This is a genomic window from bacterium Unc6 (genome assembly GCA_013626165.1).
Taxonomy (GTDB): domain Bacteria; phylum Omnitrophota; class Gorgyraeia; order Velesiimonadales; family Velesiimonadaceae; genus Velesiimonas; species Velesiimonas alkalicola.
On the sequence record NDHX01000011.1, the window covers coordinates 1 to 49,941 of the forward strand.

The 49,941-nt window shown below is 36.3% G+C and carries 49 protein-coding genes, 4 tRNA genes and 2 pseudogenes; 26 read left to right on the forward strand and 29 right to left on the reverse strand.

The window, feature by feature from the left end:
• Positions 1-161: 161 nt before the first annotated feature.
• Positions 162-719: a hypothetical protein gene (locus tag B9J78_05465; GenBank protein ID MBA2124365.1), complete on the reverse strand. Its 558-nt coding sequence runs from the start codon at positions 717-719 to the stop codon at positions 162-164.
• A gap of 160 nt (positions 720-879) precedes the next feature.
• Here B9J78_05465 and B9J78_05470 point away from each other — a divergent pair, with 160 nt between their 5' ends.
• Both B9J78_05470 and B9J78_05475 read left to right on the forward strand, forming a co-directional pair.
• Positions 880-3,357 carry a leucine--tRNA ligase gene (locus B9J78_05470; protein MBA2124366.1) on the forward strand — a complete coding sequence of 826 codons (2,478 nt, stop codon included), beginning with the start codon at positions 880-882 and terminating at the stop codon, positions 3,355-3,357.
• A gap of 249 nt (positions 3,358-3,606) precedes the next feature.
• Entirely contained in the window at positions 3,607-3,765 is a 159-nt protein-coding gene (locus tag B9J78_05475) for a rubredoxin (GenBank protein MBA2124367.1), read from the forward strand.
• Between the two features lie 157 nt (positions 3,766-3,922).
• Here B9J78_05475 and B9J78_05480 read toward each other — a convergent pair whose 3' ends face one another.
• The 5 genes from B9J78_05480 to B9J78_05500 all read right to left on the reverse strand — a co-directional run bounded on the left by B9J78_05480 (position 3,923) and on the right by B9J78_05500 (position 6,926).
• The gene (locus tag B9J78_05480) at positions 3,923-4,243 is read right to left on the reverse strand and encodes a hypothetical protein (protein ID MBA2124368.1); all 321 of its coding nucleotides are present in this window, start codon (positions 4,241-4,243) and stop codon (positions 3,923-3,925) included.
• Positions 4,244-4,562: 319 nt separating this feature from the next.
• Positions 4,563-4,640, reverse strand: a tRNA-Pro gene (locus B9J78_05485).
• A gap of 41 nt (positions 4,641-4,681) precedes the next feature.
• A complete protein-coding gene (gene gpsA / locus B9J78_05490) occupies positions 4,682-5,668 on the reverse strand; it encodes a glycerol-3-phosphate dehydrogenase (GenBank protein MBA2124369.1) in 987 nt (328 codons plus the stop codon).
• Positions 5,665-6,273 carry an acyl-phosphate glycerol 3-phosphate acyltransferase gene (locus B9J78_05495; protein MBA2124370.1) on the reverse strand — a complete coding sequence of 203 codons (609 nt, stop codon included), beginning with the start codon at positions 6,271-6,273 and terminating at the stop codon, positions 5,665-5,667. The genes gpsA and B9J78_05495 overlap by 4 nt, the downstream gene beginning before the upstream one ends.
• Positions 6,270-6,926, reverse strand: a complete 657-nt coding sequence (locus B9J78_05500) for a protein-L-isoaspartate O-methyltransferase (GenBank protein MBA2124371.1) — start codon at positions 6,924-6,926, stop codon at positions 6,270-6,272. The genes B9J78_05495 and B9J78_05500 overlap by 4 nt, the downstream gene beginning before the upstream one ends.
• Positions 6,927-7,173: 247 nt before the next feature.
• Between B9J78_05500 and B9J78_05505 the strand changes: the two genes are divergently transcribed.
• The 12 genes from B9J78_05505 to B9J78_05560 all read left to right on the forward strand — a co-directional run bounded on the left by B9J78_05505 (position 7,174) and on the right by B9J78_05560 (position 18,294).
• Positions 7,174-8,241 (forward strand): hypothetical protein, encoded by a 1,068-nt coding sequence (locus B9J78_05505; GenBank protein ID MBA2124372.1) that lies wholly within the window; start codon positions 7,174-7,176, stop codon positions 8,239-8,241.
• A 29-nt stretch (positions 8,242-8,270) separates the two neighbouring features.
• Entirely contained in the window at positions 8,271-9,005 is a 735-nt protein-coding gene (locus B9J78_05510; GenBank protein MBA2124373.1) for a hypothetical protein, read from the forward strand.
• An 8-nt stretch (positions 9,006-9,013) separates the two neighbouring features.
• Positions 9,014-9,090 (forward strand) — tRNA-Arg (locus B9J78_05515).
• A 118-nt stretch (positions 9,091-9,208) separates the two neighbouring features.
• Entirely contained in the window at positions 9,209-9,892 is a 684-nt protein-coding gene (locus tag B9J78_05520) for a hypothetical protein (GenBank protein MBA2124374.1), read from the forward strand.
• 4 nt (positions 9,893-9,896) lie between these two features.
• Complete coding sequence (locus tag B9J78_05525) at positions 9,897-11,078, forward strand: hypothetical protein (protein ID MBA2124375.1); 1,182 nt, start codon at positions 9,897-9,899, stop codon at positions 11,076-11,078.
• Between the two features lie 10 nt (positions 11,079-11,088).
• Positions 11,089-12,102: a hypothetical protein gene (locus B9J78_05530; GenBank protein ID MBA2124376.1), complete on the forward strand. Its 1,014-nt coding sequence runs from the start codon at positions 11,089-11,091 to the stop codon at positions 12,100-12,102.
• A gap of 4 nt (positions 12,103-12,106) precedes the next feature.
• Positions 12,107-13,504 (forward strand): hypothetical protein, encoded by a 1,398-nt coding sequence (locus tag B9J78_05535; protein ID MBA2124377.1) that lies wholly within the window; start codon positions 12,107-12,109, stop codon positions 13,502-13,504.
• Positions 13,494-14,096: a hypothetical protein gene (locus B9J78_05540; protein ID MBA2124378.1), complete on the forward strand. Its 603-nt coding sequence runs from the start codon at positions 13,494-13,496 to the stop codon at positions 14,094-14,096. The genes B9J78_05535 and B9J78_05540 overlap by 11 nt, the downstream gene beginning before the upstream one ends.
• 4 nt (positions 14,097-14,100) lie before the next feature.
• Positions 14,101-15,177 (forward strand): modification methylase FokI, encoded by a 1,077-nt coding sequence (locus tag B9J78_05545; protein MBA2124379.1) that lies wholly within the window; start codon positions 14,101-14,103, stop codon positions 15,175-15,177.
• A 30-nt stretch (positions 15,178-15,207) separates the two neighbouring features.
• A complete protein-coding gene (locus B9J78_05550; protein MBA2124380.1) occupies positions 15,208-16,065 on the forward strand; it encodes a radical SAM protein in 858 nt (285 codons plus the stop codon).
• A 194-nt stretch (positions 16,066-16,259) separates the two neighbouring features.
• Positions 16,260-17,504: a tRNA (N(6)-L-threonylcarbamoyladenosine(37)-C(2))-methylthiotransferase MtaB gene (locus tag B9J78_05555; GenBank protein MBA2124381.1), complete on the forward strand. Its 1,245-nt coding sequence runs from the start codon at positions 16,260-16,262 to the stop codon at positions 17,502-17,504.
• Complete coding sequence (locus B9J78_05560; GenBank protein MBA2124382.1) at positions 17,491-18,294, forward strand: hypothetical protein; 804 nt, start codon at positions 17,491-17,493, stop codon at positions 18,292-18,294. The genes B9J78_05555 and B9J78_05560 overlap by 14 nt, the downstream gene beginning before the upstream one ends.
• A gap of 1,152 nt (positions 18,295-19,446) precedes the next feature.
• Here B9J78_05560 and B9J78_05565 read toward each other — a convergent pair.
• The 5 genes and pseudogenes from B9J78_05565 to B9J78_05585 all read right to left on the reverse strand — a co-directional run bounded on the left by B9J78_05565 (position 19,447) and on the right by B9J78_05585 (position 22,911).
• A complete protein-coding gene (locus B9J78_05565; GenBank protein ID MBA2124383.1) occupies positions 19,447-19,641 on the reverse strand; it encodes a hypothetical protein in 195 nt (64 codons plus the stop codon).
• Positions 19,642-19,688: 47 nt separating this feature from the next.
• Positions 19,689-20,318, reverse strand: coding sequence for a hypothetical protein (locus B9J78_05570; GenBank protein ID MBA2124384.1), 630 nt, complete (start codon positions 20,316-20,318; stop codon positions 19,689-19,691).
• A 293-nt stretch (positions 20,319-20,611) separates the two neighbouring features.
• The gene (locus tag B9J78_05575; protein MBA2124385.1) at positions 20,612-21,082 is read right to left on the reverse strand and encodes a flavodoxin; all 471 of its coding nucleotides are present in this window, start codon (positions 21,080-21,082) and stop codon (positions 20,612-20,614) included.
• A 285-nt stretch (positions 21,083-21,367) separates the two neighbouring features.
• On the reverse strand, positions 21,368-22,360 hold the full coding sequence (locus B9J78_05580; GenBank protein ID MBA2124386.1) for a ketol-acid reductoisomerase: 993 nt from the start codon (positions 22,358-22,360) through the stop codon (positions 21,368-21,370).
• Positions 22,361-22,452: 92 nt separating this feature from the next.
• Positions 22,453-22,911, reverse strand: a pseudogene (locus B9J78_05585) (hypothetical protein).
• Between the two features lie 519 nt (positions 22,912-23,430).
• Here B9J78_05585 and B9J78_05590 point away from each other — a divergent pair.
• The 11 genes from B9J78_05590 (at position 23,431) to B9J78_05640 (ending at position 30,750) form a co-directional block, all read left to right on the forward strand.
• Positions 23,431-23,793, forward strand: a complete 363-nt coding sequence (locus B9J78_05590) for a hypothetical protein (GenBank protein MBA2124387.1) — start codon at positions 23,431-23,433, stop codon at positions 23,791-23,793.
• A gap of 36 nt (positions 23,794-23,829) precedes the next feature.
• Complete coding sequence (locus tag B9J78_05595) at positions 23,830-24,348, forward strand: hypothetical protein (protein MBA2124388.1); 519 nt, start codon at positions 23,830-23,832, stop codon at positions 24,346-24,348.
• The gene (locus tag B9J78_05600) at positions 24,345-24,752 is read left to right on the forward strand and encodes a hypothetical protein (GenBank protein MBA2124389.1); all 408 of its coding nucleotides are present in this window, start codon (positions 24,345-24,347) and stop codon (positions 24,750-24,752) included. Before B9J78_05595 ends, B9J78_05600 begins: the two co-directional genes overlap by 4 nt.
• A 9-nt stretch (positions 24,753-24,761) precedes the next feature.
• Positions 24,762-24,849, forward strand: a tRNA-Ser gene (locus tag B9J78_05605).
• Between the two features lie 225 nt (positions 24,850-25,074).
• A complete protein-coding gene (locus B9J78_05610; GenBank protein MBA2124390.1) occupies positions 25,075-25,284 on the forward strand; it encodes a hypothetical protein in 210 nt (69 codons plus the stop codon).
• A gap of 2 nt (positions 25,285-25,286) precedes the next feature.
• A complete protein-coding gene (locus B9J78_05615; protein ID MBA2124391.1) occupies positions 25,287-26,441 on the forward strand; it encodes a hypothetical protein in 1,155 nt (384 codons plus the stop codon).
• A 1-nt stretch (position 26,442) separates the two neighbouring features.
• Positions 26,443-27,105, forward strand: coding sequence for a hypothetical protein (locus B9J78_05620; protein ID MBA2124392.1), 663 nt, complete (start codon positions 26,443-26,445; stop codon positions 27,103-27,105).
• A 279-nt stretch (positions 27,106-27,384) separates the two neighbouring features.
• Complete coding sequence (locus B9J78_05625; protein MBA2124393.1) at positions 27,385-28,002, forward strand: hypothetical protein; 618 nt, start codon at positions 27,385-27,387, stop codon at positions 28,000-28,002.
• Positions 27,999-28,304, forward strand: coding sequence for a hypothetical protein (locus B9J78_05630; protein ID MBA2124394.1), 306 nt, complete (start codon positions 27,999-28,001; stop codon positions 28,302-28,304). Before B9J78_05625 ends, B9J78_05630 begins: the two co-directional genes overlap by 4 nt.
• On the forward strand, positions 28,292-29,575 hold the full coding sequence (locus B9J78_05635) for a histidine--tRNA ligase (protein ID MBA2124395.1): 1,284 nt from the start codon (positions 28,292-28,294) through the stop codon (positions 29,573-29,575). The genes B9J78_05630 and B9J78_05635 overlap by 13 nt, the downstream gene beginning before the upstream one ends.
• 14 nt (positions 29,576-29,589) lie before the next feature.
• Positions 29,590-30,750, forward strand: a complete 1,161-nt coding sequence (locus tag B9J78_05640) for a deoxyguanosinetriphosphate triphosphohydrolase (protein ID MBA2124396.1) — start codon at positions 29,590-29,592, stop codon at positions 30,748-30,750.
• Positions 30,751-30,769: 19 nt separating this feature from the next.
• Here B9J78_05640 and B9J78_05645 read toward each other — a convergent pair whose 3' ends face one another.
• The 18 genes and pseudogenes from B9J78_05645 to B9J78_05730 form a co-directional block, all read right to left on the reverse strand.
• The gene (locus B9J78_05645; protein MBA2124397.1) at positions 30,770-32,071 is read right to left on the reverse strand and encodes a hypothetical protein; all 1,302 of its coding nucleotides are present in this window, start codon (positions 32,069-32,071) and stop codon (positions 30,770-30,772) included.
• Positions 32,072-32,176: 105 nt separating this feature from the next.
• A complete protein-coding gene (locus B9J78_05650; GenBank protein MBA2124398.1) occupies positions 32,177-33,463 on the reverse strand; it encodes a hypothetical protein in 1,287 nt (428 codons plus the stop codon).
• A 355-nt stretch (positions 33,464-33,818) separates the two neighbouring features.
• A tRNA-Ser gene (locus tag B9J78_05655) sits at positions 33,819-33,912 on the reverse strand.
• A gap of 129 nt (positions 33,913-34,041) precedes the next feature.
• Positions 34,042-34,497: a tRNA adenosine(34) deaminase TadA gene (locus tag B9J78_05660; GenBank protein ID MBA2124399.1), complete on the reverse strand. Its 456-nt coding sequence runs from the start codon at positions 34,495-34,497 to the stop codon at positions 34,042-34,044.
• The gene (locus tag B9J78_05665) at positions 34,439-35,044 is read right to left on the reverse strand and encodes a hypothetical protein (protein ID MBA2124400.1); all 606 of its coding nucleotides are present in this window, start codon (positions 35,042-35,044) and stop codon (positions 34,439-34,441) included. The genes B9J78_05660 and B9J78_05665 overlap by 59 nt, the downstream gene beginning before the upstream one ends.
• Complete coding sequence (locus B9J78_05670) at positions 35,041-35,958, reverse strand: UDP-glucose 4-epimerase (protein ID MBA2124401.1); 918 nt, start codon at positions 35,956-35,958, stop codon at positions 35,041-35,043. The genes B9J78_05665 and B9J78_05670 overlap by 4 nt, the downstream gene beginning before the upstream one ends.
• A 57-nt stretch (positions 35,959-36,015) precedes the next feature.
• A complete protein-coding gene (locus B9J78_05675) occupies positions 36,016-36,690 on the reverse strand; it encodes a glycosyl transferase (protein MBA2124402.1) in 675 nt (224 codons plus the stop codon).
• 144 nt (positions 36,691-36,834) lie between these two features.
• Positions 36,835-37,233 (reverse strand): hypothetical protein, encoded by a 399-nt coding sequence (locus tag B9J78_05680; GenBank protein MBA2124403.1) that lies wholly within the window; start codon positions 37,231-37,233, stop codon positions 36,835-36,837.
• A 15-nt stretch (positions 37,234-37,248) separates the two neighbouring features.
• Entirely contained in the window at positions 37,249-37,650 is a 402-nt protein-coding gene (locus B9J78_05685) for a hypothetical protein (GenBank protein MBA2124404.1), read from the reverse strand.
• Between the two features lie 443 nt (positions 37,651-38,093).
• Positions 38,094-39,572 (reverse strand): rhamnulokinase, encoded by a 1,479-nt coding sequence (locus B9J78_05690; protein ID MBA2124405.1) that lies wholly within the window; start codon positions 39,570-39,572, stop codon positions 38,094-38,096.
• A gap of 187 nt (positions 39,573-39,759) precedes the next feature.
• Positions 39,760-42,327, reverse strand: coding sequence for an alpha-glucan phosphorylase (locus B9J78_05695; protein MBA2124406.1), 2,568 nt, complete (start codon positions 42,325-42,327; stop codon positions 39,760-39,762).
• Positions 42,328-42,495: 168 nt separating this feature from the next.
• Positions 42,496-43,173: a hypothetical protein gene (locus tag B9J78_05700; protein MBA2124407.1), complete on the reverse strand. Its 678-nt coding sequence runs from the start codon at positions 43,171-43,173 to the stop codon at positions 42,496-42,498.
• Positions 43,174-43,228: 55 nt separating this feature from the next.
• On the reverse strand, positions 43,229-44,407 hold the full coding sequence (locus B9J78_05705; protein ID MBA2124408.1) for a hypothetical protein: 1,179 nt from the start codon (positions 44,405-44,407) through the stop codon (positions 43,229-43,231).
• Positions 44,408-44,410: 3 nt separating this feature from the next.
• On the reverse strand, positions 44,411-45,205 hold the full coding sequence (locus B9J78_05710) for a hypothetical protein (protein ID MBA2124409.1): 795 nt from the start codon (positions 45,203-45,205) through the stop codon (positions 44,411-44,413).
• A gap of 103 nt (positions 45,206-45,308) precedes the next feature.
• The gene (locus B9J78_05715; protein ID MBA2124410.1) at positions 45,309-45,791 is read right to left on the reverse strand and encodes a GNAT family N-acetyltransferase; all 483 of its coding nucleotides are present in this window, start codon (positions 45,789-45,791) and stop codon (positions 45,309-45,311) included.
• Positions 45,792-45,873: 82 nt separating this feature from the next.
• A pseudogene (locus B9J78_05720) lies at positions 45,874-46,269 on the reverse strand ((Fe-S)-binding protein).
• A gap of 49 nt (positions 46,270-46,318) precedes the next feature.
• A complete protein-coding gene (locus tag B9J78_05725; protein MBA2124411.1) occupies positions 46,319-47,554 on the reverse strand; it encodes a glucose-1-phosphate adenylyltransferase in 1,236 nt (411 codons plus the stop codon).
• Between the two features lie 17 nt (positions 47,555-47,571).
• Positions 47,572-48,690 carry a hypothetical protein gene (locus B9J78_05730; GenBank protein MBA2124412.1) on the reverse strand — a complete coding sequence of 373 codons (1,119 nt, stop codon included), beginning with the start codon at positions 48,688-48,690 and terminating at the stop codon, positions 47,572-47,574.
• 1,048 nt (positions 48,691-49,738) lie between these two features.
• Here B9J78_05730 and B9J78_05735 point away from each other — a divergent pair.
• Positions 49,739-49,941: hypothetical protein (locus B9J78_05735; GenBank protein MBA2124413.1), on the forward strand; the 203-nt coding region annotated here is incomplete at its 3' end.

The following is a 49,941-nucleotide window of genomic DNA, read 5'->3' on the forward strand; positions in this document are numbered from 1 at the left end:
AAAATTAAATTACAAAACACCAGCACAATATTTAAAAGAGAAAAAGGGAATTACACTACAACGTATCGTTATCTAACAATTATGGAGATAAAATTTTTGAGATGGACAACTCAATCATCGGTTGTGTAGGTCTGACTGGGATCAGAGATGACTTTCTCGTGCTAGGGTTTATCGTGAAAAAACCTGAACAATGCTGCCTGAGATTTGCCGTCTATTATTTTATTTTCTTTAAGCAAACTTAGAATCTCTTTTTTTGTGAACTCCTTATACCACATGTGTTCATCTTCATCAAGCTTCTTCTTAACTCTGCTATCACAATGAACAATGAAAAGATGTATTTTTTCATTACTGTAACCGGGACAGGGATATATAAACCCAAACCTTAAAATCTTTTTTACACAAAAACCGGTTTCTTCTGCAACCTCTCTTTTCAAACAGGATATAATGGATTCACCTTTTTCAAGTGTTCCAGCAGGTATTTCCCATAAATATCTGCCTACTGCAAACCTCCACTGTCTTATCAGAACAATTTTACCGTTGGACAAAACAGGCACAGCAGCAATTGCACCGGGGTGTTTCACATACTCTGTCTTTTTTCCACTTTTAAATTCAGCCCGCCAGAAGTCAAAAACCCTTCCCCTTAAAATACACCTTCTCTTTGTTGCATCGTTTATTTTCAACTTCATTTTTTTCTCACCCCTTTTGTTTTTTATTATCATCTTTTGCTTATAAAAAGTCAACCCTGTTAGATTAGAAGATATGAAGTTATCTAACAGGGTCAACCGCTACACTACCCTGTTCATTTATGATATACTATGCTTCAAAGTTTGAGACCGCATCCCCCGGCCCCACAATGACAAGTAAAAACAGGAGAAGGATATGTCAGAACAATACAGATTTGATATTATAGAAAAAAAGTGGCAGGAAAGATGGGAAAAAGATGGGATTTATGGGGCAGATATAGACTCTTATAAAAAGAGGCACTATGCTCTTACAATGCTTCCATATCCAAGCGGAGACCTGCACATAGGACACTGGTATGCAATGATCCCTTCAGATGTCCGGGCAAGATACATGAGGATGAAAGGATATAATGTTCTTTTCCCGATAGGTTTTGATGCATTTGGACTTCCTGCTGAAAATGCAGCCATACAAAGAAAGGTTCATCCCTATAAATGGACAATCTCAAACATAGAAAGGATGAGAAACCGGTTAAAAAGTATGGGCGCTATGTTTGACTGGAGAAGAGAAATTGTAACCTGCATTCCTGAATATTATAGATGGACGCAATGGTTTTTTAGAAAATTCTATGATGCTGGACTTATATACAGGAAGTTTGCGCCTGTTGATTTTTGTCCGAAATGTAATACCACGCTTGCAAGAGAACAGGTGTGGGGAGAAGACAAACATTGTGAAAGATGCAATACCCCTGTTATAAAAAAAGAATTAGAGCAATGGTTTTTTAAGACAACAAGATATGCAGAAGAACTTCTTTGTGTGTCTGGTCTTGACTGGCCTCAAAGGGTCATAACAATGCAACATAACTGGATTGGGAAAAGCACAGGCGCAGAGGTAGATTTTAAGACTGAAAAAGGTTGTGCTATAAAAGTATTTACAACAAGACCAGATACCCTGTGGGGGGCAACATTTCTTGTCCTTGCACCTGAACATCCGCTTGTAGAACAGGTTACCTGTGCAGAGAAAAAACAATCTGTTAAATTATATATAAAAGAGGCGGTAAGAAAAACAGAGGTGGAACGACTCGGAGTTGAAAAAGAAAAAACAGGTATCTGGACAGGCGAGTATGCAATAAATCCGGTCAACAATGAAAAGATTCCCATATGGATTGCAGACTATATTGTTATGACATATGGAACAGGCGCAGTTATGGCTGTCCCGGCACATGACCAGAGGGATTTTGAGTTTGCAAAAAAATATAATCTTCCTGTAAGGGTTGTTATTCAACCTCCATCAGGAGATGGAAAAGAATTAAAATTAGCATACACAGTTACAGATGTCGGAAAGATGATAAACAGTAGCAGATTCAATGGCATAGAGGTATCAAAAGCAAAGGATATGATTATAGATTTTCTTGAAGAAGAAGGCATAGGAAAGGCTTCCGTAAATTACAGGCTCAGGGATTGGCTTTTAAGCAGGCAAAGATACTGGGGAGCGCCGATACCTATTATATACTGTAAAAAATGCGGAGCCGTTCCTGTTAATTATGAAGATTTGCCTGTTTTGCTTCCCATTGATGCGCAAGTGTCTGCATCAGGTGAAAATGCCCTTAAATATCACCGGGGTTTTCTTAATACAAAATGCCCAAAATGTTCAGGCTCTGCTGTAAGAGAAACAGATACAATGGATACATTTGTATGCTCTTCCTGGTATCAATATGCATATATAAGCCCTTACTGGAAAAAAGATGTACCATTAAAACATAACTCAATACCATTTGACCCGGAAGAGGCACAATACTGGCTCCCGGTGGATGTATATACAGGTGGAATAGAGCATGCGACAATGCATCTTATATATACAAGAGTTTTTACAAAGGCAATGAGGGACTGCGGGATTGTGCACTTTGGCGAACCAATGATTATGTTAAGAAATCAAGGAATAATTCTTGGAGAAGATTCCGAAAAGATGTCAAAATCAAGAGGAAATGTTATTGCTCCTGATAACCTTGTTGAAAGATATGGTACTGATACTGTCAGAGCATATCTGATGTTCGGATGGAGATGGGAGCAGGGCGGCCCCTGGGATAGTAAAGGGATTGACGGTGTTTCAAGGTTTCTATCAAGGGTATGGAACCTGTTTACAGAAGAAAGCCATAAAAAACAGGAAGATGTCAAAGAAGAACAAGCAACAGAACTTAAAAGAAACCTTCATCTTACAATAAAATCTGTTACAGAGGACATAGAAAGATTTAACTTTAACACAATTATAGCCTCATTGATGGAATTTTTAAATTATCTTTATAAAATAAGAGAAACCTCACTTTATAAAACAAAACAGTGGGACGAGGCTCTGGATGTATTTTTACTTCTTCTCTCTCCCTGTTGTCCACATATCACAGAGGAACTCTGGGAAAAAACAAAAAAGGCAGGTAGCATCCACAAACAAAAATGGCCACAGTATAATCTGTCCGCACTTGAACTAAAAGAAATACAGGTTGCTGTTCAGATAAACGGGAAAGTAAGGGCACACATCCTTATTCCGTCTGATGCAGGTGAAAGTGTTATAAAAGAAAAAGTTTTATCGGATGAAAAAATTAAACAATGGCTTAAAAACTCACAGATTAAGAAGTTTATTATTGTAAAAGGAAAAATTATAAATATAGTAAGTGGTGAGTAGTAAAACTGGTGCCCTGGTGCCCTGGTGTTCTGGTGCTCAAAATGACTCAACCTGCCTCTAATCAAGGCATAAAATGTAGGAAGAGAGATGGGGATTTATAACTATGGTATATCTTACACGACAAGAAAAGGTTGTAATAGTATTTCTTTTAACGGCAATGCTCATAGGTATTGGATTGAAAATTTATAGAAAAAGCATTGTTGAGGAAAAATACAAAGATGATGCAATAAAAACGGAGGAGGGAAAGATATGGAAAAATATATCTGTGATGTATGTGGATATGTCTATGACCCGTCCATAGGAGACCCTGAAAACGGTGTTCGGCCCGGAACTGCTTTTGAGAATATTTCTGATGATTGGGTATGTCCTGTATGTGACGCTTCTAAAAATGAGTTTTCACCTGCATAAACTTTGGACAAAAATATGTCTGAAATAAGAAAAGATTTAAAGGAGAAGTCAAAAAGGCCACAAACATAAAGTCATCCCTTTCGTCGTTCCACCTCACCTTCCTCTTCTTCCCACTTAGGGAAGAGGATAAAGGCCAATAAATTGCTCACGGTTTTCTTCAAAAACCATTCCGGGCTGTGCAAACAACAACATCATATACATAACCACGCACCACTCTTCTAACCTTTATTATTATTCCGTGAAATTGGATTTGATAATTTTCTTTAAGTTCTTTGCCGCTTAAATTAGATTTCACTAAATCATTTATAGTTCCAGAAGTTTCAGGTATTCCTTGAAATATTTTTTTCAAACTGCGCACAGAAACCCCTCCTCCAACTCTCCAGCGGTTCTCTGCCAGCCTAACAACCATTTCTGGCGGTCTATCAAATTCGTCCTCAATGTCCCCAGATGTGGCTCGGATGCTTATCTCTGGGGTCACAATTCAAATTGGCGTAACTTACAGCGCTATCGCCACAAAAACCACCCTTGCAAAAGACAATTCATTCCTGGCTGACCAGAACGAATTAAGAAATACCCAACAATGACTTATCCTAAATGCGGTGGCAGAATGAGTATCCTTAAATTCTTAAGCGATGGCTGTAGACTAAGATGCAATAATCATATCTATAAGAATAAAAGACATTGCCATCATAAGGTCAATGTGCCTTTGCTTATATTTTACTTTGTTTTCACTTTTCACCTTAACCTTTTTCAAATTGTTTAACACATATTCAAAACACGACTTTTAATATTTAAAATGGTCGGGGCGGGCAGACTTGAACTGCCGACCTTTTGAACCCCATTCAAACGCGCTGGCCAAACTGCGCTACGCCCCGATTTTATTTATAACCATTTGTTGTGCATCTTTTTACTTTTTCTATTCTGGTTTTGCGGCCCTTGTCATAAGATCTTCTACCGCACACCGTGGGTCTTTTTTGTTAAATATTATATCATTAACTTCTTTTGTTATAGGCATTTCTATGCTGTATCTTAAAGCAAGTCCAAGAGCAGCCTTCGTTGTTCGGACTCCTTCAATTACAAAGATACTTTTAGAAAATATCTCTAAGGGATTTTCACCACTGCATATGCTTTCCCCAAATGTTCTGTTTCTGCTGTTTGCGCTTAAACAGGTTGTAATCAAATCTCCCATTCCGCTTAAACCAAAAAAAGTTTCCCTTCTTCCCCCCAATGCAATCCCGAGCCTTGTTATCTCAACCATACCTCTGACCATAAGTGCAGCCTTTGTGTTTGCTCCAAACCCAAGCCCGTCTGATACGCCAGCAGCAATTGCAATTATATTTTTTAATGCCCCGCCCATTTCAACGCCAATAACATCATCTGTTGTGTATGCCCTGAAATTTTTGCCTATGAATATTTCTTGCAGTCTGCGTGCAATATTGTTGTCAATACAAGCAATAACTGTGCTTGCAGGCAATCCTTTTGCTATTTCTATAGCAATGTTAGGTCCTGATATTACTGCAATATTTTTTAATAAAAGAACCTCCCTTAACACCTCGCTCATTGTTTTAAGAGTATTTTCTTCTATGCCTTTTGCGGCGCTTAAAACAATCTTGTTTTCCAATCCCTTGTTGCTGAACAGCCCTGCCACAGAGCGGATATAATTTGATGGGACTGCAAAAACAATAATCTGTATATCTTTAACAGTATCTTCCACACTGTGTGTAATTTCAAGGTTTGATGGGAGCCTTATACCCGGCAGATATTTAGGATTTTCCATGTTTTCACTTATGTATCTTGCATAATTCTCAAACGCACTCCAGATATTTACATCATACCCTTTATTGCACAAAATTATTGCAAGGGTTGTCCCCCATCCGCCATCACCGATAACTGCTATTTTCACAAAAGCCTCTTTTCTTCACCTTTTATTACGCGTCTTATATTGGGTACATGCTTTAATACAATCATAAATCCTAAAATAATTGCAAATATAAGTATATAGGGCCTTTTTTCAGAGTCCGAAAAAAAAGGAAGCGCCAGCGGTAAAAAAAAGGCTGTAAGAATTGAAGAAACCGAAACTATTCTAAATATTAGAAATGTTATAATCCATATTAAAAATAACACGCCTACTGCCTGAAACAATGAGGGTTCAATAATGCTTATACCTAATACTGCGCCTAATGATGTGGCAACCCCCTTGCCTCCTTTGAACAAAAGCCAGGGTGTCCAGTTGTGTCCCACCACAGCAGCAATAGCACAGACAAGTACAAATTCAAATTGCGATATAAAAATATTTGCAATCAAGCAAGGTCCAATACCTTTCAGTATATCTATAACAAGAACAAAAACACCCATCTTTTTATTCAAGACACGAAATACATTTGTTGCTCCAATATTTCCACTTCCAATTTTCCTTATATCAAGCCCCGCAATAGTTTTTCCTATTATATAACCTGTGGGAATACTTCCAAGCAGAAAACTTAAAATAATTATAAGTGTGCTTATCATAACCCTATGTTTTCCCTCCAGCCTTGTTTGCCTATTAGCGGAACAAACACACACCCTCCAAAATCTTCTGTATACTTTTTACCATCTTTTAATGATATACGCAACAGGGACTGAAAGTCTCTTTCTCCGACAGGGATAACCAGCCTTCCGCCGTCTTTTAATTGTTGGACAACAGACGCAGGAACCTGTGGAGATGCAGCTGTAACTATTATACCATCATATGGCGAAAATTCAGGCAGCCCCAGTGTTCCGTCTGAAACAAAAACCTGGACATTTTCAATCCCAAGTTCTGCCAGCGTGTTTTCTGCTTTTCTGGCAAGTTCAGGAATTCTTTCAACGGTGTAAACTTTTTGACACAGAAGTGAAAGGATTGCAGCCTGATACCCAGAACCTGTTCCAATCTCAAGAATAACATCATTAGGTAGAGGAGAAAGAAGGCGGGTCATAAGAGCAATAATATAGGGCTGGGATATTGTCTGTCCATATCCGATACTCAGAGGATGGTCTTCATACGCTTCATTAAAAAAGGCGGGCAAAACAAACTTCTCGCGAGGAATAACAGACATAGCATTCAAAACTCTTTCATCTGTTATCCCCTTTTGTCTTATAAGAGATACCATCTGCTGTCTTTTTTTCTCAAGTTCACTTCCCATATGCATATTTTAAGAACTTGCACAATCCCATTAAATTAAGCATCAAATGTCAAAATCCAAATAAATTCCAAAATCCAAATTGCTTGTCATTTGTCATTTATTTGTCATTTGCCATTTATTATTGAAAATCCTATACCTTAAAAGTATCCTGCTTCTTGAAATCTGATACAGTAGTGTCCGTCATAATGCTTCTTTTAGTATCATAACACATATTGTTTATCAGCAAATTTTTTTATTATACATTTATTTGAAATTTGGGCTTATTGGTTATATCATATTTACGGTGAAGGATTATTATCAGATACTCGGCTTAAAAAAGGGAGCATCAGAGGACCAGATAAAGAAAACTTACAGAAGCCTTGCGAAGAAGTACCACCCCGACCTTAATCCAGGAGATAGGGCGGCCGAAGAAAAGTTTAAAGAGATTTCCTCTGCTTATGATACTCTTACTGACCCTCAAAAAAAGCAGCAGTATGATGCAATGAGCGATATAGCATCAAAAGGATACGGCCCGGGGGGGTTTGAAGGATTCAAGACATATAGAGGAGAAACAGGCGCCGGTTTTGAGCATGAGTTTTCGGAGTTTTCGTTCGGTAATTTCGCCGATATATTTAGTTCAATATTTGATGTCGGTGAAAGAAAAAGGTCTACCGGTTATGGAAGAAGACAGGGTGAAGATGTAGAATATTCAATGGATATTCCATTTAATATTGCTGCACTTGGCGGTGTGATGAGTTTTTCAATACCAAAACAAGGAGCTTGTAACAGGTGTGGTGGAACAGGGGCTGAACCAGGAAGTTCTGTTTCGGTCTGTCCTCAATGTCAAGGAAGGGGCATAATAATCATCCAGCAGGGAGGGTTTGCAATATCAAGACCCTGCCCTCGTTGTTATGGAAGAGGAGAGGTGATTTCTAAACCTTGTTCAAAATGTAAAGGAAGCGGGGTATACTCCGGGACCAGAAGATTTACAGTTAAGATTCCTTCCGGTATTGATACAGGAACAAAACTTAATCTTAAAAGAGAGGGAGAACCCGGAAGCGGAGGAGGACTTCCGGGCAACCTGATAATAAGGTTAAATGTATCGCCAGACTCCACTTTTAAAAGAAAAGGGCTTGATATATATACAGATGTAATAATAAATAAAGATACAGCATCTTGTGGCAAAGTTGTTTTGGTTCCTACGATAAGGGGAATGGCCAATGTAAATATTCCAAGCGGGATTAAGAACAGAACACTTTTAAGACTAAAAGGATTGGGTATAAAAAGCAAATTTCAAACAGGATACCACTATGTCCGTGTCCAAATAAAAGATTAGGATTGATACAGAGTATTTTTTCAATTTGTATGAGAAGATTTTTATTTAATAAGGAAAACATCCAGAACGGAAAAGTTGTTTTAGAAGGACAGCAGGCACACCATCTGATAAATGTTTTAAGGATGGAGTCAGGCGAATATGTTGTTCTTATAGACAAAAAATATGGAAGTTTTAAGGCAAAGATTTTATCAATACAAAATAAAAAAGTTTTTCTTGAAATTAAAGAGAGACTTGAGAAAGAAAGAGAATTGGTAAGAATCGCCCTTTTTCAAAGTCTTCTTCCAAAAGGCAGGATGGATAAGATTATAGGACATTTAACAGAGATAGGGATAAGTTTGTTTGTGCCGATAAGAACAGAAAGATGTGTCCCAAGACTTAATCAAGAGCAATCTTTGGTAAAAAGACAAAGATGGGAAAAAATTGCATCAGAGTCTGCAAAACAGTGTGGCTGCCAAAACATACCTGAAATATTTCCCGTTATAGACTTTAAAGATGCGCTTATTATGGCAAAAGATACCGAACTTATCCTGATGCCCACACTTACAGGCATCAGGGTTTATATAGCAGATGCCTTAAAACAAGGCAGTGTCCTCCATTCTGTTTCAATATTCATAGGTCCAGAAGGCGATTGGACAGAGGGTGAAATAAAGATGGGGCTTGATATGGGCGCTGTTCTTATTGATTTAGGCGAAAATGTATTAAGGCCTGAAACAGCAGCCGTATACATAACAAGTATATTAAAGTTTTTTTATTCCCGCTCTTAAGTTTTTTTGCGCCTGTAGCTCAACCGGAAAGAGCACCGGCCTCCGGAGCCGGTTGTTGGCGGTTCAAATCCGCCCAGGCGCTCCATAAAATTCTTTTTACCCTGTTAGAAAAATTTTTCTAACGGGGTTTACATTATCAAAATAATTTTGTATCATAATTATAGATTAAGATTACTCTATTGATGAATTATTGAAGTAAGAATATGAGCAAATCATTTACTATTCATGACTTACCAAAAGATGAACGACCCCGCGAGCGGTTGGTTAAGTTTGGCGAGCAAGCGCTTTCGGCTCAAGAATTATTACAGCTTATTTTGGGACGAGGCATTGCCGGTGAATCAGTCGCGGTTACGGCCCAAAAACTATTAGCGCAATTTGGCAGTCTTCAGAAATTAGCCGAAGCAAGTATTGAGGAGTTATCTTCAATTAAAGGAATTGGCTTGGCAAAAGCAGCGCAAATAAAAGCCACATTTGAAATTAGCCGTCGCATTTCCACTCAAGTTCCGTCTTACAAAAGCAAAGAGCTTACCGATCCGGAAAAAGTTTATCGGCTGATAAAAAGCAAACTTAAAGATTATCACAAAGAACATTTTTACATTATCGCCCTTAATAGCAGAGGCCACTCAATCGCAGAAGTTTCAGTTGGCAGTCTTAATGCGAGTGTTGTTCACCCGCGCGAAGTATTTGCGGAAGCCATTAAAAGTAAAGCTGCTTCGGTTGTATTTGTTCATAACCACCCATCGGGCGACCCCGAACCATCGGAAGACGATTTAGAAATAACAAAAAGATTAGTGGAGTCCGGTAAAATTTTAGGAATTGAAGTAGTTGACCATATTATTATTACCAAAACAGGATTTATGAGTTTTAAAGAAAAAAATTTAATTTAAAAATATGGCTACAATCAAAAACTATACTAAACAATATCTAAAATGGCGTGAGGAACAAAAAGAGAAAGAATTAGCCGAGAGAGAAGCGCGTGTTAGCTGGTATAAAGCGAAAATGGGAAGTCCTGAGAAAATTAAGAATTTTACCGAAAAGGATTTACACGAATTGATTGAAAAACTCTGGGCTTTAGAGTTTTGGCGCAATAAAGCCTATAAAGTTAATAAACTCATTACGGATAATGGTTTAGATAAACTAAAAATCGCATTTATTAACTTACTTTATTCCGAACAGCTTATAGCAAAAAAATGGGACGATTTTAGAAAATCTATCAAAGGACTGGGGCCATCTTCTTTGAGCGAAATTCTTACTTTGGTCTTTCCTGACCAGTATGGAATTATGAATATGAAGCCCCTAACTGTTTTACCCTACTTAGGTTTTTTAACCGAGAAAGAAACAAAAAATATCAGCTATGGTTATACTTCGGGCCGAGACTACGAAAAGTTTATGGAAGCACTTCAAAAGATTAGAGAGGAGTTAAAAAATAACGGACTACCGGAAGCAGATTTTATTGATGTTGATTTTTTTATTTGGTATTTGTTTGAACATGTTTTTGAATTGAAGTTTAAACGAGATAAAAAGATGGCTATCAAGTCTGCATTAGAAATAGAAGAGATTACTGCCAAACCAGAAATTGCCATTCCAACTAAAGAGATTAGAGAGATTACAAACCATTCAGAAGTTGAGTTTATCTTGTTAAAATTAGGCCAGATTTTAGGTTATGATACTTACTCGCCTGACAGAAACAAAGATGCTTATGGTCAAAAATTAGAAGATTTAATTTTCCTCGACGCTATCCCTCAATTTTCCACCCCTTCGCTTTTAGATACTATTAGAAATATTGATGTTATATGGTTTGAGGACGAATTCCCCGTTTGCTGTTTCGAAGTAGAACATACGACAGGTGTAACCACCGGCCTTTTGCGGCTTTATCAAACTAGTCAATTGAGTACAAAATTATTTGTTATTGCTCCCGCTGATGTTTTAAAAAAATTTGAAACAGAAATGAATAAAATGCCATTTAGAAAGATGAAGAATCGCTATATTTTTAGGTCTTACCAAGATTTAATCAATTTCTATTATTTAGCAGAAAATTATACAAAATCTAAAAGTGATTTCTTTAAAGAATAAATAATAAATTATGAGCAAAACAAATTACAAACCCATAAGAGAGAAAGTTAAAGTTGAACCCGAAGAAAAGAAAGGATATGTCCGTGATTTTACTACTGGACGGTTATTTAAGATAGAGCAAGTGTTTAGTGAAGATATTAATATTCCAGATAAGGAAGAAAAGAAAATAGAAAAAAATAACGCTGACCAATTAGAAAGAACTCCCAAATCATATAGAAAAGATTTAAGCAAAAGAGGTTTTTTTGACACAAGAAATAGCTTAAATGATTTAACGGGCAAGGAATGGAAGTTTATGTCAAAATCGGTTATTACACGCTCTTATCCGCTTGATTTTCAGCACAATTTGAGAAAGCAACACGGAGGTCAAAAACCACCGCTTTTATGTGCTGATTTAATAAAAACTTTTACTAAAAAAGGCGAAACAGTTCTTGACCCATTGATGGGGGTTGGCGGAACGTTGATTGGTGCGGCTGTATGTGGAAGAAAAAGCATAGGTATTGAGATTAACAAAAAATGGATTGATATTTATAAACAAGTTTGCGAATTAGAAAATTTGGAAGGACATAGAACTTTCTGCGATGATTGTAGAAATATCCTTAAAAAAGCAAGCAGTAATTCTATTGATTTTATTTTAACAGATGTTCCTTATTGGAATATGGATAAGATAGAAAAAACAAGAAGTAAGGTAGCGGTTAAATCTAACTTATCGCGGTTTAATGGCAACAAAATTCAAACAAAACAGGAGTGGCTTGATGAACTTACTGAAATTTTTGATTTATGCTACAGAGTTTTAAAAAATAAAAAATACTTGGCAATTTTTATTGGAGATATGTATCGAGGCAAAGAATATCATATATTATCAGCCGATTTGGCAAACGCAATTAAAGATAAAACAAAATTTTTATTAAAGGCAAATCTTATTTGGTACGATGTCAGTAAGAATTTACACGTCTATGGTCAACCTCACGCATATATACCCTCTATGATACACCAAAACATTTTGATTTTTAGAAAAGAAGAATAACTTTATGTTATTACAAGTAATTACAAATTCGGATATAAAAAAGTTAAAACCGTATTGTTTTTTGATTTACTCTGATAACATTTTAGAGAGTATAAACATTTTGGATTTACTCTCAAAAGACAACCCGTTTTTAGAAATTATTGGTGTAAGCTACGAACCAATAGACCAAGCAATTTATCTTTTTAAGGAAAGGCAAAACGGAAGATATGTTTGTATCAAAGTACTCGGTAAGTATGAAAATTGGGAATTGCCATCAAAAATTTTGGACCTCATAAATTTTATAGATAAACCAGATTTTATAGTAGTTGATGAAGAAAAAAACAAAGAGATATTTGTAGGAGAAACAACGGGCACGGCCAATGTAGGTAATTCACAATGGCAAAGAGAAGGACGTAAAATTTCGGCTGCCTTAAAGCAAATACCAATGGTTTATCAAACCTATTATTCGGGCACGGATCGTTCAATGTTTGCTCCAGATAAAATTGATAGAGGCGAGGCCAAAGGACAAGTTAGGCAGCCAACATCTTTACAAGTTATCAATCATTTCATTTATTCTCTGCGTTATCAAGTGCCTTCTTTTGTTATTTACTATCCTAATCCTAAATACGATGCGGTTATAGGGATTGATAGAAGTAAAACTAAAGGCAAAGCATTATTAGAACAGTATATTTCTGTTTGCTTATTAAACAGCATCAATGGGAAATATAAAAACAGCAAGAAAAAAATTGAACGTTATATTTTCGGGCAGATGCTCAATTTTATTAACGAGCCAGTGCCATATAGAAAAACAACTATTAAGAGAATTGATAAAGATTTTCCGGTTCAACCAACCAATAAAATCTTGAAAAGCAAAGGAGAAGCTTTTATTAACTATCTTGTCGAGTTTATAAATAGGGATGTAGCTTTAAGTGAAAAATTTAATTTAGTCAATTGGGATTATAAAAGTTTTTCTAACTGGAGCCATAGATATAAGCAAACCCGCTTACTTAAATTGCTTACAAAGAGTAAGTTGCCATTTTTATCTTATTTAGCAAATGGCACAAAAGCTGGTTTTACTTTGGATACTCCATTTTTAATTAAACTTTTAGATAAGTTTTATCCAAATGATAATGGTAAATTTGACCAGAAACTCAATAGCAAACTCCCAACCTTAATTATTCCTACTTTAATGCTTCAAAAAAGAGGCGATAAATATATTTATAAGGTTGACCCCGGCACAGGTGAAATTGCGGCTTTTGCTGAATTATTTAGCAAAGATTTGCAAGGAAATAAAAACATGAATGTATTAATTTATGTACATGTTCCGGGACCGGACAAATTTAGCACAAATACTAAACTTTTTAAGGCAATCAAGTATTATGCGGATTGTTTGATAATGAACGAGAGAATATATGAAATTTGATGAAATAACAAAATTAAAGCCAAAGAAATTTACAGAGGAGTGCGTTTTGATTTCTGTTTATTTTACCTTGAATAGAATTAAAGATAATTGGTTTTTGAATTATATAAGCGCTCCCGGTGGGGCTTGGCAAGAGTTGAAAATTCTTAAGAACAAGATAGAAGAAAGGTTTTATGTTGGCAAAAACGAAAAGAGAGCAGATTTAATAATGCAAAAAGAAAATAAGACCAGTTTATTTTATTTGGCTGAAGCAAAAGAGTTTTTTAGGCAAGTTCTTAATGAAAGAGACAAAATAGATAACAGCATAAAGTCGGTTTTTAATCGTATAAAAAGATTAAAAGGCGGCAAGGTGAAGCCAATTTATTCTTATATTATTGGTATTGATACAACCAATTTAGAAGGAGATATTTTTAACGAAGCTATCAACAATGAGTTAGATCTTATCAATGGAGTAATTGATAAATTACCACCCGTGGAAGGTGGAAGGGTTTGCGTTTTAACCTATTGGCAAGGCAACCAAACTAAATTTGATTTAATTTTTTCTAAAGATTTTCCAAAAGAACTATCGCAGATGTTCAAAAAGATATTCTTATAATTTTATGAAATATATTGGCAACAAACAAAGATTGCTGGATTTTATAGATAGTGTAGTCCAAAAAGAAGGGTTGCCTCAAAATGGAATTTTTATTGATATTTTTACCGGGACGACCAACGTAGCCCAACATTACAAGAAAAAGGGATATAGGATTATAGCTAACGATTTTATGACTTATTCGTATGTTTTTCAGCAGGCTTACATAAAAAATAATCAAGTTCCTAAATTTAATAATCTTTTACATTCAAGAAATTTCAATATAAATCCTAAATCATTAAAAAGTAAATATGAGCCATTAAAAATCGTGATTGATTATTTGAATAAATTGCCGGGCAAAAAAGGGTTTATTTTTCAGAATTACGCCCCCGATGGAAAATTTAAGAGGCAATTCTTTTCAAATGAAAATGCTATGCGCATAGATGCTACAAGAGGGCAACTGGATAAATGGGAAAAAGATGGATTAGTTAACGAGAGTGAATTTTATATTTTACTTGCTTCTTTAATTGATGCGGCCGATTTTGTGGCCAATATCTCTGGCACTTATGGTGCTTACCTCAAAATTTGGCGTTCTATGGCCCTGAAACCATTTACAATGTCAGCTCCTAATTTAATTGAGAGCAATTTAGAACATTGGATTTATCAAGAGGACTCAAATAAAATTATTGGTGATTTAAAAGGTGATATTTTTTACATTGACCCTCCCTATAACACAAGGCAATATGCCGCTAATTTCCATATTTTAGAAACCTTAGCTCGTTGGGATAATCCGCAAGTTTATGGCAAGACGGGTTTAAGACCTTATGAGGAACAAAAATCAGCTTACTCCCAGCGGACTAAATGCGAAGATGCTTTTGCTGACCTTATCAATAAAGCCAGAACCGATTATATTTTAATGAGTTATAACAATGAGGGGATTATCCCCCACAAATTTATTTTAGACACATTGGGAAGAAAGGGAGAAGTAAAAGTTTACACAAAGAATTATCGTCGTTTTCGCACCGAAAGAGACCACGAAAACAGGCACTATAAAGTGCCTGACGATAAGGTTCAAGAGCTAATTTATTTCGTGAAAGTAAGATAAGGATTTTGAGTTATAATAAAGTAAGACATGATTCCTCAAATAAAAAGGAAAACTCTCTTATACAAAAGCGGTGTTGAATATGCTGATTTTTGTATAAATCATGTAGAAGGTTGCGCCCATGGTTGCACTTTTCGTTGTTATGCGATGATGATGAAAATAAGGTGCGGGGTTATTAAAAATTGTAAAGAATGGCTAAAGCCAAAAATAGTAGTTAATACTCTGGAGTTATTGGATAAAGAAATTCCTAAATATAAACACAAAATTAAATTTGTTCATTTGTGTTTTTCCACCGACCCGTTTATGTATAAATATCCGGAAGTGGCGGATCTGTCTCTAAAAATAATTGAGAGGTTGAATAAAGACAATATCCGCTCTGTTGTTTTAACAAAAGGAATTTATCCGAAAGTTTTAGTTAATACTGAAAAATATGGCAAGAATAACGAATATGGGATTACTATTGTTTCTTTGGATAAAGGATTTAAAAAAAGATTTGAGCCGTACTCGGCCCTATACAAGGATAGGATTAGATCATTAAAATATTTGCACGATAAAGGGTTGAAAACTTGGATTAGCATGGAGCCATACCCGACACCGAATTTAATAAAACAAGATTTACGAAAAATTTTGAAGGAAGTTTCTTTTGTAGATAAAATTATTTTCGGAAAACTAAATTATAATGTAGAGTCAAGTCAATCCGGCTACAATGGAGATTTTTATCATGGTTGTGCCGAACTGGTCGTTGATTTCTGCAAAAATAAAGGAATAGAATATCATATTAAATACGGAACGCAGAAAAAAGACAACAGAAAAACAGAAAAAATTTTCGCAAAAAATATTCCCGAAAATTTTGAATTGAAATATACAAAACAACCCACCCTGTCTTTATAATAAAAATCTGTTGGCTCGCCCGCCAAGCAGGCAATGCAAGTAGGCAAGTCCCTCCCCCGAACCCTTTTCCTTTTTGCCTGTTTGCTGCAATTTTTGGGCTTGTTCCTCTCCGTTGCTTGCGGCTAGCTAGGGACTAAAAGTTAATTTTGTTCAAGATAGGCTTGGATTTGATTGTGTAAATAATCAGGACAATTATGAATAAATTTTATGTTCATACATTCGGATGCAAGGTAAATCAATATGAATCAGAAAAAATAAGAAGAGAGCTTCTTTTATGCGGTATGAGGGAGGCTAAAGAGTTAAAAGATGCAGGACTTGTTATATTAAATACCTGCACTGTAACATCAAGGGCTGATGCAGATGCAAGAAATTTTATAAGGTTGTGTTCAAAAAACAATTCAAAAGTTGTTCTGACAGGTTGTTATGCACAAAGGGCAAAAGAATATTTATCAAAAATAGACGGTGTGTGCTGTGTCGTTCCGCAGGACCAGAAACAAAGAATTGTGGAAAATCTCTTAAGTGCGGGGCTTGTCCTGCGGATCTCCAATGCAAGGGTTGATACTTTAGATGGGATAAAAAATCATACAAGAGCATTTTTAAAGATACAGGACGGATGTAACAGGTTCTGCACATACTGTATTGTTCCTTATGTAAGAAAAGAATTGTATTCAAGAAATAAGAACGATGTTATAAAAGAAGCGCAGGGTATGATAAACAAAAACATTAAGGAGATTGTTCTTTGCGGCACGCACACAGGGCTTTATCCACATCTGTCTGATGTTATTGAAGATATTATAAAGATAGAGGCTGATTTCAGGGTAAGATTAAGTTCAATAGAGATAAATGAGATAGATGACAAAGTCTTAAAAATCGCAGTGGGTAATAAAAAGTTCTGTCGGCATTTTCATATTCCATTACAGAGCGGAGATAATGAAATATTAAAAAAGATGGCAAGAAGATATACAAGGGACTTTTATTTAAACAGAATAAAAGAGATACAACAATTATGTCCCGATATATCTGTTACAACAGATGTTATTGTGGGTTTCCCTTCTGAAAAAGAGTCAGCTTTTCACAATACAGTATCACTTATCAGGGAGGCTAATTTTTTAAAGGTTCATATTTTTCCATACAGCAAAAGAGAGGGAACACCTGCAAGCAGATTTCCCGAGCAATTAGATTGCAGTATTATAAAACAAAGATGCAGGTTTTTGGCAAAGATTTCAAGAGAGTGTTCAAAAAAATATTTGAAAAATTTTAGGGGCAAGAAAGTGGATGTTCTTATAGAAAAAAATAAAGAAGGATTTTCATATGGCTATTCCTCAAACTATATTCCTGTGTATGTAGATAAACAATGCCCTGCAAATGAATTTGTAAGGGTTCGCATATCAGAGGAATACAAAAACGGCGTAAAAGGAGAAATAGATGAAACAGATTGACCTGAAAAAAGCATTGCAGGTTGCAGTATGTTGTGCAAAAAAAGCAGGCGGCATACAGATGGAAAATTTTGGCAAGCCCATTGTTGTCCACTCTGTAAGCATGCATGATATTAAACTTGCAGTTGATCTGATGTGTGAAAAAGTAATTATCCAAAAGTTAAAGAAACACTTCCCCTTTTTTTCAATACTTGCAGAAGAAAGTGGCTTGTCAGAAACAGAATCAGCATACAGATGGATTATAGACCCTCTTGATGGAACATATAATTATTCAAGGACAATTCCACATTTTTCATCTTCTATTGCACTGGCAAAAGGTGATGATATTCTAATGGGAGTTGTATATGATCCTTTTAAGGATGAACTGTTCACGGCAATAAAAGGGAAAGGAGCGTTTAAGAACAGCAGAAGAATTTATGTAAGCAGTGTCTCAAAGATTTCTTCTTCTGCTCTTGTTATGGGTTTTATGAAGGATAAAAAAACCATTTCAACAGGTATCAAGGCGTTTAATTCCATTATATTTAAAGTTAAAAAAGTAAGAATCACAGGCTCTGCCTCCCTTGATATGTGTTATATTGCAAACGGAAGATTTGATGGATATTTTGAAAGTGGCATTATGTTGTGGGATGTTGCAGCAGGAGGACTTATACTTGAAGAAGCAGGCGGAAAGGTGAACAGGATTAAACAAGGGTCAGATTTTTCCATAGAAATGATTGCAGGCAACGGAAAAATAAATAAAGAGTTAATGAAAATCCTTAATCAGCGATTTTCACAGGGGTGTAAGCATTATTAAATAAATTCACAGATTCATCTTACTACAATTCTATAATCCACGCAAATAAACAACCTTCAAATTTCACACCAGAAAAGATGTAGCATAATTATGACGCTGATAACTTTTAAATTACGCTTAAACATTCTCATATTTAGCCAATTTCTCCTTAAGAAAAACCAATAAAACCCGGTATTTCCACATTTCTCATCTCCTTTCCTGACAAATATGTTAAACAATAGTATAATTTCACAACATTATAAACGTCACAACTTAACTAATAAAACAAGGGGAAAATAAGACTAAAAGACTTTTTTATTAAAAGCTTAACTTTACAGCAGAAGCAGTATGAGGCAGTAGGAGCAGTAGCATTTGAAGAAGGGAATGTAGAAGAGATAGTAAATCGTTATGGATACAAAGCAGATTCGCTCCAGGTTCTGACCAGCAAACTTTTAACCAGTCAACACATTCTTTTTCCTTCCCTACATTTTAGAAAGCGGCATCATAGATATTGTAGAGAAGATTCCCTTACCTGCCTCCAATGACATTGGATGTGAGCAGGCAGCATTATCGGTACTTTTGCTAAAACTTATTGGAAAAGCAAGGCTGTCTCACATTGAACAATATAATACTGATAGAGGATTTGGAATATTTGCCGGACTTTCTCTTCTTCCCAAACCCACATACATAATGAGTTATTCTTGCAGGAGCACTGCTTCTGAAATGATGAGATTTCAAAAGAAATTGTAAAGAATTTTTCAAGACAATATCCTTCTCTATATGAAAGCCGGACGATCAATCTAGACTTTTATTCTATAGCACACTTTGGAGGCAAATCAGAGATGGAGAAGGTCTGGTGTGGAAGTAGGAATAAAGCAATAAAAGGAGCAAATACCTTTTTTGCTCAGGCAGGAAGCAGTGATGCGCTGATATATAGCTGTGCTGATATCAAACAACGAGAGCGGTTTTCCTTTCGAACTTCTTGAATTTAATGGCGTGATTGTGATAGCGGAGGATAAGCCCTGCATCGCGGCCATTTTCCTACCTGCCTTGTTGAGGTCAGCGGCAAGTCTGGTGCAGTCGGTAATGCTTTTTAGTGGCACGTGCGATCCTCCATTCTTATGCTGTAGATGCAGAGGGACACGCTTGCAGTGTCCGAAGTTTTGCAAGAATTCAAAATAAATTTGAACCAAAACTTAGATTGTCTTCCGATTGTTTTAATCCCTGAATTACTACTGTAAGCTGTTCTTTGTTTTCTGTTTCACAAATCTGGAGGTTCTTATGGGATATTTTAGCTTTTTTTTCTAATCTGATATAGTCTATGGGAAGCCTGGCGGTTTTTCCCCAGAGAAGACAGGAGCATGGCATTTGCGATCTCTATGGAATTGCATTCTTTCTCGCCTTTATGGTTTGATTTATTTCTTAACCACTCTTTCACGGAAGACCTCATTGAAGATGTCTTCGGCGGTTTGTAATCGTGGATTTTTTGAAAAGGCCCTTCTTACCATATCATCTGCTTCTTTTTTTGTATATTGTAGTTGGACAAGAATTTGGACTGCCTCTTCAAGAATATTTTTTTGAACATCAGACTGTTTTTCAAGAGGCACTGTCTGTATAAGTCCGTACTTACCAACCTTGCCTTGAAGTTTTGCGATAATATCTTTTGACCTCTGTGGGCCTACTCCGGGAAGAGACCTTAAAAACAACAGATCACCCCTGTCTATTGCAGTTGCAATATCAGGTATAGGATGCACAAGAGATTTTACAGCAGTTTTTGGCCCAAATCCGGAAACAGTTATAAATTTTTCAAAAAATTCTTTTTCTATTTCATTTAAAAATCCTATCAATACGGGGGTTGACCTTGACGGTTCTACCTGATGGTAATGGTATGTTGTAAATTCAACGAATCCTTCAACATCTTTTATACCGGACAGCCTCCCAATAACAAAAGGCGGGCATATCACCTCATAACATATACCCTGAACCTCAAGAAGTATTGAATCTTTATTCTGCTGTCTTATCTTTCCTCTTATTCTTGATATCATATCTTTAACTGTAAATATTCAGTCAATAACCCCATTGCACCCCCATTAAACCATCGTAAATATTTACTAAATACCGTTTATATTTTAGGCACACAGGCACAAAGTTAACTGTCTTTTTGTCTTCTTTTTTCAATGTTTTATACCCTCGCTACTCTGTGCCTTTGTGCCTTCAGGCAACGCAGTTAACTGAGTATTTATTAAAATTCATACCTGAATTCATTTGTCCGATAGCCACCAGCGACCATTGAAATCTCTGTCATCATCTGTTCAAAAACCGGACATACCTTCAGAGTTTATTCTATCTTTTTTACCAATTTGGCAACTCTTTTTCCTAATCTTCTGCACTGGGCTTTTACGCGGGAATCTGGAGCACCGATAGAAACCACTCCGTAATGACCGCCTTCAGGGTCTCCTTGAATAATCATTCCGTGGATAAGAAGGGCTTTAAGAATATCAGTGATGGTCGTTTCATTTCCTCCGCCGATATTGGCTGAAGAGGAAAAAGCAGCTCCAACTTTTCCTTCTAATTTTCCATGAAAAACAACACTTTTATCCAGAAGTTCTTTAATCTGAGCTGCCATTGAGCCATAATAAGTAGGAGAACCAATGATAATGCCATCTGCTTTAAGCAGTTCTTCTACATTTACTTCTTCTACCTTCTTTGTCTGAACTTCTACTCCTTCTTCTTTTACTCCTCTTTCTACTAACTCTGCCATCTTTTCAGTATTTCCCGTAGACGAATAGTAGATGATTAAAATCTTCATCTCGTTCACCTCCAATTTTAGAGCCTGTGAGCGTAAGTCCCAAGCACCACACCCAGAGGGTGCCCGAAATTACAAATAAATGTCAAATGATAAATAACAAATAGATGACAAATTCCAAAGTTCAAATGTCAAATAGATATCAACAGGTCATACTTTTTGTCATTTGGATTTTGATATTTGGCATTCGTCATCAAATGCCAGTCACCATTTTTTCCCTACCTACTGTCTACTACCTACTATCTCTTGCCTTTTATGCCTGCCCCCTTTTACCTATGTTCTGATGTCCTACTTCTTTATCCAATCCATCATTCCTCTTAACTTTTGTCCTATTATTTCTATTGGATGTGTATTGTCTTTTTTCTCAAGTGCATTGAATACAGGACGACCTGCCTGATTTTCAAGTATCCATTCCCTTGCAAATTCTCCATTCTGTATTTCTTTTAATATCTTTTTCATTTCTTCTTTTGTGCACTTATTTATAATTCTTTTACCCCTTGTAATATCTCCATATTCTGCGGTATCAGATACTCTTTTTCTCATTCCCTGAATACCGCATTCATAAATCATATCTACTATAAGTTTTAGTTCATGTAAACACTCAAAGTATGCAATCTCAGGCTGATAGCCTGCTTCTACAAGTGTCTCAAAACCAGCCTTTATAAGTTCTGACACACCTCCACAAAGAACAACCTGTTCGCCAAAAAGGTCTGTTTCAGTTTCTTCTTTAAATGTTGTTTCAATTACACCTGCTCTGGTACCTCCTATCGCCTTTGCAAACCCAAGACCAATCTGCATAGCTTTCCCTGTATATTCCTGAAAAACTGCCAAGAGGCAGGGAACTCCTTTCCCTTCAACATACTGGGCCCTTACCAAACTTCCGGGTCCTTTGGGAGCAATCATCAATACATCAACATTTTTAGGCGGAACAATCTGATTAAAGTGGACATTAAAACCATGTGAGAAAAGAAGTGCTTTCCCTTCAGTTAGGTGTTTCTCAACACTTGTTTTATAAACACGGGACTGGACATCATCTTGTGTAAGTATCTGTATCACATCGGATTGTTCTGCTGCTTCTTCCGTTGAAACAGGCTTAAAATCGTCTTTTTCCGCCTGAACCCAGTTAGCAGTTCCCGGGACATCCGACACAACAACACAAATACCGCTGTCTTTCAGGTTAAGCCCTTGCGCTCTTCCCTGTATTCCGTAGCCTATGATTCCTACTGTTTTATTTTTCAGATATTTTAAATCAGCATCTTTGTCATAAAATATTTTTGCCATATTCCCCCTTTTATAATAAAGAAATGTCAAATGACAAATGTTAAATGTTAAATATCAAACATCATTTAAATTCTCTACCGCTTGCCAATTCCTTACAATATTGGTAAATATTCAGACAGTTTATAACTTGTAACCTGTGTCCTGTATCTATCCCATTTTTTTTCTTATTGGCAATCAATATATTAAATATATGGTCACCGGGTGCTTTTCTTACCACTTCACTTTTTTCAGTTATTGCAACTGCTTCTTTCAAACTATCCGGTAGTGAATCTATACCTTTTTTCGCTCTTTCTTTATTTGTCATTATAAATATATCTTCTTCAACAGGCGCAATAAACTCATATTTTTTCTCTATCCATCCCTTCAAGTCCAGCAGCAAGCATTACACTGAATGCAAGATATGGATTGCAGGCAGGGTCAGGGGCCCTGTATTCTATACAGGTTGCCTTTTCTTTGACCGGTTTATACTGTGGAATCCTTATAAGCACAGATCTGTAAATCACAGCCTTATAAATTTTACACCTTTCTTCTTCGCCATTTTTAAAACATATTGCTTATCCTTCCCTTTTGTGTTCTTCATATTTCCCCTTTCCCCTTACCTTGAAGCCCGTTTGCTTACAATTGTGTGGCAAAAGTTCTCTTGAAAATCATAAATCATATTATATGCCTATGCTATTTAAAGTTCAATAAATCTTTTTGAGCTGTTTGTATGTTATTAATTTGTCAAGATGTTAAACTTTTAATTTTTTAAAATGCTAAACATTTTGATAAGTTAGTAACACAAATTTCGGTTACCTGCTTAAATGGCTTGACACAGCAACAGGCAGAAATGGTTTGAGAGTGAGGGTTTTATCATAAAAAAGTATTGAATTTTAAGGATTTTATGACATAATAAAAATATGGCATCAGAGGTAATATTTATTCCTGTGGAGGTAAAAAAAATAGAACAAAGAAGCACCCTTACATCAAGATATGAAAGGGTGCTTAAAGGTTTTACAACAAAGTGGAACCTAAAAGACAAGACCATTGCTATCAAATTCCACAGAGGCAGGTAACAAACATACACATCAATCCATCCAACATTTATAAGAAGAACTGTTCAAATTGTAAAAGAGTGTGGTGGTAACTGTTTCCTTACAGATTCTGCAGGTGGTGCAAATTATAGTATCGGTTATACAGAAGATGTGTTTGGCTGTCCTATATATCCAGCAGCAGGGATAAACGACAGATACTTTTACAAAAAAAAGACAGGTTCTAATATTATCCCTTACATAGAAGTAGCGGGATTTTTAAATGATGCTGATTTTCTTATAAATCTTTCTCATTCAAAAGGACATGGGAACTGTGCGTATGGGGGTGCAATTAAAAATCTTGCTATGGGAGGTGTAACAGCAAACACCAGAAGAGACATTCATTCTGTTATGTCTAAATAATATGAATGGGATAAAAAACTTTGTATATATTGTAAAATGTGCCTTAAAAATTGCAGAGGAAATGCAATAAGATTTGATAAGGACAAAAATCTTACTATTGACCCTCATTTCTGCGTATATTGCGGAAGGTGTGTCGCAATATGCCCTGAAAAAGCAATAAAAGTTGATGAAAGTTTTTGGCCAAGATTTCAATGTGCACTTGCAATATCTGCAAAGGAGGTTTTAAAAACCTTCACGAAGCAAAACATCCTCCATATAAATATTATTATGAATATAACTGCCCTTTGTGATTGTTTCGGTATGGGACAACCTTCAATAGTGCAGGATATAGGAATAATGTTTTCCAAAAATATATCTGCAATAGAAAAAGCAACCCTTGATAAAATCGGTCAGAAACAATTGTTTGAAAATGCAATGCCCGGCAAAAGAAAATTTATACAAGAAGAGGTTCACCCATTTAAGAAAGCATGGGGAAAAGACCCGTATGTCCAGATAACAGAAGCAGAAAAAATAGGGATTGGGAAAAGCAAATACATAATTAAAAAGGTAATATGAAAAAATTTGAAATTTTTACACAACGGAAAACAGAATTTATTAATATAACAAAACAGGTTCAGGATATAATAACATCCTCAGACATAGATGAAGGTATGTGTCTTATTTTTATCCCCCATACAACAGCGGCACTTACTGTAAATGAAATTGTAGATCCGGATGTTGTCTCTGACATAATAAACCATCTTGAAAGAATTGTTCCTGAAAAATGTCAGTACACACATAAGGAAGGAAATTCAGATGCACACATAAAAAGCAGTTTTATAGGTTGTAATGTCACAATTCCTGTTGTGAAAGGGAAGATGGCACTTGGAACCTGGCAGGGTGTACACTTTTGTGAATTTGACGGACCAAGAACAAGGCTGGTTTATGTAAAAATGATAAAAGATGCGGTAAACATCTGATAACAAAAAGGAGAGGTGGCAGAGCGGTTGAATGCGGCGGTCTTGAAAACCGTTAGGCTAAAAGGCCTCAGGGGTTCGAATCCCTTCCTCTCCGCCATTTTTGCAAAGTAAAAATGGCGGTGTCTTTTAGTTAAAGTCCGAACTTTTTTTGAGCAAAATCCACTTGCAGGTTTTGAGTAATCCCGCCCACCCCAAGTTCCGCCTTGCTGGACAGCAGGCAGGCAATAATAAGAAACTCCTTAATTTTGTTGTCTGTTTTATTAAAATTTGTTATCATACAATTACATAGAATTATGGCAGAACAATTTAATGTCATCAAATTATGGAAAATAAACAAGAAAATAAATTAGAAAAAAATAAATTTTTTTGGCTTAAACTTGAACTTTCGCAGGACGAATTCGCAAGGAAAGCGGATATTCCCTATACCACGTTTACCAAAGTGGAAACCGGCATAATCAAAAAACCATCGGTCTTCGTTATGGCAAAGTTAGCCAAAGTGCTTGGTGTTAATATTGAGGATTTAATAAAGTAGCTATGGCGAATACAAAAAACCTAAAACTATTAGACAATATTCAATTTATTTATGAGATTGCTTTGGCAAGGTTGGAATTACAATCATTTAATCCCAATCTAAAAGTTACAAACGATTTTAGGGAATTTGAGCTAAAAGACGATGGCAATTTTGATGTGCTAAAAAGAAGACTCGCATATTTTAAGACAATAGATGGTGATTATTCCGATTATTACTATTTACAAAAATATAACCAAACAAAATCGGTTAATCAGTATATAACTCATTGGATTTATCCGTATAAAGGCAAATTTCACCCCCAAATGATTAGAGCATTGATGAATATTATAAAAATCAAACATGGCGAAACATTGTTTGACCCGTTCGTTGGAAGTGGCACTGCTGTTTTAGAAGCCCAGATATTAGGGGTAAATGCAATAGGATTAGACATAAGCCCGCTTTGCGTTCTTATTTCAAAGGTCAAAACAGAATCTGTTGATGTTCTTGATGAAATTAAAAAATATAAAGATTTTTATCTCTTCAAAAAAAATGGTAGAGAGCCAAATGATGAAAGGATAAAAAATTTTTACAAGGTCGCTGAAATGATGGCACATAGCGACCAATCAAGAAGAGGCAAAATTTTTGAATCTTCATTTGTTAGCGACGCCTTAAAAATGATCGCTTCTGTTGAAGATTATAGCAATGCGATTAAAAAACATAATTTAAAAATAGGCAAGACAAAAATTATGGAGGGCGACGCTAGAAAAATAAACTTGAAAGATGAATCTGTAGATGGAATTATTACATCTCCGCCATATTCTGTTGCCCTAAACTATGTTGCTAACGATGCTCACTCATTAAAAGCGCTCGGATACGATTTAGACAAAATAAAAGAAGACTTTATTGGTGTTCGCGGGACCGGATTAAATAAATTTGAACTATACGACAAGGATATGGAAAAAGCGTATAGTGAGATGTATAGAGTTTTAAAGAAAGATAAATATTGTGTTGTGGTTATAGGAAATGTGACTTTTCAAGGTCAAGAGCTAAACACTACTCAAAATGTAATTGAGTACTGTGAAGAAATAGGTTTTAAGACCATTAAGAAAATGGAAAAAATAATCTACGGCTTATATAACGTTATGCAAAAAGAATATATTTTAATTTTTCAAAAATAATATGGAACAAAATAACTACATAAAACAATTAGAAGAAACAATTTCAAAATTTCTAAAGCCATTAAAGGATATTTCTTTCCCCATTGCTATAAAAGCCATTTCCGGACATGAAGTTTTGGCTTTTGATAAAAATGGCCGAGAGGACAAAGAATTATTAAGCCGTCTTACAAAAGCAATGGATATCGCAGTTAGAAATGCTTACAAAACAGGAATTTCAACAGCAAGACCAAATGAGGTTGGCAATCATATAGAGTCTTTTGTAAAAGACGCGCTCAATAACATAGGCATGAAAGCGGAAATCCCCCTAACTTCAAATGGTAGACACCAAAGCGCTGGCTACCCAGATGTTTTTATTAAAGATATTGATAGTAGAATAACATATTTAGAGTGTAAAACTTATAATCAAAAAAGTATCGGTTCATCTTTTAGGGCATTTTATTTTCAACCTTCCGAAAGTTCTAAAATTACTCACGATGCACGGCATTTAATGGTTGGTTTTGAAATAGTTAGAGAAAAACGAAATGGAAAATCTATTTTTGTCCCGATTCATTGGAAACTTTATACGCTTGAAAAAGTGCTGGTACAAGTTAAGCATGAATTTAACGCAAGCAATAAGGGAATGTATAAACCCGAGGCGTTATTGGCTGAAGGTGGAATTAAATAAAAGAATTTGCCGCCAAATTGAATAAAGCTCGGGGTTCCGCTAAAAGTGGGATTAGAAAAACCCCGAAGTGGAAGCCTACGGCTTCACTACGTGGCAGGCTTGAAATCGTCCCCCAGTAGTAGAGGCTTCGTTTCACTACGGGGTAAAGATTTTTTCAAATACACACCGCCATTTTTGCTTTGCAAAAATGGCAGAGCAATTGAGCAATAGATAATAGAACAATAGACCGAAATTGCCCAATTGCGGTCTAATGCTCTACTGCCCAAGGGATGGGCTAATATGCTTGGGGAGAGAACAAAGAAATGTACAAACCCAAAGCATCATTATCCGAGGGTAAAACTTTTAAAGGAAGAAAATATGAGGGATAAGGAAATTGATTTAAGGTATAATACTCTTGAAAGGATTATAGAACAGTGGAACAATCTTCGGGATATATATAGAAAAATATATAATGAAAAAAAGCTTGGGCCTGAGGAAGAAAATGCCTTTCTTAAAACAAAAGAATTTCTTGCAAAACAGTATTATCTTGTCCAGCAGTTGGTAAAAGAATACAATGCCGGTGAAGAAAGGATAGATATTGTTCTTGCTGCACTGATCAGTGTTGATACTATACCCCAGATATCAGAACTTCAGATAAAAAAGATTGATAATGATTGGCATATAACATATCTTTCTATGAACAGAGTTATGGGTATACTGGAATCTAAAAAAGATAAACTTGCACATACAAGCGCGGTGGGTCTGTTTTTGAAGAAAATATTTCTCAATCCATTCTTAAATCTTTTGGTACTTATAGTTGTAATAATTGTTCTTTATCTTGTGTCAGTAAATGTATTTCAGTTAGATAAAATATTAAAACCAGTTCCGGAAGAAAAAACAGAGGAGGGACCAAAATGAGAAAAAGAGATTTGGTTGTTAAAATTGCCGAGCAAACAGGTATCAAACAAAAAGAGGTTACAAAGTGTATCCAGAAATTTCTTGATCTTTCAATGGAACTGCTTGCAAGTGGAAAAAGGTTAGAACTCAGGGATTTTGGTGTTTTGAAGGTGGTGAAAAGAAAATCAAGACTTGGGAGAAATCCAAAAAAACCTGAACAGACTGTACAAATACCTGAAAGAAAGGTTGTTGTATTTAAACCAGGAAAATTGATGAAACAAACAATAATAAAAAGCAATAAAGATTGCCTGTGGAAAAATTAAAAATGCAGAATTCAATAATAAGACGAATTAAGGGAACTGATGATATACTGCCCAGAGAGGTCAATGAATGGTCAAATATTGAAGGGTGTGCCCGTAAGACTTTTTCAATATATAGATATCAGGAAATAAGAACACCTGTTTTAGAACAGACCGGACTTTTTGTAAGAGGAGTGGGATCAGAAACAGAAATTGTCCAGAAACAGATGTACACATTTCAGGACAGGGCAGCAAGAAACATATCCTTAAGACCAGAAGGCACCGCACCCATAATAAGAGCATACCTTGAAAATCAGATTGGTCTAAATGGTTCTCTTGTAAAAGTTTTTTATATACAACCTATGTTTAGAGCAGAAAGACCACAGGCAGGAAGAAACAGACAATTCCATCAGATAGGAGCAGAAGCAATAGGCTCGTATAGTCCTCTTCTTGATGTTGAAATGATTGCTCTGAACCGTTCAGTATTGTTGTCGTTCGGTATTGAAGATTTTATAATAAAATTAAATAGTGTTGGTTGCAAGGAAGATAAAGAAAAGTATTCCAAAATTTTATATGAACACATCTCTGCAAAACAGGAATTTCTCTGTTCGGATTGCAAGGCAAGGTTAAACCAGAATCCGCTACGGATACTTGATTGCAAGGTTCCCAAGTGTAGGGAGATTGTAAAAGGGTCGCCTCCTCTTATTTTAATCCAGTGTAAAGAATGTAAAGATCATTATGAAAACTTAAAGCAGGGCCTGTCCGCATTAAATATAAGGTATGAACAGGATAATCATCTTATAAGAGGACTTGACTATTATACAAAGACTGTGTTTGAGATTGTGCATAGTAGACTCGGTTCACAGGATACCATATCTGCTGGGGGCAGATATGATAACCTTGTTGAAGAATTAGGCGGAAAACCCACAGGGTGTTGTGGATTTGCAATAGGTGTAGAAAGAGTTATAATTTTAAGAAAAGTTCTTAACATATCCTTGCAAGAAAAAATATCTGCTCTTACATTTATAGCAACAATAGATGAGGATGGGCGCCTGAAAGGACTTTCACTATCTGAGGCAATAAGAAGGTTTTCAATGCCCGTAGCAATGGATTTTCAAGGAAGGAGTTTGAAATCACAGATGAGGTATGCAAACAAACTGGGCGCAAGATGGGTAATAATCATAGGGGAAGATGAAATGAAAAATAATTGTGTTACGATAAAATTGATGACAGATGGAGTACAGGAAACACTACCGTTTGATGTCCATAAAATTGTTGAAAAATTAAAAGGATAACCTTTATAATGAAGATTGACAAAAACATATTAGAACAAAGAGAAGAAAAGATGTTATCTATGTGTGCCTGTAAGAGTAAAACCTCACGGGGAAGAAAATATTCTGAGAAAGACGATATTTTCAGAACCCATTTCCAGAGGGACAGAGACAGGATTATACACTCAATGGCCTTTAGACGCCTTCAGTACAAGACGCAAGTATTTGTTTTCCATGAGGATGATTATTACAGGACAAGATTAACACACACAATGGAAGTTGCACAGATTGCAAGGTCAATTGCAAGGGCATTGGGCTTGAATGATGATCTAACAGAGGCAATAGCACTGGCACATGATATAGGACATACACCGTTTGGACATTGCGGAGAAGATGCACTGCATGAGATTATGAAAGATTCCGAAGGGTTCGAACATAACTTACAAGGTTATAGGGTTGTTACATCAATTGAACAAAGATATGCAGAATTTCCTGGTCTTAATCTTACATGGGAGGCAAGAGAAGGGATATTAAAGCACTCAACCCCTTTTAATAAACTAAAGATTCTGCAGATTGCACCAGAAATACAGGATTTTGGTCTTGAGAGCCCGCCTACACTTGAGGCTCAGGTTGTAGATATCGCAGATGAGATTGCTTATGATAGCCATGATCTGGATGACGGACTTGCAAGCGGACTTGTGCATGAAAATCAACTGTCTGAGGTTGAACTGTGGAACAGGCAGAACAAGAAAATAAAAGAAATTTATACGGCAATATCCTGGCCTATAAGAAGGAATCTTGTTGTAAAAAGTATAATAAACATTGAAATAACGGACATAATACATGGAACATCAGAGAAAATAAAAGACTTAAAAATTGAAGATGTTTGTTCAATGGATAAAAGAATTGTTGGATTTAGCCAAGAGCTTGAAGAACATAGGATACCTTTAAAAAAGTTTCTTCTTGAAAATCTTTACAGACATTTCAAGGTTGTTAGAATGTCAGAGAAACACAAAAGGTTTATAAAAGAATTATTTGATGTATATAAATCAAACAAGCAACAGCTTCCGCTGTCGGTTCAGAAGCGGGCAGAAAAAATAGGGCTTAAAAGAAGCATTGCAGACTATATTGCAGGTATGACAGACAGGTTTGCGCTTGATGAATATGATAAACTTTTTGACCCCCACCAGAAGGTGTAATTACATGCGAGGTTATATACTATTTATTTTGCATTGAGTTTAACAGGGTTTTAGGATCAAGTGCCCCTACAACCGTTCCTTTTTTATTCTGTATAATAATAATCTGAGCTTTTAATTTTTCAACCTGTTCCAGAACAAGCCTAACAGATATATCAGGGCGGACAACCAGAATTTGTTTATTCACAAATTCAGAGATTTTTTGTTCCAACTCTTTTTCAAGTGTTATTTTTGTAAGAACCGGAACAGGTTTTCCCAGTTCAAGAATCCTTTGTTTTATATATGCATAAAATTTATATGTGGGTATTCTTTCAAAACTTATGAGCATAGAATGATATGGTTCTGCCTTTATAAAGTGCATATGGTTCTGCAGAGCGCATTCATTTGTTGATGTATCTATCATAACAAGATAACGAAGGCTTGAGTCTGGAACTTCCCCTTCCATCCCTTCTGGTATTGCAGAAAGATATGTTAATTGCTTTGTTTGTTCTTGTGTGGGATTTAGTTCGGGGAACATACCTTGAAGTTGTTTTGCAATTTCATTATCTCTGTCTCTAAACTGGATTGCATATTTTTCCAAAGTATCTACTGCATCGGCAAGAAAAATCCCTATCGCAACATCTACACTATAAAGAAACCCCGCTGTAATAAACGCTGCATCGTCAGACTCACCAGGCCCACGTTTGTGTCTTATATATAAATACCTGAGGTTTTTTAAATCTGTTCCTGCATCTGCGTCTACAATCAATCCGCTCCTGTGAAATTCTTCTAGTTCTTGTTCATGTTCTTCATGCGCCAACACCTCAGCATCAAGCCCCATTGCATTCATCACATTTAAATCAACGGTATATAACTTACCATAACCTATTCTTACATTATAGTATTCCTCTGTCAGATGTCTTATCTGTGGATCATCTCTAAGCCCGCCTAATATAAATCCTTTTATGATATCCTTGCCTTTGAAAAATCTGTTCTTAAGAAATTTCAAACTAAGAAGCGGATAGCCTTTTTTATCAATAAGTTGTACCCCATCAGAAGATATGCAAACATTTTTTACAAAATATTCAATATTATCTATCAGTGTCTGTCTTTGTTTTCTTATTTCCAAGGGGTCCATATCCAGGGCTTCAACAATATCCTCAATGGTTGTATTTACATACCTTCTCTTAAGAAATGAACCCGCTCCATTGTGCGCCCTTCCTTCTATAGATTGAAGAAATAACAGCCCTGCTGTGTCAGAATCTACAGCAAGTCTTTCGCCAGATGTAAGAAGATTCCAGTCAGCCCTTATCAATTCTGGCGGTGCAACATTATGGCGTTTCACATCCTCTCTTCAATTGTCCGGGTTAGTGAACAGATAGATCCTAATAGTCTAAAAACCTCATCAGTGGCTTCTCTTCTCTTGCGCCCCTTACCCTCCGTCATCAGTTTAATGATTTATAATATAAACATTTGTTGATAAGGAGAATTCTTTTCCGTTGAAATCGTAAACAGTTTCACCTAAAAAAGCCATAAAGCCCAATTCTGGTCTTTTAATTTTATGTGGATAGTCAGAGCCTTTTGAGGTAACATCAAATTCTTGCCAGGTAGCATCCCGGAAATCCCTGGTTGGCGATTCGGCCTTCCAGAGGACTATTTTCTTGGGTTTTATCTCAGTATCAGTGGAGATAGAGAACTCTACAAATTCATCTTTCTCTTTGTACTGCCAGGAAACCTTAGGAAATTTAATTTGTCCGGCCGTTTTTAGAAAAAAAGCGCTAATAACATTCCACACTTTTACAATATTCCCTTCCATGCCATGTCCTGAATTTGGACCATAGAATATATACTTTTCGCCAATAAGGCCATCGTAATAAATGTTAAGAGCATCAAGAGGCCAATATCGGTCATTGGTACCTATTATGATAAGACTGGGAACTGTAATTCTGTCCCGGTAAAAGTAGGGGTCAACAAGATTGGACAATTCTATCCCTTCTTCTTTTTCTAAAAGCTGAGGCAAATTCTTTTCCGTATAGTCTGATATTTTCTCGCTATATGCGCCCCAGGTATTGATCTGGTGCTGCATCTGCTCCGGAAGATTAAGATTATCATATACAATCGGAGCTATGGCCTTTACCCTCGGGTCAACCACTGCGGTAAGCCATGTGGTCCATCCTCTTTTGGAGGCGCCAGCTGTTAAAAATCCTGATACATTTATACTCAATTCCTGTTCAGCAAATTCTTGAATCGCATCCATAGCCTTTATCGCGCTTTTTGTCATTGGAAAAAGAAGAGGCCAACTTTTATCACGCGTCTCAAGATACTTCACAAAAGTATAAGAAATAAGCCCATCTTCTCTGAGACCGTCAAACAATGGCTGATTGGGTACATCGTAAAGCACGGCGAAAAGTCCTCCCGTATCAGTGGCAGTTTTTACTCCGAGTAAAAGAATTTCTTCCCTGACCCGCCCGCTTCCCGTTATTAATAACAAGCATAGAGAAGGATTCGTTAATTTCTTGGGTTTTATAATCATTAACCTGTGTTCCCAAGTAATACCTTGCCATTTTTGCGAGGTCAGTTTAAGCTCAAATCCTACCGCGTCTTCAAAAAGGTCCTGCCGAGAAACTTTTTCCCATTGGAAAACTCTGTCGTCCATCTTGACATATTCAAAAATATCGGCATGCAAAAAAGTTGGCAAAAATATCAAAATCATACTTATTACAATAAACTTTTTCATTTAATCATCCTCTTCTTAAAGTTGGGAAATTTTCACCCCTTTAGCGAAACTCCGGGCTTTGCTCGGCTTGGCGGCAAATTCCTTTTACAATTTAACCAACACCTTTAATATTTTCTCGGATTGCTTTCTTTTGTTTTTCTGCATTTTCTTGTAACTATTCAGCCCCATAATAATGATAGCGTAATAGTTTAGTTTCTCCAAAAGCTAGGTTCGGTGTACCACATTTCATTAAACCTGTCAAGCACAATTTTTGGGAAAACTTAACTCGATTCATGGTATAATTATCCTAACACATATCTCAGGTTCATGTCAAGTAACATGCAAGCAGGCTGAATAGTTACCATTTTCTAATAACTGGCGGAGAGGCTGGGATTTGAACCCAGGAGCCCGCTTTGAGGCAGGCTAATCGCTTAGCAGGCGATTGCTATCGGCCACTCAGCCACCTCTCCAAAAACATAGTAGACAGTAGACAGAAGGCAGCAGGTAGGGAAAAAGTATCCCTTCTCACCCAGAGGGTGCCAAAAAGGAGGGTGGGTGGATTATATTTTTCCTATCTCCTATCTATTACCTTCTACCTACTATTTGCCCCTTTTTTGTTTAAAAAATTCTTGAAGGATTGACCTGCATTCTTCTTCAAGAATGCCTTTTTTTATCTGTATCCAATGATTCATACTTTTGTGGTGTGTAATATTTATTACGCTTCCACACGCACCTGCTTTTTCATCCATTGTTCCTATAATAAGTCTTTTTACTCTTGCAAGGACAAGTGCCCCCGCACACATTGCACAGGGTTCTTTTGTTACATAAACATCTGTTTCAACTAACCTTTCATTTTTTAGTGCTCCTGCTGCCTGTGTTATTGCAATCATTTCTGCATGTGCTGTCGGGTCTTTAAGTTTTATTATCTGATTTCTTGCTTTCCCGATAATGCTACCATTGTATATTATGACACATCCTACCGGAACCTCATTTTCCTCAAATGCAATCTTTGCCTGTTTTAAGGCCTGTTCCATCCACATAATATCTTGTTTCATTTTTTAAGACTATATTTTTTACCGCTTCAAGAAGGTTTTTGGCAACATGCTCAGGTTTTTCTTCCCACTCCTTCATTTCATCTACTGATTTTGTATGCCCCGAAAGAACAACTATGGCACTTAATCCTGCTGAATGTCCAGTCTGGACATCCGAAAGCCTATCTCCTACAAAAAAAATACCCTTTTTATCGCCTTTATAATTTTTCAGAACCTTTTCAATAAGCCCTGTCTTAGGTTTTCTGCATTCGCATCTGTCATCCGGTTTATGTGTGCAATAATAAAAACCATCAATCCTTCCTCCGTTTAATATTACAGTTTGTTTAATCTTTGTCGTTATTTTTACAAGAGCCTCTTTTGTAAGTGTTCCTCTTCCAACCCCTGACTGATTTGATATAACATATACCCTGTATTTTTTTTCATTAAGAATCCTTAAAGCTTTTAAAGCAGGTTTTAGTATGTGCAAATCTTTAATAGAGTTTACACATAAAGCCTCTGCAGGGTCCTTATTTAAAACGCCGTCTCTATCAATAAATATTATTTTTTTCACTTGTTCTTAAAATATTCAACTGTTTTTTTAAGTCCCTGTTCAAGTTCTACGGATGAAGACCAGCCTAATTCTTTTATTGCAAGATGTGCATCCAATGTGCTTTTTTGAAGTTCACCCTTTCTTGGCTTTTTATAATCCGGTTTTTTATTAAAACCTATGATGTGTGAAAGATTTTTATAAAGCCAATTGACAGATGTTCCTTTACCTGTGCCGATATTAAATATTGAATGCCTACCGCTATACTTTAGTGCAAGTATATTTGCTTTTACTACATCTTCCACATACACATAATCCCTTGTCTGCCGTCCATCTCCAAATATGGTAGGAACCTTTCCCTCTAACATTTTTTGTATAAATATTGCAACAACTCCTGCCTCACCATGAGGGTCCTGTCTTGGTCCATATACATTACCGTATCTTAACGCGATATAATTAAGGCAATAGATATTTTTATAATATAGCAAATAAAGTTCCGCCGATCTTTTTGATACACCATATGGAGAGAAAATATTTATAGGGGATGTTTCAGGCGCAGGTATAATATCAGCCTCACCATACATGACCCCTCCGCTTGATGCAAATATAAATTTTCTTACACTACATTTTATTGAATTTTCAAGAAGGTTTAAAGTCCCTATTATATTTATACCTGCATCAAACCTTGGGTTGCAGATAGATTTTCTTACATCTATCTGTGCCGCATGGTGAGAAACAATATCAGGTTTTTCTTTTTCAAATACTTTTTCCAGATCATCCTGAATGTCTATCTTATAAAATCTTGCCCCTCTGGGTATGTTAGATTTTTTACCCTGAGAAAGGTTGTCAATAATACTTACACTGTGTCCTTCTTCTATAAATTTTTGTGCTACCCAGGAACCGATGAACCCTGCCCCACCTGTTACAATTATTCTCATAATTCTCCAAATTAAAAATCATTAAATATTTGACGGGTCTGGAAACTCCCCGACCCGTCATATATATAATTTAAACAATATCCATAGTGTTCTTAAACCATCTTTCCAGCCTATCTTTTTACCTTGATGATAAGTTCTTCTTTGATATGAAACAGGAATCTCATTTATCTTAAAACCTTTTTTAAGAACTTTTACAGTAATTTCTGCTTCTACCTCAAAATGTTTTGATTTAAGATTTATCTGTTTAATTATGCTGCTTCTAAATACCTTATAACAGGTTTCCATATCCGTAAGTCTGGACCTGTATAAAATATTTGTAAGAAATGTAAAAAACGCATTTATTAATCTGTGGAAAAAACCTGTAACCTTTTTATTATTTAAAAAACGAGAGCCATATACAACATCTGCTTTACCATCTGTAATGGGCTGAATAAGGTGTATTATTTCTTCTGGCTTATATTCGAGGTCTGCATCCTGGATTGTGATTATATCACCTGTTGCAATTAAAATTCCTGTTCTTATTGCAGAGCCTTTACCTTCGTTCTTTGCCTTTCTAAATATTTTTATATCGGGTTTTGATGTAAACTGTTTTAATATGCTTTCTGTTTTGTCTGTTGAACCATCATCAATAACTATAATTTCTTTATTTATCGGAAGTTTAAGAAGTTTTTGTAAAACAATTCCAACGGTTTTTTCTTCATTATACACCGGAACAATAATTGATGTTTTCACTTAAATAAGGATTAAATCTCAATTTGACTTTTGTTTTATTTCAATATACTTCGCATAACTTATAAACTAATATAGCCTATGAGCATAACCTCTATTTGACAAAAACAAGCATTTTATATTTTTTATATCAAGGTTATTCTACTGTTACAGATTTTGTAAGATTTCTTGGCTGGTCCACATCACAGCCCCTGAAAACAACAGTATAATATGCAAGCATCTGCAAGGGATTGCAACAAATATCGGAGAAAACATCTCGGTAACATCAGGCAGGTATATCACATAATCCGAGATAGATTCTATATCTTTATCCCTTTCTGTTGTCCATCTTGTATGTCCGATGCCAAAAGAAGAGGGTGTATAATTTTTAATCAGTAATTTATTTAACTTTTTAAGTTTTCCACCGCTTTTTACAAAAGATATATTTCCGTTATCCAAGTATGCTATACCTGATGAGTTATATTCTCTGTACTCTAACCTTGAAAGCCCTCCTATAATTATTTTAATTGCATCCTTTTTACCAATATATCTTACTATTTTGCACATATTCTCCCTCTTATTTTAAGAGCTTGTTGCCAATACCAAAATTTGCATCAATATAAAAAGCACTGCAAAACCTATACCGAAAAATGCAAATCCCTCACCCTTGCTCTTTTTATTTTTTATTTGATATAATGCAATTATTCCAAAAACAACGGCAATAAGTCCCAATAAAATTCCCCATTCAGGTATTATTGCAGAAAAACCAAGCATAAATGAGATTACCGCATTAGAGTTGACAGAATTGGGGTCTGACACAGGAAGATTATGTTTAAAACCTTCGGGCTTATCTTCACGATTACCAAAAACTGTGACGGCAACAGAACCCAATGAAAAACATATTATGAAAAATGTTAAAAACGCACCCGCAACAGGAAGCATCTGAATAAAAGCAATAGCAATGAACTCAAGTATAATATCCATACCAAAATCCCATTCTGTACAGATGTTTCTGCCTGTCTAAGTCCGCCTGCCCCGACTTGTTTGGGGATGGACAAAAAAGATTTTCTTAACGCGCTTCCAGTTGCAACAGAAGTTCCGATAAACCCGAGTACCAAACCTGCGACAAGGATAATAAAATAAAATGAAAGAAGCAATATTCCTGTTATTGAGAAAAAAAGAAAAACTGCAACAGGTAATATTAGAAAGGTAGATAATAAACCAAAAACAAGTACCCTGCCAGGCATTTTCAATATACAGTTTCGGAAAGTTAAAGTTTGTTTTTTAAAAAAAGCCGCGACTATAATATAAAAGAATCCCGAGCCAAAATACAAATGCCCTGAATGTGGTAAATCCAAAAACGGGGCTATATTTTCTTATAAAAAGATTTGAAAATAACCTTCCTCTTAATAACATGCGCCATTATTTTAGAAGATGCTACTTATTATTTTTTTATATCTTATGTACGCTTCATTCCAACTATCTGCATCTTTGGGTTTATATTCCTGTATCGGAAAAGATTTTCTTACAATTGTCCTTAAATGTTCTATTGATTGAACCTGTTTGGTTTGATATGCCTGTATAAGAATATTCCCAACAGCGGTTGCTTCAACAGGTCCGGATAAAACTATTCTATTTGTTGCATTGGCTGTAAATTGAGATAAAAGTTCGTTTTGAGAACCTCCGCCTACAATATGTATAACCTCAATATTTTTATCTACGAGTTCTTCAATCTGTTCAATAGTTGCTCTATATGTAAGCGCAAGGCTTTCTAAACAACATCTTGTAATAGAGGAAATATCTTTTACAAATTTTTGACCTGTATGCTGACAGAACTCTTGTATCTGTAGGGTCATATCTTTTGGTGCTATAAATTCTTTGTTGTTGGGGTCTATAAACATCTGAAACGGTTTTGCAAGTTTTGCCATTTTTGTCAGTTGAGGATATGTATAGGTCATGCCTTTTTTTTCCCATATCTTCCTACACTGCTGAATAAGCCACATACCCATAATATTTTTAAGAAATCTATATGTATCTGCAAAACCGCCTTCATTGGTAATATTATAAAAAAGAGCCTTTTGAGTAAGTATCGGTTGTTTTATCTCCACACCTAAAAGAGACCATGTTCCTGAACTTATGTATGCCCAGTTATTCCCTTGTGCTGGAACTGCTGCAACCGCACAAGCAGTGTCGTGTCCTGCTGTTGTAATCACAGGAATATCTTTCACCTTTAATTCTTCTGATATATAAGGAAGAAGTTTTGAAGAATGTAGGCCCGGTCGGACAACGGGGGGAAGAATTCTGACAGGTATCTTGAGTTTTTCAATAATTTCTGTTTCCCAGTTATTTTTTACCGGATTAAACATCTGGCTTGTTGTTGCAATTGTAAATTCCTCTTTTTTCTCACCTGTTAAAAGAAACCTAAAAAGGCTCGGCATCATTAACATAGTTTCTGCATTTTCAAGAAGGCAAGGATTGTTCTTTACCATTGACAGTAATTGAAAAACTGTATTTATCCTCATAAACTGTATGCCTGTCTTTTCGTAAAATCTTTCTTTTGATACAAACTTTAAAGCCTCTTCTATCATTCCTTGTGTTTTTAAATCCCTGTAATGGTAGGGACTGCTCAAGAGAACATCGTTTTTCCCGATAAGACCAAAATCAACTCCCCAGGTGTCTATACCGAGCCCATAAATATTTCCTTTTGTTTTTTTAACAACACTTTTAAGAGAATTTTTCATCTCCAAAAACAAACCCAGCACATTCCAGTGTAATCCATCAGGAAGCATAGCGGGAATATTGGAAAATCTACTAACTTCTTCAAGATGCACCTTGCTGTCCTTTAAATTTGCGACTATTGTTCTTCCGCTTTCAGCACCTAAATCAAATGCAACATATGTTGACATATCCCTCCTTTTTATAGGTGACATGTGACAGGTGACTGAAAAACATTGCAAGCCTTAAAATTCACAACACCCAGGGGGTGCTCTGGTGTGCTGCTGGTGCCCGGGGGGTTCCTGTCACCTGTCACATGTTGCCAGAGCATCAGTTGCGCGTCACCATTTTTTCCCCTACCTACTACCTGCTATTTTCTCATCCCCACACAACAAATCCTGGTTCAAACCTGTTTATCAAATCAGGATGAGAAGGTAGAACACGGATAGAGTAACCGATATGTCCGGTGGTCTGACAAGTAATACAACCACAGAAAAGATAAGAACCCGACATTTTTGGGGTAGATGCCTCCTCTTTTTTCCATTCCATATCTATCGGTTCTCCATCTGGTATCTCTCCGTCTACATCTACCCTGCCCGCATATATCTGGACACATACATCATCGGGGCTTAAATCTCCGAGGTGGACAATTGCCTCAACAGAAAGTTTAGAACCTGTTTTTAAGTTTGTAGTTTCACCCTCGTTCACGCTTTCTATTTTGACAGATTGCCAACCAAATTTTATCTTCTGTTTCCAAGAACTAAGTTCTTTTGCTTTCTGAAAATTATTTTTTGATAAGGATTTTACATCTTCATATGCGGGCAGGTATTTCTTCTCTAAATATTCTTTTACCATTCTATGTGTGTTAAACACAGGACCCATTTTTTTTATCGCATTTTTCATTCTTTTTATCCATTCTCTAGGAAGACCGTCTCTGCTCCTTTCGTAAAAAAGAGGTACTGCTTCTTTTTCAATAATATCATACAGCCTGTTTGCCTCAATCTGGTCTTGATATTTATGGTCTGTGTATTCTTCTCCAAATCCTATTGTCCATCCGGTATTTTCTCTCTCAGCCTCACACCACCACCCATCAAGCACACTTATATTAAGAACACCATTTATATTTGCCTTCATTCCGCTTGTGCCGCTTGCCTCAAGAGGCCTTCTGGGAAGATTAAGCCATGCATCGCAACCCTGAACAAGATACCTCGCAACATTTAAATCATAGTCCTCAATAAAAACAACCCTGCCCTGCAACCTCGGCTCTTTTATAAAATGTAAAAGTTCCTTTATCATCTGTTTTCCAGGATTATCCTTAGGATGAGCCTTGCCTGCAATTATTATCTGAACAGGGAAATTGCTATTTACAATCTTTGCAAGCCTTTCAATATCCTGAAATATAAGGACAATCCTTTTATATGTTGCAAATCTTCTTGCTATACCGAGGGTAAATGCCTCGGGATTTAGTATGTCCTCAATTGCTTTTAATTCAGAAGATGGGATGTTCTTTCTGATACCTTCTTCAACAAGTCTCTGTCTTGTAAAAACAACAAGTCTTTCTCTTCTTCTTTCATGTGTCTTCCACAATTCAAGAGAGGGGATTTTATCAATCTTTTCCCAAACCTCCTGGTCGGGCGGATCAGATACCCAGCGGGGTCCTAAATACCTATCAAAAAGCGCTGCCATATCGTAGGATATCCATGTCTTTACATGCACACCATTTGTTATTGAATCAATGGGTATTTCCTTTACTGGCAATTTCTGCCATATATTCTTCCACAATTTCTGACTCACTGTCCTGTGAATCTGACTTACACCGTTTGACCCTGTTGAAAGTTTCAGAGCAAGAACAGTCATTGAAAACATCTCTTTATCATCTTCAGGATTTTGTCTTCCAAATGCGAAAAATTCTTTTTTTGTTATACCAATCTTTTGTATAAAATTGTCAAAATATTTTATAACCATATCAGGAGCGAACACATCGTTTCCGGCTGGAACAGCTGTATGTGTTGTAAATATGCTCCCGGCAGAAACAATCTCACAGGCTTGTGAAAACGAAATCTTTTCTTCTTCAACAAGCTCTCTTATCCTCTCAAGTAAAAGAAACGAAGAATGACCCTCATTCATATGAAAGATATTGGGGGAAAGCCCCATTTGCCTTAATGCTTTTATGCCTCCTATACCAAGCACTATCTCCTGCCTGATTCTCATATCCTGATCACCGCCGTATAGATGCTGTGTGATTTCTCTTGCCCAGGGAGGATTTGAAATAAACGAAGTATCAAGAAAATAAAGAGGCACCCTTCCAACATCAAGCCTCCATATATGTGCAAATGCCTGTCCTTGCGGAAAATTTAATTCAATCTCAAGGGGGTTTCCTTTCTGGTCCTCAACCCGCTGCAGAGGCAATTGATAATAATCTATGTCCCTGTATACTTCCTGTTGCCATCCATCTGTATCAAGCCTCTGGTGGGAATATCCTCTCCTGTAAAGAAGTCCTATCCCAACCATTGGGATACCAAGGTCGCTTGCAGACTTTAAGTAGTCTGCTGCAAGAACACCGAGCCCTCCTGAATAAATGGGAAGAGACTCATGAAATCCGTATTCTAAAGAAAAATATGCCATCTGGGCAGGATGTTTGGAACCATAAACATTCTGGAACCAGCCGTCTTTTTTCAGGTATACATCAAGTCGGTCTACAACTTTTTTAAGATAGCTGCTAAATGCCTCGTCCTCTTTAGCCTCCTTTAATTTATCCTGTTGTATCCGCCCAAGCAATTCTATAGGATTATGATAGACCTTCTCCCACAAATCCCTTTCAAGTCTCCTGTATAATTCAAGGGATTCAGAATCCCATGTCCACCAAAAGTTATATGACAATTTTTTAAGCCCTGCCAATTCTTTTGGTAAAGCAGGCATTACAATAAATGACTTGGCTGCTTTCATATCCCCCCCATCGCATAATATGTTACTGGTTAATAACTTGTATCCGTGACGGTGATCCGTGACGGCCACCGGCACCAGTGCACCAGAGCACCAGTTGCTCTTTAAAGCCCTATGGGATTATTTTAGAGTCTGATGAGTTTTTCATCAAACCATATTGTACCTTTTCTGCTATTTTCCTTCAATAAGGGTCTTTATATCCTTCGGAAGCGGAGACTTAAAAGCCATAATGCGACCTGTTTTAGGATGCCTTATCTCAAGTTTTGATGAATGCAATGCCACCCGCCTGAATTTTACAGGATACCTGTTTGCAATTGCATATTTTCTTTCACCCACTACGGGATGTCCAATATACGCAAGATGAACCCTTATCTGGTTTGTCCTTCCTGTCTGAGGCTGGATCTCAAGAAGTGTTAAGTCAGGAAGATACTGAAGAACCCTGTATAGTGTAACAGAGGGCTGACTTGCAATTGTGCTTCTTGTTGCAAATACTTTATGTGTATTTGGATCCGTTGCAAGAGGAATATCAACTTTTCCCTTTTTTTCTTGGACATAGCCCTGAACAACCGCAAGGTATATCCTTTTTATTGTATGATGACGAAACTGAAGGGTAAGCCGCTCCAAACTGTTTTTGTTGAAAGCAAAAATAATAATACCGGATGTTTCTCTGTCAATTCTGTGAACAGGGCTTGCCGGACTTAAGTTTTTACTTTTTAAAAATTCATTAAGAATATGGACAAGTGTATGTTTTTCCTTTTTTGGCGTGGGAACAACAAGAAGTCCGGAAGGTTTATCAATAACAATAATATCTTCGTCTTTATAAATTACTTTAAACGGAAGAACCGCCATTTCTATTCAAAGTCCTCTTCCATATCTCCCATACCCTGTATTTTTTTTACAGCTCCTATAAACCGGGGAGGTTTTTCTCTACTGTTCCTTTTTCGTAATAGTCCATATTTATAAATCTGCATTTTACCTTATACTGTGCCTCAGATATTTTTTCTACGATTAAAACCTCTGCAATTGCTTTTAGCCCTGATGGATAATTTTTGTTTTTTATCTCAACCTCTATCCTGTTTGTTGGTTGAAGAACATTTATTGTTGTAAAAGAAAATCCGTTGGAACTTGTATCCTGTAAAAAGCCGTCCCCGTATTGAATAGTCGGTTTTATGGACTTAAATTTTATTGTTCCTGTGTTTGAAGAGGTGTTCTCAAATTCTGTTCTTAACTGTCTTCCTGCAATATCCGACAGACTTTTAAGAATTTCTTCTATTGATTGATACCTTTTATCCTGCTCTTTTTCTATCATTTTCATTATGCAATCACTCAGCTTTTTTGATACACCTGGATTGATTCTGTAAGGGTCAGCGGGTGTGTAGTTCAGGTGTTTCATCTTTGTCGTATGTATATCCTGTGCAAGAAAAGGGCTCTGCCCCGTTGCTGTTTCGTAAGATGTAACCCCGAATGCATATATGTCGCTTCTGTGGTCAATGCTTCCGCCTTTTATCTGTTCAGGGGACATATAGGGGGCACTGCCCATCCTGATGGTTAGTTCTATCCTGGATTTAAGATAGCTTCCGCTTATTGTTGATATACCGAAATCACAGAGCTTTACAATATCTTTATGGAAAAGAACATTTGCAGGTTTTAAATCCTGATGCACAATGGAATGACTGTGGAGATATTCTAAAGCACTTGCAATGTGTCCCATAATTATCAATGTATCATATTGATTTAAGTGCCCCCCTTTACGAATTCTTGCCCTCAGGTCACGACCTTCTGCAAACTCAGAGACAATATAGTGCCTTCCCATGTGCTTACCCGTTTCTACTGTACTTATAATATTAGGATGTTTTAATTGTCTCTGCAGGTTTGCCTCACGGATAAATCTGCCAATAATATCTTTATTATGCGAAAGATCAGAGTTTAATATTTTAATGGCATAAAGCAAACCTTTTGATTCTACCTTATAGACTACACCAAAACCACCTTCCCCAAGTTTTTCAATAAGTCTATAACGGGCAATATTTTTAACAGGTATATTTTCAAGTATCTTATCAATTATCATTATAAGTGTGCCCATTTTTTATTTAGAAAAAAGAAGTCTTGCATTGTTAAGAAGGTCTTCAAATTCAACAGGAAAAGGTATGAGTACATCAGCCTTACAGGGAACGGCAAAGAAACCCCTTTTTACCCTCTCTATAAGTATAAGTGGAATTGAAAAGATGCTGGGACTTGATTTAATGCGTTCACAAACTCTATATCCATCCAATCCCTGAAGATAAGAATCAAGTATAATCAAATCGGGATGTTCAAGGTGTATGGTATTGATTGCATCGGGAGCCGTAGATTTAACAAAAACAGTATAACGGTCTTTATGCACCAAGGTATGAGCTTCAAATCTGTTTACTAAATATTTCAATAGTTCTTTATCGCTTGAGGCAATCAATATCCTTTTTCTGCCATATTCAGATTCTTTTTCAATAGGTGCTGTCCATGCTGTCTTTTTGATTTTATCAAGACAATGTCTTACTCTGCTCTGTAAAACAGCCGCCTCATAAGGCTTTGGAATATAATCCTCCACACCAACAGACCTTCCATGAGAAATATCTTTCCAGGAAGACTTAGCGGTAAGAGCAATTATGGGGATGTTTTTAGTTTGTGGGTCTGTTTTTAGTTTTTCGCATACCTTGAAACCGCTGATATCCGGAAGCACAATTTCAAGAATGATAAGGTCCGGACTTTCCTCATGAGCTTTTTTTATCCCTTCTTCTCCGCTATATGCAAAAATAGCATTATAACCTTTTTTTTCAAAGTCAGTTTTTATAACTGAAACCTCATCAGGGTTGTTATTTATTATAAGTATTTTTTCTTGTGCCATACTTTATTCCGTCATCTGTAGCCCGTATTCCGTTGTCCGTCGCCTGTATTTCGTATTCCGTTTCTTTTACGATATACGAAATACGGCATACGAACGACGGCTTTTAACCACCTGTCCATATCAGTGCTACCTCATTACATTTCGGAAATTCCGGACATCGCATACAATCTATCCATATCTTGTGAGGAAGTTTCTCTTTTTGTATTCTTTTAAATCCAAACCGTTTAAAAAATTCCGGCCTGTATGTAAGTGTAAATACATCTTTTACACCAAAATACTTGGCATCTTCAAGACACTTTTCTACAAGTTCAGTTCCAATTCCCTGTTTTTGGCAAGAAGAGAAAACCGCCAAACACTTAATCTCTGCAAGATTATCCCAGAATATATGCAATGCAACACATCCTACCACTTTCTTATTTTTAACGGCGACCCAGAAATCTCTTATACTTTCGTACAATTCAGAAAGTGAACGGGGCAGCATAAGCCCCTGTTTTGCATAAGAATTTATAAGACTGTGTATCTGTTTAACCTCTCTTATTCTTGGTTTTCTTATCGCCTCAGAGTTATAATTTTTAAGAACTGACATTGAGATTTTTCCCTGCCTCTTGCGATTGCCCGCCACCTGAAATCCCTGCCCGCCACAGGTAAGAGCAAAAAAGCAGGCAGGCTTAGAATACTATCTCTATGGCCTTGTATGGACAGGTTTTTAGACATAGTTCACACGCTATACATTTTTCTTTATTAAACGATATAAGCATATTCTCCCTGTCTAAGAAAAAAGCCCCTGTCGGACAGGTAGATATACAGGCAGTGCAGTGGGTACATCTTTTTTCATACCATTTTATATCACGGGCAAGAGATTGTATCTTTGCACCCTTTGCTTCAAGATACTTAAAGCCTTCGTCTAGTTTGAGTTTTTTACCTGTGATTTCCAGAACAAGAATACCTTCTTCATTGGGATTTACCTTTGCCATAAGTATATTCACCATAAGGTCATAATCTTTTATAAGATGGTATGTGATGGGCTCATTTAAAAGAGATGTTGGAAATGTAAGCACGACCTTTTTTTTGTCATAAACACCCTCCCGCCTTAATACTGCCTATTGCCATTACCTATTTTTTTACCACCGTTCCTTTTGCAACTACCACAATATCTGAAGATGTAACCATAAATCTTTTTTTATCTTTTTCTATATCAAACCCTATTGTAGCACCATTTTCAACAATAACATTTTTATCAAGTATTGCTCTTTTTATCTTTACATGCCTTCCGATATTACACCCCTCCATTATAATACTATCTTGAATATGTGAATAACTATTTATTCTTACCCCCGGTGATAGTATAGACCTTTCAACCCTCCCGCCGCTTATGATACATCCGTTACATATAAGCGAATTCAGAACAAGCCCAATCCTTTCAGGTTCTTCTCCTCCTGCAAATACTGTCTTGGAAGGAGGCCAGTGCCCCTGGTGTGTCCTTACAGGCCAGTTATTATCATAAAGATTAAATATAGGTTCAACCTGAACAAGATCCATATTGGCTTCATAATATGCATCAAGTGTCCCTATATCTTTCCAGTATAAAATATTTTTTCTGTTTTCATCTTCAAAGGGGTATGCATACATTTTTTTTCCCCTTATCATTGCAGGAATCACATTTTTACCAAAATCATGTTGTGTAGGCTTATCTCTGTCAATGCCAAGTTCTTCTTTAAGCACATCTCTGTTAAATACATATATGCCCATTGAAACAAGAGCCTTATCCGTTCTGCCGGGTATAGGTTTCGGAGAAGCAGGCTTTTCTTCAAAACCCAAAACCCTGCTGTCCTGTGACATTTCAATGATACCAAACTGACCTGCCTTCTGTATGGGTGATTCAACAGCTGCAACTGTTACATCCGCCTGCTTTTCTATATGATACCCAATCATTTTCCTATAATCCATCTTATATATATGGTCGCCTGCAAGTATAAGTATATAATCGGGTTGAGGCTTTTCCATTTCAATAGAATAAAGGTTTTGATATACTGCATCGGCGGTTCCCTGGTACCAGCGCTCATCTATCCTTTGCTGTGCGGGCATAATCTCTATAAACTCACCCAACTCAGAATCAAATATGCTCCAACCCTGTCTGATATGTCTTGAAAGCGATATGGACTTATATTGCGTAAGGATGTATATCTTTCTCAAACCCGAATTCAAGCAATTGGAAAGAGTAAAATCTATAACCCTGTATATCCCCCCGAAAGGAACTGCTGGCTTTGCCCTATCCTGGGTAAGAGGATGCAACCTTTCTCCTTTTCCTCCTGCCATAATAAATGTAAAAACCTTATATGGTATTGGCATAACTCCTCTAAAAATTATTATTTTTCTACTGGATAGGAGCCTAATATGTTTAAATAACTGCAATGTTTTTCTAACTCCTGCAATGCCTTTACTATATTTTTTTGTGTTCTGTGGCCTGAAAAGTCCACGAAAAAATAATAGTCCCATGCCTTTTTTTTTGAAGGACGGGATTCTATCTTTGTCATATTTATATTCGCCTTTTTAAACGGCAGTATTGCATCATGCAATGCGCCGGGTCTATCCTTTACAGCAAACACTATAGATGTCTTATCCACACCTGAACGCTCGGTATCTTGTCTTGCAAGAACAAGAAATTTAGTTATATTCATATAACTGTCTTCAATATTTTTTGCAATAATATTTAATGAATACATTTTGGCGGCTAAAATGCTTGCTATACAGGCTGAATCTTTTGTTTTTGATACAATTTTTGCAGCCTCAGCAGTACTTGAAGTTTCAACTAATTGAGTATCAGGATAATTCTCTTTAATATATTGCCTGCACTGTCCAAAAACCTGATCTTTTGAATAAATTTTTCTTATTTTTATCTGTTTTGAAGGTGCAAGAAGAAAGTGTGATATACGAACAACAATCTCTGAAAATATTTTTAGTTTCGTATCAACAAGCATATCAAGTGTAATTTCAACGGGCCCTTCTATTGAATTTTCTATAGGGACCACCCCATAATCACAGGAATCTTTTTCAACCTCAGAAAAAACATCTTCTATAGTCCTGCAAGGAGTGTAACTTACAGATGAGCCAAATTTTTTCAACGAAGCAAGATGGGTATATGTCATCTGAGGACCGAGGTACGCAACAGCTATATGTTTTTCAAGTGAGCGGGATGCAGATATAATCTCTGTGAAAATACTTTTAAGGTCTTGTTCAGATAAAGGGCCTCTGTTTTTCCTTATTATATTTTTATATATCTGCTGCTCCCTGATAGGAGAAAAGATACCTCTACCTGTGTTTTTTTTAATTTCTCCTATCTGAAGAGCAACCTGTGCTCTTCTATTTAAGAGTTCAACTATATTTTTATCAATCCTGTCAATCTGTTGTCTGAATCTATCATAAAGCCTCACAATAGATGTCCTGCTTTTGCAGGATTTGTTTTGAAGGTTTAAATATTTCAACATATTCCTCCCTCATATAATATGTCACTGATTAATAATTTGTAATGGTAACTTTTTTTCTTTTTGCTACTTTTTCTTTCTTTGTTAATTTGTTAATATTGTGAATAATCAACAACAATAAATTATTTCTTTGAAAATTAAGAGACCCCGTTAAACTTATCCTTGATAGGTAATAAGAAAGAACATCTTGTTCCTGCTTAAGGTTAAACCTCTGAAAAAAGTATATATCTCTGGCTTAAAAGCTAAACTGCTAACCCGCACAATAAATAATACAGACCTGACTTGCTTTTCTTAATAAAACAGTGATTGAAAAGCATAGAAAGCAAGATGTGGCAAAGTGCTTATTCTTACACAAGACGAGCTCTTGTTTTTAGATCCAGAGGGTCTTTCTTAAACTTGTTATTTCATCAAACCCAAACAATAGGTCGAGGTTAAGATCTATGTGTTATAGACTTTTTGTATCTTGTTACAAAAGAAATCTTATTATTTTTTATTTTGACATATTACCGCACAACTTTTTTGAGAATCCGTTAGCCATAAAGGCCGACCTGGTGCCGGTTTGAACTGAAGGCCATTTTCCCCTTTTCCCGAAATGTCTGATTTTATCGTACCACAGAACTCAGTGAGGCGCTAAATTTTGATGCTACTGAACAATAACTTTTTCTTGCTTGGAGTAGTTCTATCTCTTTCTTCCGGTGCTTCTGTAACGTTTGAAGTGGTCCATAAGGTCTTATGTTTCATATTGTATCTATTATTTAGTTAAAAGTCAATAATTTATGTGACCTTGGAGGAAGGTCAATTGTAAATTCTTTATTATGGCGTAGAGAAGTTACGCCCTTAATTTTTACTGCCTTTTTCTTTAAAAGTCCTATCTCCTCTGATTTAAATCTTATTTTTTTCTTTACAGGTTTATTGGTGGGATTAAAAACTCGGTTTCAATCTCCTGGTAAGCACAAACCTCAATGCCGTCACAGCTAACCTGGCATTGAAACTGATGGCCTTCAATTTAATAAGTGCCTTCCGCAACGATCTGGGTGGTAAATTCCTCTCAATGACTCCTGATCTAATCCATCGGCACTTTCTAAGAAATGTGCAAGGCAAGGTAAAGCTGCATGGCGATTATGTCAGGGTCGATGTTTTTGGGTTTGAACATCAAGATGCAGTTAGGCCGCTCCTGGATAACCTTCAGGCAAAGCTCTTGAAAAACGGGCTTGATCCAAGGATACCCTGGCTGAATAACCATAAGATCTGCTT

Coding starts and splice junctions, on each gene's coding strand:
- B9J78_05670 (MBA2124401.1), bottom strand. CDS start 35,958: ATGAGAATAATTGTAACAGGTGGGGCAGGGTTCATCGGTTCCTGGGTA.
- B9J78_05535 (MBA2124377.1), top strand. CDS start 12,107: ATGTTATTACAAGTAATTACAAATTCGGATATAAAAAAGTTAAAACCG.
- B9J78_05575 (MBA2124385.1), bottom strand. CDS start 21,082: ATGAAGATTTTAATCATCTACTATTCGTCTACGGGAAATACTGAAAAG.
- B9J78_05620 (MBA2124392.1), top strand. CDS start 26,443: ATGGAACAAAATAACTACATAAAACAATTAGAAGAAACAATTTCAAAA.
- B9J78_05560 (MBA2124382.1), top strand. CDS start 17,491: ATGAAACAGATTGACCTGAAAAAAGCATTGCAGGTTGCAGTATGTTGT.
- B9J78_05680 (MBA2124403.1), bottom strand. CDS start 37,233: ATGTGCAAAATAGTAAGATATATTGGTAAAAAGGATGCAATTAAAATA.
- B9J78_05630 (MBA2124394.1), top strand. CDS start 27,999: ATGAGAAAAAGAGATTTGGTTGTTAAAATTGCCGAGCAAACAGGTATC.
- B9J78_05715 (MBA2124410.1), bottom strand. CDS start 45,791: ATGTCAGTTCTTAAAAATTATAACTCTGAGGCGATAAGAAAACCAAGA.
- B9J78_05510 (MBA2124373.1), top strand. CDS start 8,271: ATGAGAAGATTTTTATTTAATAAGGAAAACATCCAGAACGGAAAAGTT.
- B9J78_05695 (MBA2124406.1), bottom strand. CDS start 42,327: ATGAAAGCAGCCAAGTCATTTATTGTAATGCCTGCTTTACCAAAAGAA.
- B9J78_05595 (MBA2124388.1), top strand. CDS start 23,830: ATGTGCCTTAAAAATTGCAGAGGAAATGCAATAAGATTTGATAAGGAC.
- B9J78_05580 (MBA2124386.1), bottom strand. CDS start 22,360: ATGGCAAAAATATTTTATGACAAAGATGCTGATTTAAAATATCTGAAA.
- B9J78_05610 (MBA2124390.1), top strand. CDS start 25,075: ATGGAAAATAAACAAGAAAATAAATTAGAAAAAAATAAATTTTTTTGG.
- B9J78_05540 (MBA2124378.1), top strand. CDS start 13,494: ATGAAATTTGATGAAATAACAAAATTAAAGCCAAAGAAATTTACAGAG.
- B9J78_05495 (MBA2124370.1), bottom strand. CDS start 6,273: ATGATAAGCACACTTATAATTATTTTAAGTTTTCTGCTTGGAAGTATT.
- B9J78_05700 (MBA2124407.1), bottom strand. CDS start 43,173: ATGGCGGTTCTTCCGTTTAAAGTAATTTATAAAGACGAAGATATTATT.
- B9J78_05730 (MBA2124412.1), bottom strand. CDS start 48,690: ATGTTGAAATATTTAAACCTTCAAAACAAATCCTGCAAAAGCAGGACA.
- B9J78_05570 (MBA2124384.1), bottom strand. CDS start 20,318: ATGATATCAAGAATAAGAGGAAAGATAAGACAGCAGAATAAAGATTCA.
- B9J78_05650 (MBA2124398.1), bottom strand. CDS start 33,463: ATGAAAAAGTTTATTGTAATAAGTATGATTTTGATATTTTTGCCAACT.
- B9J78_05520 (MBA2124374.1), top strand. CDS start 9,209: ATGAGCAAATCATTTACTATTCATGACTTACCAAAAGATGAACGACCC.
- B9J78_05625 (MBA2124393.1), top strand. CDS start 27,385: ATGCTTGGGGAGAGAACAAAGAAATGTACAAACCCAAAGCATCATTAT.
- B9J78_05600 (MBA2124389.1), top strand. CDS start 24,345: ATGAAAAAATTTGAAATTTTTACACAACGGAAAACAGAATTTATTAAT.
- B9J78_05565 (MBA2124383.1), bottom strand. CDS start 19,641: ATGCCATGCTCCTGTCTTCTCTGGGGAAAAACCGCCAGGCTTCCCATA.
- B9J78_05685 (MBA2124404.1), bottom strand. CDS start 37,650: ATGGATATTATACTTGAGTTCATTGCTATTGCTTTTATTCAGATGCTT.
- B9J78_05500 (MBA2124371.1), bottom strand. CDS start 6,926: ATGGGAAGTGAACTTGAGAAAAAAAGACAGCAGATGGTATCTCTTATA.
- B9J78_05705 (MBA2124408.1), bottom strand. CDS start 44,407: ATGGGCACACTTATAATGATAATTGATAAGATACTTGAAAATATACCT.
- B9J78_05465 (MBA2124365.1), bottom strand. CDS start 719: ATGATAATAAAAAACAAAAGGGGTGAGAAAAAAATGAAGTTGAAAATA.
- B9J78_05710 (MBA2124409.1), bottom strand. CDS start 45,205: ATGGCACAAGAAAAAATACTTATAATAAATAACAACCCTGATGAGGTT.
- B9J78_05660 (MBA2124399.1), bottom strand. CDS start 34,497: ATGAAACAAGATATTATGTGGATGGAACAGGCCTTAAAACAGGCAAAG.
- B9J78_05555 (MBA2124381.1), top strand. CDS start 16,260: ATGAATAAATTTTATGTTCATACATTCGGATGCAAGGTAAATCAATAT.
- B9J78_05530 (MBA2124376.1), top strand. CDS start 11,089: ATGAGCAAAACAAATTACAAACCCATAAGAGAGAAAGTTAAAGTTGAA.
- B9J78_05615 (MBA2124391.1), top strand. CDS start 25,287: ATGGCGAATACAAAAAACCTAAAACTATTAGACAATATTCAATTTATT.
- B9J78_05690 (MBA2124405.1), bottom strand. CDS start 39,572: ATGTCAACATATGTTGCATTTGATTTAGGTGCTGAAAGCGGAAGAACA.
- B9J78_05470 (MBA2124366.1), top strand. CDS start 880: ATGTCAGAACAATACAGATTTGATATTATAGAAAAAAAGTGGCAGGAA.
- B9J78_05725 (MBA2124411.1), bottom strand. CDS start 47,554: ATGCCAATACCATATAAGGTTTTTACATTTATTATGGCAGGAGGAAAA.
- B9J78_05525 (MBA2124375.1), top strand. CDS start 9,897: ATGGCTACAATCAAAAACTATACTAAACAATATCTAAAATGGCGTGAG.
- B9J78_05545 (MBA2124379.1), top strand. CDS start 14,101: ATGAAATATATTGGCAACAAACAAAGATTGCTGGATTTTATAGATAGT.
- B9J78_05475 (MBA2124367.1), top strand. CDS start 3,607: ATGGAAAAATATATCTGTGATGTATGTGGATATGTCTATGACCCGTCC.